Origin of the sequence: Xanthomonas vesicatoria ATCC 35937 (assembly GCF_001908725.1) — a bacterium.
Lineage (GTDB): Bacteria > Pseudomonadota > Gammaproteobacteria > Xanthomonadales > Xanthomonadaceae > Xanthomonas > Xanthomonas vesicatoria.
This window is the reverse complement of record NZ_CP018725.1, coordinates 5,031,632-5,089,302: the sequence shown is the minus strand read 5'-3', so window position 1 is coordinate 5,089,302 and position 57,671 is coordinate 5,031,632. Positions and strand designations below refer to the sequence as shown.

Below are 57,671 nucleotides of genomic sequence, written 5' to 3'. Positions count from 1 at the left end.
GGCAGGTGTCTCTGCCTGGCCCTGCTCGCCGGATTGGCATGCAGCCAACGCGAGCGTCAGCGCGGACAGCAGCAGCGGTCGCAGGCCACGCCGCGCGTTGGAATAAGAGATGGCGCGTGCAACGGGGGAATGCATGGACATAAGACTCCGTGTCACCAGGTATCGGTGCGGAAGGGGGAAACAGGAAGGGCGTCGCGATTGATCAGGTTGGCGTCGTCCGGGTTCTCGCTCCAGCCGTAGCGCACCGCAACCGGTACAGGCACTGCATCGCTGCGCACGATTACGCGGTCGCCCTCGATCTGAGCGGTCGCCGGGTGGAAGCGTCGATCGGCACCGGCAATACGCAAGCCCTGCACCGCGCCACCGCCACGCACCTGCAGCGCACTGCCCTGCAGGTCGAAGGTCAGCACCGCCTTGCCGTTTTCGAACCCTGCCCGCTTGAACACCGGCGCGCTGTAGACCAGTGTCTCGCCATAGGCCACGTGCCGCGCCGCCAGCGCCAGACGATGGCCGACATCGCGCTTGTTGGTGGGATGGATGTCCTCGGGGTTGCCGATGTCGATGATCACCGCCTGCCCGGTCGCCGGCAGCGCCAGCGTCTTGGACTGCGACTCGCGCAACAGCGCCCACGGGCTCAGCTCGGCCTTGTCGCCGCCGGCCTTGAAGTTGGCCAACTGCACCCACAGGAACGGTAGGGCCTTCTGGCCACGTTCGGCGCGCCACTGCTGGATCATCGCGGCGAACTGTTCGCGATATTTCACCGCCCCGCTCTCGCTGGCATTGGTTTCGCCCTGGTACCAGATCACGCCCTTGACCGGGAACGGCTGCAGAGGGTGGATCATCTGGTTGTACAGCAGCGTCGGCAGCTGGTTCTTGTTGTCGGTCAACGACACGCGCACTTGCGCGGGACGGAACTTCCAGCCGCTCAACGCGCGCTTGGTGCCGTCCTTGGTCTGCACGAAGCGCTGCTCGTCCGGGCCGTGCATGCCGCCACCGCCGCTGAGGTCTTCCACGCGCACCGCAATGTGATTGAGGCCGGCCTTGAGCGCCGCTGCCGGCACGTTGTAGACGCGCGGCAGATTCCATTGCTTCTCGGTGCTGCCGACCTGCTGGCCGTTGACGTAGGTGGTGTCCGAATCATCGATCTGGCCCACGCCCAGCGTGATGCCCGCCTTGGCCTCGGCCGCGCTCAACGTCGCCGTGGCGCGGTACCAGGCGATACCGTCCATGCCGTCATACCCGTTGGACTCCCACTGCTGGGTGGTCGGGATGCTGTCCCAATCGCTATCGTCAAACGTGGAGTCGCGCCATTGCGGCGTGTCGCCATCGACCTTGGGCCAGCGCGCGATGCGTTTGCCGGTGGCTGCCTGTGCGGCAGCGTCGCGCTGCTTGATTGCCTCGATCGCGCCCTGGTTCTGTTCGGCATTCAAACCCAGCGATGCGGCATCCATCCACGCCTCGATCGCACTGCCGCCCCAGGTGCTGTTGACGATGCCGATCGGCACGCCGGTGCTGGCGCGCAGCTCCTTGGCGAAAAAATATCCCACCGCAGTGAACTCGCCGGCCGTGTCCGGGGTGGCCGCTTTCCACTCACCGCCGGTCAGGCGCGCTTCCGGCTGCACCGACCACGATTTGGGCACCTTGAAGTGACGCAGCTGCGGGTCGTTGGCGGCGGCGACCGCCTGCGGGCCATCGCTGGCCTGCGCCAGCGGCCATTCCATATTCGACTGCCCGCTGGCCAGCCACACATCGCCGACCAGCACGTCGCGCACCTGCAGCTGCCCACCATCGCCCTGCACGCTCAACACATACGGGCCGCCGGCTTTGTGCGCAGGCAAGCTCACCTTCCATGCGCCCTGCGCATCGGCCTTGGCGGTGGCGCGCTTGCCATCGAAGCTGACCGTGATCGCGGCATTGGGCGATGCCCATCCCCACACGGGCATGGGCTGGTCACGCTGCAGCACTGCGCCATCGGCAAACAACAGCGGCAGGGTCGGCTGAGCCAGCGCGAGTGGGCTGGCCAGCACCAGACCCAGCAGGCAGGCGCGGCGAACGAGAATTGCGGTCATGCGGTGATCTCCGGGAGCGGCGCGGCCGGTCGGCGCGCAACGAGGCGATGGGGGATGCAACGCGTCAAGGTACGGCAGCGCGATGCCGTGCGCGGGGACGCAGCGCTCATCGTGGGTCGCCATAAAAGATGCCACGGCCACCGGTGGCGAAATACACGCGTCCAGGCAGTCGCGGGTCGCCTGTCACGCTGTAAGGCTTGCCGAACCGGTGCGCATCGTCGTTGATGCGCAGCCACTGCGCGCCGTCGTCATCGGAGCGGAACACGCCATCCACGCCGGCCACTCGGCCGGCCAGATACAGCGCTGGCGGCGCACCATCGCGCAGCGGCTTGCCGATGCCCAGCGAGCGCGCTTCATCCGGCTTGGACAAGGTCTGCAAGCGTCCGTGTTGCCAGCGCATCACCCCAAGCGAAGGGCTGGCCAGATACACCACCCCGGCACGCCAGGGGTCGGGCCGCAGCTGCGGACGCGCGCGCTCATCGCGCGCGGGGTTGCCGACCAAGTGTCCGGTATCGCGGAAGCTGGCCGCGCCGTCGGTACTTTCGTAAAAGCGTCCGCTGACGGTGTCGGCGGCATACCAGCGCTGCGCATCGACGCGGTCGGCCACCACCACCGCCGTGTCGGGTAGCCCTTGCACGCGCTGCCAGCGCTTGCCGACATCGACCGTGCGCCAGTTGCCGCCGCCAGTGGGCGCCCAGATCACCTGCGATGCGTCGGCCGCGATGGCAATGGTGCCCGCGCCCTGCCCGGCCGGCGGTTCGTTGGCAAAAGCGCTCCAGTGCGCGCCGCCATCATGCGACACCAGCGCGCGGATCTCGTTGTTGCGGCGATTGCGTACGGTGCCGCTGCGTACCACCGTCAATGGCGCCTGGCCGGCGGCGTCGATGCTCTCGCCATTGGTCAGACGCGGGCCGACATACTGCAGTTGCGCGGTGTCCAGATCGTCGTGACGAAACCCGTCGATATCGCCCAACGCGCTGAGCAGATGCGCCCCGGCCATCGGGCTGAGCAAGTCCAACGGCACGGTCTCTTCCAGCCCGCGGTCCTGAAACCACCACCGCAGCGGCTGCCGCTTGCCGGCGAAATCGCGCAGATTGCGCGAGGCCCAGATGCCGTAGCCGGTGACGAACAGCGCGTGGTTGCTGTCGAACGGATCGATCGCCAGCGCGCCCATCCAGTGCGGTGTCGCCTGTGCGGTCCACGGCGCGGCGCTGTGATCGAACACCGCATCGGCCAACAGCGGCGCCCAATGCTTGCCGCCATCGACGCTGCGAAACAGCTCATCGCGCGGCGTCCGCCGGCGGAAGGTGCTGGCCAGCAGCACCTGCGGATCCTGCGGGTCCACCGCCACCGCGCCCCAGCCGAAACCATCGCCATCAGCCGGCTGCACAATCGGGCTGATCTCGCTCCAGCGCCCCTGCGCCGGGCTGTACTTCCATAGCGCCCCCCCGGCCATCAGGTCCGGGCCGGGCTGATCGCCGTAGCTCAGGTACCACTGGCCGTCGCTGCCACCGGCCATGTGGCTCGGACGCAACCCCCTAGGTTGCCCGGCCACTGCCACCCAGCTGCGGCCGGCATCGTCAGAGACATACAGACTGGTTTGCGCGGTGGAAACGCCCACATAGATGCGTGGCGTCGGACTGCCAGCGCGGCCGCTGGCGGCGTCGAACACGACGAAGGCGATCCCCACCGCCTGTTCGCGTCCGACATGGTTGCGCGCGGTGGCGCCGGCCAATGCATCGGCAGGAAATCCTTCCACCCGCGCCCAGTGCGCGCCACGATCGTCGCTGCGCCACAGGCCGGCATCACGTGAACCCAGCAACAGCACACGGCCATCGTGCGGGTCCACCGCCAGCCGCTCGCCGTTGGCACGGCCCAACTGATTGCCGCCCAGTTTGAACGGCAGATCGGCGCGCTCGAAACGTTTACCGCGATCGAACGAACGCAGTACCGCCGCATTGCCGGCGCGCTCGTGCATGTAGGTCCCCGCTGCCAGGTAGATGGCCTCAGGGTTGGCGGGATCGATGGCGAACGCATCGATGCCCATCAGGTTCCAGTCGTCTGCGCCCAACCAGTCGGTCAGGGCCACCCACTGCTGCGCACGCGCATCCCAGCGATAGGCGCCACCGACATCGGTGCGCGCATAGGCAAGATCGCGTTCGGCGGGATGGAACAGCACGCCGGTGACAAAGCCACCACCGCCAATGGCTACGCTGCGCCACTGGTAAGGCCCCTGCGTGACGGGCTCGGCCGCGTGCACGTGAGACGTCATCAAGAGCAACACCAGCGTCAGGCAAACGACAGTCGGCCATGCGTGTGCTGCGAAAAGGCGGCGCTTAGTAGGCGGATCGATCATGGCGATCATTCCTCCGGCTCCCTTCGCGATCGACGGCAGCGCCATCGATAGGAAAAACACCGGTCCAACGAGCTGCCTGCACAGCTCGCCGGACCGGCGACGCACTTCCTACGGCGCGTTCTACAGGCTGGCCCGCAAGGTCAGGCCATACCGACGATCGTTGATCACGAAGTCGCGGTAACGCGACTCGGTCCCCAGGTAGCTTTCGCGACGGGTATCGAGCAGATTCACGCCATCCAGCGAAATCGACCAGACATCATTGATGTTGAAACGCAGCGAGGCATCCAGCTGGCCGAAGCCCTTGTTGTAGACCGGCAGGTTGCCGGTGCCGTTGCCTGCGGTGGTTACCAGCCAGTCGCTGCGCCAGTTGTAGGCCACACGGCCCTGGAAGCGCGAGGTTTCGTAGCTGAGGATCGCGTTGTAGCTGTTCTTGGACAGGCCTTCCAGCGGCACCGTCAACGACTGGCCGTTGGTGTCGGTGGCAGTGGGGCTGGGTGCCTCGCTGTCGACATAGGTGTAGTTGGTCTGCAGGCCGAAGCCGCTCAGCCAACCCGGCAGGAAGTCGAAGAACTGCGTATAGCCCAGTTCCGCGCCGCGGATCTTGCCGGCATCGCCGTTGACCGGACGGGTGATCTCTGCGGGACGCCCACCATAGGTCTCATCAAACACGGCGCTGGCGATGAAGCCCTCCACTTTTTTGTAGAAAGCTGTGCCGTACACCATAGAGCCTTGCCCAAAATACCATTCCAACGCAGTGTCGAACTGATCGGCTTTCATTGGCTCAAGATCCGGGTTACCCGCGCTGCCAATAAACGTCGAGCCGCCTGCACCGGTGTTAGTTCCCAAACTCAAATTAGGATTGAGTCGATCAAACGTCGGGCGGGAAATGCCACGCGAGGCAGCGAAGCGCCACTGCAGCTGATCACTGAGCATCCAACGCAAATTCAAGCTAGGCAGCACGTCAGTGTAGGTGCGTTGAACATCGACTGGGATCAAACCGCCGCCCTCCGAATCCGTTCCGGTTCTCACCCCTTGTGAACCTACCTCAGTACGCACAACGCGCACACCGATGTTGCCGTCAAACGGGATGTCGCCATCCACGCCGAAACGCAGTACACCATACGCCGCGTAGGTCTTTTCGTTCTGCGTGTTGATGTTGTTGGGTGCAAATACAAGCGGGCTGGCGCCAAACGTGGCCAGAGTCTGCTCATAGTTAGACACTGCCGAATTGGCTGCTGTCAGCGTGCGTCCAAAAGTGTTGCTTTGTCCGCGGAAAAAATCGGTAATTGGATTGTTCGTGAGACCGATGCTGGGGAAAGCCGCGAATGGCGAGTCGGTCGCAGCACCGCAGGCGGTGTTCAAACACATGAAGCGCCACACGTTGCCTTTTGTTTCGGCATCGCGATCGGTATAACGCACACCCGCCTTGAAGCTACGCACGAAGTCGCTATCGAACGCCAAGTCCATGTCCGAACGCCAGGCGAACTCCGTACCTTCATTGTCGTCCTTGTTGTCCAGGTGGTAGCGCCAGCCGTCGTAGTTGTTGACGTCGGCTAGATATCCCTCTGAGCCGCTGGCATCGGTGACGGACAGGCGCGGCAGCGTGCCACGGAAGTCGACGTTGAACTGCGGGCTGGTGTCTTGCCCGGTTGCTAAGATGTACCGGGTACCCTTGGTGGTGGCATCAACGTACTGGAAGTCGGTGCTCAGGGTCAGCTTTTCGTTGACCGTCCACTTGGCACCCAGCGAGTAATCGGTGGTCACCGAGTGACGCTCGGTCAGGCTGGTGTTGGATTCGGTCGGCACGTTCTGGAACGAGCCATTGACGAATTCGTTGCGACCGTTGACCTGGATGCCGGGCAATCCTTGAATCGGATTTTGTTGGGTCAGCGCAAAGAACGAATAATCTTGCCAGCTGAAGTCGTATTCCGACCGCAGCACCTGCGTATAGACCTCGACCGCATCGTTCGGACGCCACTGCATCGCAAACGCGCCAGTCTTGCGCTCGCGCTCACCGACGGTGGTGTTGATGCCGGCACCATGGGGCACCGACACGCCCTGGCCTTCGTAGCCCGGCAGGTCGGTCTGGGTGTACCACGGCTCGATCGAGATGGTGTCCTGACGGAACGGGCTCTTCTGCTGCGAGTAGTTCACCAGCAGGCCGATCTCGCCGATGCCGGTCTGCCAGCGGTCGCTGAACAGGCCCGAGAACGCCGGCTTGCCGTCGTCGGCCAGGTCGTAATAGTTGTACTGCACGCTCCCGGCGATCTTGCGGCCGTCGTAGTCGAACGGCAGACGCGTGCGCAGGTCGACGGTGCCGCCCAGGCCACCTTCGATCATGTCGGCAGAAGGATTTTTGTAGACGTTGACGCCGCCGAGCAATTCGGCCGACACGTCTTCGAAGCTCAGGCCGCGGCCGTCGTTGGCGGTGAAGATATCGCGGCCATTGAGCTCGGTGCGCACCTGGGTCAGGCCACGGATGGCGATCGAGCTGCCTTCGCCGTAGTTACGCGAAATCTGGATGCCGGAGATGCGCTGCAGCGCTTCGGCGACGTTGTTGTCGGGCAGCTTGCCGATGTCTTCGGCGACGATGGAATCGACGATCTGCTCGGCATTCTGCTTGACCAGCTGCGCCTTGGTGACGCTGCTGCGGGTACCGGTGACCTGCACCGTGTCCAGCTGCTGGGTGGTCGCATCCGACGCCGGTGCAGCGGTGGTGGTCGCATCCTGCGCATAGGCCTGCGCGCTCAGCAGCGTGGCCACACTGATGGCCATCACGGAGCGGCGGAAATCACGGATCGAACGCTGGCCCACAGACCGGCCTGCCGGAATGTGGCGATGTTGCACTGACATGGTGCTCCCTCCCAGGACGCATGTACTTCTTGTTTTAGCGGGCCGGTGCGCGAACGCCCTGCCCGTCGTTGTTGCTGGCCCGCATCTGGCCTCGCGGCACTACCGGAGGCGCAGATGCGTGGTCGCCCTGGCGGGCAGACCTGCGGCTGCGGCGGGAGCATAGGGCGCGGCCGTCATGCCACACCAATGAAATATTCCTGGAAAGGTATTCGTTAAAACTATAGTAAGTACGGCAAACCAGGCAGGTCCGGCATTCCAGGCCGGATCTACCGATTTCCGGGAAACGGGCTCGACCTTGCAGATCAGCGCACAGTCGAGACGTGACCTGTTGCACTTACCAGTTCATCCGCAGCACCAGCGAATACCGCCGGTCGTTGACGAACGACGAACGTGTATACAGCCGCGGGTCCACTTCGCCATCCGCATACGAGGTCGGACCCATCAGCACCTTGGTCACGGTGTTGGTCAGGTTGTTGGCCTGCACACCGAGCTGCAGATGCTCGTTGAAGCGGTAGAAGAACGAGCCGTCGAGCTGGCCATAGTCATCGGCCCAGGTCGGCAGCCGCGTGGCCGCGTCGCTGGTGGTCAGCAGGTACCGCGAGCGCCAGTTGTAGGCCAGCCGCAGCGACAGCGGGCCCTTCTCGTAGATACCGGCCAGGTTGTAGCTGCGCCGCGATAAGCCTTCCAGCGGCAGCTCGACGCCGGTCACCGTGGTGCGGGTGTACGGGTCGATAGCGGTATTGGCGCCGCCCTTGCTGTCGACGAAGGTGAAGTTGGCATTGATGCCGAAGCCGCTCATCCAGCCGGGCAGCGCGTCGAAGAACTGCGTATAGCCCACTTCGGCGCCGCGGATGGTGCCTTCGTCGGTGTTGTACGGCCGGGTCACCAGCCACTCGCGATTATCGTAGGTCTCGCTGCGGGTCTGGGTGGAGAAGTAATCCTTGACCTTCTTGTAGAACAGCGTGGTGTACAGCATGTCGCTGGTGTCGAAGTACCACTCCAACGCGGTATCGAACTGGTTGGCGGTCATCGGCTTGAGGGTCGGGTTACCGGCGGTACCGACGAAGTTGGTCGCGTTGCCGGCGTCGTCGGTCTCCACGTTGAGCAGCACGTACGGCTGCAATTGGGTGTAATCCGGGCGCGCCATGGCCTTGGACGCGGCGATACGCCACTGCAAGGTGTCGGTGAAGCGGAAGCGCATGTTCAAGCTCGGCAACACATTGGTGTAGCTGCCCTGCGAGTTGTTGTCGAAATACTGGCCGGTGTAACGGGCCTGCAGCTCCGGCGACACGTTCAAGCCGGACAGGTCCTGAAACTGACCAAAGCCTTCGGCCTGGGTCTTGGTCTGCACGATGCGCACGCCGATATTGCCGTCCACCGGCACACCCCAAGCCTCGTCGTTGCCGAAATACAGCGCCGCATACGCGGCCTGGGTGCGCTCGAACTGCCGGTTGGTGTCCTGGGGCTGATAGGTATCCGGCGCCCACCCGTAGCCGCGCAACGCCACGATCTGCTGTTGTAGCAGACCCGACGCGCGGCGGTAGTTCTTGACCAGCCCACCGTTGGGCACCACAAGCGTGGTGGGCACGTTCACGCCGCCACGGAAGAAATTGGAGAAGGTGAACCGCGACGACTCGTCGGGCAGGTATTGCGACATGTCCGCAAGGCCCGAAGCGCTGCCGGGGATCGCCGCCCAGTTGTCCGACAACACGCCCCAGTTGTATCCGGAGTTCTTGTTGGTCTGGTTGCGGTCGGTGGCGCGCATGCCAAAGCGCGCAAAGCGTAGCCAGCTGCTGTCCTGGAAGGTGTATTCCAGGTCCACGCGGGTGGAGAGCTGACGTCCGCGATTGTTGCCCAGGTGATCCATCGCCGCGGCCCAGAAATAATTGGACGGGTCCTGGGTGAAACCCTGGTTGGCGATCTGCACGGTCGGATACTTGCCCGACACGTCATAGGTCAGGCCAGGTAGGTAGGTTGCGCTGAACACGGTGAAGTCGAGCTGGTCGTTCTCCGACTGCACCAGCTGCACATCACCTTTGATCTGCAGGTTGTCGTTGAAATAGTGGCTGAAGCCCACCGACAGGTCCGAGGTGGTGGTGCGCTGCTCGGAATAGCGGTTGTCGGTATTGAAACGCACACCATCGCCGGTCAACAGACCGCGCCAGGAGTTGGACACCGGCGAGCCGCGCTGGAAGACGCCGTCCTGGTCGTACTCGAACGTGGTGCCGGGTGCCGGACTGATGCTGTTGTTGCTGTCATTGAAGAACGCCGCGCGCTCCTGCCAGTTCATGTCGTAGCGCGATCGCAGGTATTGCGCGTAGATCTCGGTCTGGTCGCTGGGCTTCCATTGAAACGCTGCAGCGATACCGTCTCGCTTGCGTTCGAAATCCAGCTGGCGCCAGTTGACGCCGCCGGGCACGTACACCTCGCTGCGCCCGCTGCCGGCCAGCACCGCCTCGTCGGTGCGGCGCACATACGGCTCCACCTGGATGCCGTCCGAGCGCGTGGCCAGTTCCGAATGGGCGATATCGATCATGAAGCCCATTTCGCCGACGCCGGTGTCCCAGCGATCGCTGAACAGGAACGACGCCGACGGCTTGTACTTCTTGCTCATGTCGCCGTAGTTGACGTCGACATTGCCGCCGACGATGCGTCCCGGGTTGTCGAACGGCATGCGCGTACGCAGGTTGACCGTACCGCCCAGGCCGCCCTCGATGATTTCCGCCGACGGATTCTTGTACACGTCCACGCCAGCCATCAATTCGGCCGGCACGTCCTCGAAGCTCAAGCCACGGCCGCTGGCGGCGCTGAAGATGTCGCGGCCATTGAGTTCGCCGCGCACCTGGGTGAGGCCGCGAATCATCACGCCACTGCCTTCGGCGGAAAAGTGGTCAGGGTCGCTGCGTGCGGCGAAGTGGTCGATGGTCACGCCGCTGACGCGCTGCAGCGTTTCGGTAACGCTGCGGTCGGGCAGCGCGCCGATGTCTTCGGCGCTGACCGAATCGACGATCTGGGTGGAGTCGCGCTTGATCACCTGCGATTTGATCAGGCTGGCGCGTACACCGCGCACTTCCACCGTATCCAGATCCACGGCGCTGGCGCCGGCCTTGTTCGAAAGAGCGCTTGGCGAGGATTGCGCCTGTTGCGCGTACACCGGTGCGGCAAGCAACACGCCGATGCTGACAGCCATGGCGGAATGACGCAGATGTTGCAGACGACGGGCACGCACGCCCGTACCTGCCGAGGCATGGCTTGAAAACTTGGACATCTGAATCCCTCCCAGGACGCAAGACGACTGAAGACTGGTTGTCGCGGCGCAAGACGCCCCGCGTGATCAGGCGAGACAGGCGCTGTTGCCTATCCCCCGTTGCCCTACATGGCGGCTTGGCCGCCGATCACCTGCCCGACTTCACGTGCGCTTCAGCGTGCGATCTGGCGCACAGATATAGGCGCACGGTCTAGCGCCAGCCAATGAAAAATTCACGGACTGGTATTACTGCAGGGAATACACATGGAAGAGCCCGCTAGGTAAGGGATTCCGGACCGCGCAGACCCGGGTACAAGCGGCGCGCGGTGGTTCGCAGCGCTTGCAGGATGCGCTCGGCACCTGGCGGCAGGATGTAATCGCGCCGGCGGATGATGCCAAACGACTCCATCCGCACGCCCAGTTCGATCGGCAGCACGGTCAGCAACTTGGCCTGGATCAGCGGCGCCACCGACTCCACCGGCAATGCGGTGAGCATGTCGGTGCCGCGCAACAGGGTCGAAGTCACCGGCAACGACGAGGTTTCGATGGCATTGGTCGGCGTCTGCACGCCGTGCTCCATGAACATCGAGTCCAGCCGCGCACGCAGCACACTGTCGGCCGGCGGCAGGATCCAGCCATGCCGCACCAGGTCGGTGTGCTGCAGGCCAACCCGGCTGGCCAGTGGGTGGCCGGCGCGTGCGATCACCGAATGCGGCTCATCGGCCAGCGGCTCGAACTCCAGTTCGCCCACGCCTTCCGGGCCCAGGATGCGGCCGATCACGATATCCAGCTGGCCATCCAGCAACTTGGCCACCAGGGGGCGGCTGTAGTCCATCTCCACCCGCACCAGGATGTCCGGGAACTCGCGTTTGACCTCGGCAATCGCCTGCGGCACCAGATTGGTGCCTGGATTGACCACCGTCCCGATCGAGGCCTGGCCCATGCGACCGGCCCGCAACGCAGCGATTTCTTCCTGCGCCCGGCCAATCTCCGACATCGCAGCGCGCGCGCGCCGGATCAGCACATGGCCATACCAGGTGGGCTCGACACCGCGGGCATGCCGCTCGAACAGTTTCACCCCCAACATGTCTTCCATCTCGGCCAGCAGCTTGGAGGCGGCCGGTTGGGTCATGCTGGCGGCCTCGGCCGCACGCAGTACCGAGCGTTGTTCGTGCAGATGCAGCAACAGCAGGAGTTGGCGCGTCTTGAGGCGGGCTGCGTTGAACCAGGGAGTGCTGGAATTTGCCATGGGTTGCGGTTGCGGCCGTGTATTCGTCGGAGGAATAGAATATGCCGAAAATTTCATTTGCAGCACATATCTCCGCGGGTGAGGCTAGCGCACGCCGCAGCAGGAGCCCTACCTCCCGGGCGCGGCCAAAAGAGACGTGACCACCGTTGACTCAGGTGGCAGCACGCATGCCATGACTGCGGAGGTGGACGACGATGACGGCATCTTGCCGGCCACTTACTGGCCGTAGCGCAACGCATGCTCCCGTGACTTGCGCCGGTAGGGTCAACACTACGCCTGCTCTTTCGCCCCTCACTTTTTACGGATCGCGCACCGGCAGCACCTGCTTGCTGCGCGCAGTTGCGCCAGCTCCCTCGACGCTTGCCGGCCCGTCGGCCGTCGACGGCCGCTTTCCGCTCTATCGCGAGTAACACCATGACTTTACAGACCACCGCCAGCCTGTTCGCTTTGCCGTTGATCGCCATCCTGCGTGGCATCACGCCGGAAGACACGCTCGCCCATGTCGGCGCGCTGATAGACGTCGGCTTCGATGCGATCGAGATCCCGCTCAATTCGCCGCGCTGGGAACAGAGCATCGCCCTCGCCCAGCACACCTATGGCGAGCGCGCCTGGATCGGCGCCGGCACCGTGCTGCGCAACGAAGACGTGGACACACTGGCCGACATCGGTGCGCGCTTCATCGTCACCCCCAACACGCGCCCGTCGCTGATCCGCCATGCGGTGTCGCGCGGGCTGACCGTGGTGGCCGGTTTCGCCACCGCCAGCGAGGCGTTTGACGCCATCGATGCCGGCGCCACGATCCTGAAGCTGTTCCCGGCCGCGACCTATGGCGCGGCGCATGTGCGCGCGTTGCGCTCGGTGCTGCCCCCGCACATCCCCGTGTATGTGGTCGGTGGCGTCAGTCCGCAAACCCTGGCCGGCTTCCTCGCCCGGGGCGCCGCCGGCGCCGGCATCGGCGGCGAGCTCTATAAACCCGCGCAATCGCTCGAAACAACCCAGACGCATGCACGCGCCTTTGTGCAGGCCTACCAGGAACTGCAAGGATGAAGATCACCCGCCTCACCACCTACCACGCCGCACCGCGTTGGTTGTTCCTCAAGGTCGAGACCGACGAGGGCATCACCGGCTGGGGCGAGCCGGTTATCGAGGGCCGCGCGCGCAGCGTGGAAGCGGCCGTGCACGAGCTGGCCGGCTATGTCGTCGGCAAGGACCCGGCGCGCATCAACGACCTGTGGCAGACGATGTATCGCGCCGGGTTTTACCGTGGCGGCGCCATCCTGATGAGCGCCATCGCCGGCATCGACCAGGCGCTGTGGGACATCAAGGGCAAGGCGTTGGGCGTGCCGGTGTACGAGCTGCTGGGCGGGCTGGTGCGCGACCGCATGAAAACCTACCGCTGGGTCGGTGGCGACCGTCCAGGCGCGATCATCCAGCAGATCACCGACTACCGCGCGTTGGGTTTCGACACCTTCAAGTTCAACGGCACCGAGGAAATGAAGCTGATCGACAGCGCGCGCGCGGTCGACGCGGCGGTGGTCAAGGTTGCCGAGATCCGCGAAGCCTTCGGCAACACCATCGACTTCGGTATCGATTTCCATGGCCGCGTCGGCGCGCCGATGGCCAAGGCGCTGCTGCGCGAACTCGAACCGTTCAAGCCGCTGTTCGTCGAAGAACCGGTGCTGGCCGAACAGGCCGAGTATTACCCGCGCCTGGCCGCGAGCACCTCGATTCCGCTGGCGGCCGGCGAGCGCATGTTCTCGCGCTTCGAATTCAAGAACGTGCTGTGCGCCGGTGGTATCGGCATGGTGCAGCCGGACCTGTCGCATGCCGGTGGCATCACCGAGTGCGTCAAGATCGCCGCGATGGCCGAAGCCTACGACGTGGGCTTTGCCCCGCACTGCCCGCTCGGGCCGATCGCGCTGGCCGCGTGCCTGCATGTGGACTTCGTCTCACACAACGCAGTACTGCAGGAACAGAGCATCGGCATCCACTACAACGAAGGCGCCGACCTGCTCGACTACGTCATCAATAAAGACGATTTTCAGTGTGTCGATGGCAGTATCGCCGCCCTGCCCAAACCCGGGCTTGGTGTGGAGATCGACGAAGAGATGCTCAAGCGCGCAAACGAAAATCCGCCGGACTGGCGCAACCCGGTGTGGCGCCACAGCGATGGCAGCATCGCCGAATGGTGAGCACACCCGAGCACACCGCCGTACTGGCGGTCGACAGCCGCTGCACGCATGGCGAAGGCGTGTTGTGGTGCGAGCAGCGCCAGTCGCTGTACTGGGTCGACATCAGCGAAAAACGCTTGTGGCGGCATCACCCGGACAGCGCGAAGACGCGCTTCTGGACCCTACCCGATCGCCCCGGCTGCCTCGGCCTGATGGACGATGGCCGCCTGCTGATCGCGCTGGCCAAGGCTGTCGGCATCGTCGACCCGGACAGCACAGAAAACGACGTATTGCCGTTCGAGAAACTGGCCGACATCGAGGCAGACAACCCGCTGACGCGCAGTAACGATGGCCGCGTCGATCGGCACGGCAATCTGGTGTTTGGCACCATGGACGAGCACGACAACAAGACTGCGCGCGGGGCGATGTACCAATTCTCGCTGACCCATGGCTTGCGCGCGCTGCCGCTGCCGGGCGTGTCGATCCCCAACTCGATCTGCTTCAGCCTGGATGGCCGCACCATGTACTACTGCGACTCGGTGCGCCCGCAGATCCTGTGCTGCGACTACGACCAGGAGACCGCGCAGACCAGCAACACGCGCGTGTTTGCCACCCTGGACCGCGACGACGCCGAGCCGGACGGCTCCATCATCGACGCCGAAGGCTATCTGTGGAATGCGCAGTGGCGCGCCAGCCGCGTAGTGCGCTATCGCCCCGACGGCAGCGTCGAGCGCATCGTGCACCTGCCGGTCAAGCACCCAACCTGCAGCGCCTTCGGTGGCGCGGCGCTGGATCGCCTGCACGTGATCTCCTCGCGCCTGGACCATAGCGCCGAAGAACTCGCACGCATGCCCGAAGCCGGCGGCCTGTTCGTCTGCGATGTAGCCATTGTCGGCCTGCCCGAAAGCCGGGTGGCCAGCGCATGATCGCTGTCGATTGGGGCACGAGCAGCCTGCGCGCCTACCTGCTCGACGCGACCGGCGCCGTGCTGGAACAGCGCCGTGGCAGCGACGGCATCCTCGCCTGCCAGGGCCGCTTTGGCGAGGTCCTGAGCGCATTGATCGACGGCTGGGACGGCCCGGTACTGCTGTCGGGCATGATCGGCAGCCGCAACGGTTGGGTCGAACAGGCCTACCTGCCCTGCCCGACCGACACCGCCGCACTGGCGGCGGCCATGCGCCGCTACGACGACCTGCTGCCCGGCCGCGCACTGTGGTTCGTGCCGGGCGTTAGTACCGGCGCGCAGCAGGGCGTGCCGGATGTCATGCGTGGCGAAGAAACCCAGCTGGTCGGGCTGATTGCCGCACTCGGGGATGGCGACCACATCGCCTGCCTGCCCGGCACCCACAGCAAATGGGCAACCATCGCCAACGGCCAGCTGACCGACTTCGCCACCGTGATGACCGGCGAACTGTATGCGCTGCTGCGCCAGCACAGCATCCTCGGCAAGCTGATGCCCGAGGATCACGCCGACCTGGAGAGCGAAGCCTTCCTGCTGGGCGTGGATCGCAGCGCGGACCCCGGCGGCCTCAGCCACCACCTGTTCGGCACCCGCACGCTGGGCCTGTTCGACCGCCTGAGTGCAAAGGCCCTGCCCTCGTACCTCTCGGGCCTGCTGATCGGCCACGAGCTCCGCGAGCATCGCGGCAGTCACGCCACCGTGCACCTGGTCGGCAGCCCCGCCCTGGCGCAACGCTACGCTTTGGCGCTGACGCATCTGGGCGTCGCCACCGTCCCTCACCCCGAAGACCTGGCCGCCGCCGGCCTGTTCGCCCTGGCCAGGCAATACGGGCTGACCTGAGTTCACTGAGGGGAGACAGGATGCAAAGCCCCTCTCCTCTTGGGGCGAGAAGGCACGGCCCGCGCTTGCGGCGCGCGCGCCGTCGAGCGCTCACGCCGCAAATGCGGGCCGGGGCGCGATTGGCGGTTGGCGGTTGGCGGTTGGCGGTTGGCGTGAGAGTAGGTAGGAAGACAGCCAACCCACCCTGCGAGATCCAGACATCAAGACATCCCGCAGACTACGACCACTCCACCATCTGCGCGGCAGACAATCTGCACCGCACACCCCCGACTGCTTTAGAATTGCCAGGCTAAACGCCGGATTCCGCCATGCCTTTTGTTGTCACCGAAAACTGCATCAAGTGCAAATACACCGACTGCGTCGAAGTCTGCCCGGTGGATTGCTTCCACGTCGGCCCGAATTTTCTGGTCATCGACCCGGACGAGTGCATTGACTGCACCCTGTGCGAGCCCGAATGCCCGGCCAACGCGATCTACCCGGAAGATGACGTCCCCGCCGGCCAGGAAGGCTTCGTCGCGCTCAACGCCGAACTGGCCAAAGCCTGGCCGGTGCTGACAGTGCGCCAGGAGCCCCTGCCCGATGCTGCAGACTGGGACGGCAAACCGAACAAGTTGCCGCTGCTGCAGCGCTAAGGCACTGTGCCGGCGTGCGACTAAGATCGCCGCCGGCTATAGCCAAACGCAAAACGGGCGCCCAAGCGCCCGTTTTGCTGTCCGGCAATGGCGAAATCGATCAGCCGCCGAGCTTGCCCTTCAGCGCACTGATCACCGCGACCGGTGCAGCGGCCGTGGCCGGCATGCCGCGCGGATCCACTGCCGACACATAACTGCCGGCCTCGACCTTGACCACGCGTACCAGGAAGCTGGACCCCTCGTAGCTCACATCGTAGGAGCCGAGCATCTGCGCCTTGCTGGCAATGGTGAGGCCGGGAATCTCGGCCAGTGCCGTGCCCACCTTGGCAAACACCTCATCGCGCTCGCCCGGCACGGTGAACCCGCTGTTGGCGCTCGCCGATGGCGGCGTGTTGGTCTGCTGCTGCGTGGTCGAAGCCAGCGTCGGCACCTTCATCGCACCGGAGGTGTCGGGCAGGTTCAGATCCGGCGGCACTTCCAGCGGGCGAGCTTCAGGGGCCAACGCATAGTCGCCGCGCGCGCCCTTGTGAAACCAGCTGCAACCACTCGTGGCGGCGACGGTGGCGGTCGCCAGCAACGCGAGCGACAGCACGCGGACGGGGGAAACGGAATGACGCATCGATAAATCTCCTGGGTCAGGCCGCGAGCATTTCGCGGCTGGAAAGTGCTTCCAACGCAATGGCGTCGGCGGCAAGGCGGTCGGCGGCCGGCTGGTGCGCCGCTGAAAGTGGCAGCAGCGGCAAGCGCAGGCCGTGGCCGATCCCGGCGCGTTGCAGCAGCGCCTTGACCGGGATGGGATTGGATTCGATCCCGCAGAAACTGTGATATTCGCTCAGGCGCGCATCCCAGGCGGTGGCCGCATCGCGCTGGCCAGCGCGGGCAAGGTCGCACAAGCGACGATAGGCCGACGGCAACGCGTTGGACGCCACCGAGATCAGTCCTTCGGCGCCGGACAGCATCGACTGCGCGGCACTGCCGTCATCGCCGCTGAGCACCACGAAGGCGTCGCTGCGCAGCGCCACCAGCGCGGCGACGCGCTCGGGCTCGCTGCGCGCTTCCTTGATGCCGACGATGTTCGGGTGGTCGACCAGTTCGGCCACCGTCTCCGGCAGCAGGTCGCAGCCGGTACGGCCGGGCACGTTGTACAACACCACCGGGAGCCCGCCGTTGTCGGCCACGGCCAGGAAGTGCGCTTTCAAGCCTGCCTGGGTCGGGCGCACGTACGGCGGCGTCACCACCAGCGCGTACTGTGCGCCCAGCGCGGCGGCGCGGCGCGTCTGCGCGATGGTCTTTGCGGTGCCGGACAGCCCGGTCCCGGCCAGCACCGGCACCCGGCCGGCCACCTGGGCAACGGCGGCGCGCAGCAATGTGTCGTATTCGTCGTCGCTCAGCGCGGCGGCTTCGCCGGTCGAGCCGGCGACCACGATTCCCTGCACGCCCCCGTGCAGCTGCTGCTCCAGCAGCCGCCGCCAGGCATCCAGGTCGAGTGCGCCGTCCGGCCCGAAGGGGGTCGCCAGCGCGGTGATGATGCCGGAAAGGGACAAGATTCTGCTGCTCTTACGTGACAGGAAAAGGCCCGCGCGCACGCGGGTTGCGACCGCCTGCATGTTACTTGCGGCGCGAAACCACGGGCAAGTATGCTGGTCACCGCCAGGGCGCCTGCCCGGGCGGCCATTCAGCCTGATGCAATGCCGGAAGCCCCTTTGACTGACTCTACACCCCGGCCTTCGCCGACCGAAAATCACCTCCTGATCAACGCCTACACGACGCATCCGGAGTCCCCCCTATTGCCTGTCACCCGCCGCATCGCCGATAGCGGCTGCAATCTCGTGGACGCTCGCCTGGCCACGGTGGGGCGCGATGTTTCGGTCACCGCATTGGCCACCGGCTCCTGGGATTCGGTCGCCAAGCTCGAAGCCATGCTGACCCGGCTCGAACGCGAAGAGGGCCTCAAGCTGGTCTGGTACCGCACCGGCCCCAAGCAGACCCAATCCAACCTGCTGCCGTACATCGTGGAAGTGATCGCTGCGGACAAGCCGGGCATCCTGTTCCAGCTGGCCGATTTCTTCGATCGCCAGGGCATCACCATCGAAAACCTGCAGAGCACCCGCTACCGGGCCATGCAGACCGGCGCGGAGATGTTCTCTGCGCAGGTGACCATCGGGGTGCCGGCCAACATGCACATCGCCGCGTTACGCGATGATTTCCTGGAATTCTGTGATCACCTCAATCTCGACGCGATCATGGACCCGATGAAGTTCTAAGGCAGACGCACCGATGGCCATCGCCCAATCCGCGCTGAAACAGATGTTCGATCACATCCGCTCCGAGACCGACTGGAATCTCGACGGCCCGTTGCGCTGGGAATACTTCTTCGCCGACCCGGCGCAGGAACCCCTGCAGAAGCTCGCCGAGCAACTGACCCAGGACGGCTACCGCGTCATCGACATCTTCCTCGGCGAACGCGACGAAGACGACGGCGACGATGAAGAGTCGTATTTCCTGCATGTGGACAAGCGCGAGCATCACACCATCGAATCGCTGAATCAGCGCAATGTGGAGTTCGATGCGCTCGCCAAACGTTTCCATGTGGCTGCTTATGATGGGATGGATGTCGGGCCGGCCTGATCGGCCGCCGACCGCCTCTCCCTTCAGGCTGAGCAAAGATGACCGACGCCGTACTGGAACTGCCCGCTACCACCCTCGACCTGCCGCTGGCGCTGTCCGGCGGTACCCAGACCACCCTGCGCGGCTGTGCAGGCAAATGGGTAGTGCTGTACTTCTACCCGAAGGACAGCACGCCCGGGTGCACCACCGAGGGCCTGGACTTCAACGCACTGTTGCCGCAATTCAAACAAGCGAGCGCCGAGGTGCTTGGCGTCTCGCGCGACTCGGTGAAGTCGCACGACAATTTCTGCGCCAAGCAAGGCTTCACCTTCCCGTTGATCAGCGACGGTGACGAAGCGCTGTGCCGTGCCTTCGACGTGATCAAGGAAAAGAACATGTACGGCAAGCAGGTGCTCGGCATCGAGCGCAGCACCTTCCTGCTCTCGCCCGAGGGGCGCGTCGTGCAGGCCTGGCGCAAGGTCAAGGTCGCCGGCCATGCCGAGGCCGTGCTGGCCGCAATCAAGGCGCACGCCAAACAGTGACGCCGCTGATTTCCCGTGTCCTCCATCACCCTGCACCTGCAGGCGTGATGGCTCGCCCCTGCTCCATCACTTGGAAGACCCAATGACCCAAGGCAAGCGCATCTACGTGCTGGACACCAACGTGCTGATGCACGACCCCACCTCGTTGTTCAAGTTCGAAGAACACGATGTGTTCCTGCCGATGCAGGTGATCGAAGAGCTCGACAACGCCAAGAAGGGCACCTCCGAAGTCAGCCGCAACGCGCGCCAGGTCAGCCGCTTCCTGGACGAATTGCTGGAAAACACCAACGCCGAGCAGATCCAGGCCGGCATCCTGCTCAGTCATCCGCAGGGCATCCAGCTCAAGGGCCAGGCCGCGATCGGCCGGCTGTATTTCCAGATCCACCCGATCGAGCCGGGCCGCACCTTCGGCGCGATGTTGCCGGACAACAAGATCCTGGCCTCGGTACTGGCGCTGCGCGAAGAAAACCCGGATGTGCCGGTCATCCTGGTGTCCAAGGACATCAACCTGCGCATCAAGGCCTACATCAGCGGCCTGGTTGCCGAGGATTACCAGAACGACCGCGCGCTGGACGATTTCAGCCTGTTGTTCACCGGTGCCATCGAGTTGCCGGAAGACTTCTGGCAGAAGCACAACGAGGACCTGCGCAGCTGGAACGAGCGCGGCCGCACCCATTACGAGATCGTGCTGGCCGACGACGAGGACTGGTATCCCAATCAGTACCTGTATCTGCCGGGCGAAGACGAGGTGGAGCTGCGCGTAGCCAAGGTTGGCGGCGGCAAGGCCACGCTGTGCCTGGTGGATGATTTCCGCCATACCCAGCATGCGATCTGGGGCATCGCCGCGCGCAACCGCGAGCAGAACTTCGCGCTCAATGCGCTGATGGACCCGGAGATCGATTTCGTCACCCTGCTCGGCACCGCCGGCACCGGCAAGACGCTGCTCGCACTGGCCGCGGGCCTGGCGCAGACGATGGACCAACAGCGCTACCGCGAAATCATCATGACCCGTGCCACCGTCAGCGTGGGCGAAGACATCGGCTTTTTGCCCGGCACCGAAGAAGAAAAGATGACACCGTGGATGGGCGCGCTGACCGACAACCTGGAAGTGCTTACCCACAACCAGGACGGCGGCTCGTGGGGCCGCGCGGCCACCAACGACCTGCTCGCCAGCCGCATCAAGATCCGCTCGATGAACTTCATGCGCGGGCGCACCTTCCTGTCGCGCTACCTGATTCTGGACGAGGCGCAGAACCTCACTCCGAAGCAGATGAAGACCTTGATCACCCGCGCCGGCCCCGGCACCAAGATCGTGTGCCTGGGCAACGTCGAGCAGATCGACACGCCCTACCTGACCGAAACCACCTCGGGCCTGACCTACGCGGTGGATCGCTTCAAGGCCTGGCCGCACAGCGCGCACATCACGCTGCGTCGTGGCGAACGCTCGCGCCTGGCCGACTTCGCCTCGGAGGTATTGTGATGCGAACGCTTCGCAACGCTACTGCCCTTGCAGTGCTCGCACTGGCAGGCTGTGCGACCACACAGGCACCATCGACGGTGCCGACCAGTCTCAAGAGCGGGCAGTCGTGGATCATCACCCGCCAGAGCGTAGCCGAGCAGGTGCTGGACACCTGCTCGCGCGATAGTCCGGCGCGTCATCCGGGCCAGATCACCGGCTATTGGGAGCCGAGCCATCAACAGATCGAGCAGCTCGAATCCCGACAGGATGCGTTGACGCCCATCATTGCCGAGCCACGCGAGTTCGACCGCCAATACGTGGGCGTGGTGATCCAGGGCCAGCAACTGATCTACATCAATGCGTTCAGGCTGCCCAACGACCCGCCGGTGAAACCGGCGCGGGAAGCGATCAAGGTCTGCGATGGCGGCAGTGCCTTCTGGGGTGCGCTGTACGACCCGCAGACCGGCGGGTTTTCGCAGATTGCGGTCAACGGCACGCCCTGACCCGAGATGGGAATCCTGCTGCCGCGCTGGGTCTGGATTGGCGCGGTGGCATTGTCGAGCGTGGCCGGCATGGTCAATGTGGTCGGCTACCTGGGCTCCGAGCACCAGGTGGTCAGCCACCTCACCGGCACCACCAGCCTGCTCGGCGTTGCCCTGGTGCAGAACACCGCGCCGGAAATCGGTTTTCTCTGGGGCATTCTCATCGCCTTCTGTGCAGGCGCCATGCTCAGCGGCCTGATCATCCAGGACGATGGCTTGCGGCTCGGACAGCGCTACGGCGCGGCGCTGCTGATCGAGGCGTTACTGTTGCTGGCCGCCATTCCGCTGTTCAAGCTGCATCATGTCGGCGGCGTCCTGCTCGCCGCTGGCGCCTGCGGCCTGCAAAACGCAATGGCGACCACCCTCAGTGGCGCGGCGGTCCGTACCACGCATCTGAGCGGCATGTTCACCGACCTGGGCATCGGCCTGGGGCATCTGCTGCGCGGGCGCCCGCTGCAAGTGCGTCGGCTCACGCTGAGCGGGCTGATCATCAGTGGCTTTCTTGGCGGCAGCATCCTTGGCACGCTGCTGTTCCAGCGCTGGCAGTACGACGCGCTTTACCTGCCAGCCAGCCTCACCGGATTGACCGGTGCCAGCTATGTCGCCTACCTGCGATGGCGTCGCTGGCGCACACGATGATCCGCACATCCTCCAGGTAGCAGTGCAGAATCGGCCTATGACCACGCCCAGCACGCTGTCCGCATTGACCATCGCCGGCACCGACTCCGGTGGCGGAGCCGGCATCCAGGCCGATCTCAAGACCTTCGCCGCGCATCGCGTGCATGGCTTGTCGGCGATTGCCGCATTGACCGCACAGCACACGCGCGCCGTTACCGCCGTGCACATCCCGCCCATCGCCTTCTTGCGCGCGCAGGTGGATGCCTGCTTCGCCGATTTCCAGATCCAGGCCGTCAAACTCGGCATGTTGGCCAACGCCGAAGTCATTCACTGCGTGGCCGATCTGCTCGAAGTCCATCGCCCGCCTTTCGTCGTGCTGGACCCGGTCATGGTCGCCACCAGCGGCGCACGCCTGCTCGAGGACGCTGCGCTGGATGCGCTGCGCACCCGCTTGTTACCGCTGGCAACCCTGGTCACACCCAACACACCCGAAGCCGAGCTGTTGACCGGCCGCCGCATCGAGACGGCCGACGCCGCCGACCATGCCACCGCCGCGCTGCTAGAGCTGGGCGCGAACGCCGTGCTGCTCAAGGGCGGCCATCTGCACGAGGGCGCGCGCGTGATCGATCGCTTCGATGACGGCGTCACCCAGGACGTGTTCATGCATCCACGTGTGGCCGTCGACGCGCACGGCACCGGTTGCAGCCTGTCGGCAGCGATCGCCGCGCAACTGTGCCAGGGCCTGTCGCTGCTCAATGCCTGCGAAGCCGCAATCGACTACGTGGCGCGCGCCATCCGCCTGGGGCAGCGCCCGGGGCAGAGCGAGGTACTGGTGCTGGACCACTTCGGTGCCGCTCCCGGCGCATGAGCGTGCACAGCGACACATTGACTGCCAGCGCAGTGGACGGACATCGCTGGCAGGTGATGCGCATCGCAACGGAGCAACCGGTCGCCACCTTGCTGTGGCTGCCGGCATTGGGCGTGGCAGCACGGCATTACCAACCGTTCGCCCACGCGTTGGCCGCCACCGGAATTGCGGTGTATCTGCACGAATGGCGTGGCAATGGCAGCAGCACGCTGCGCCCATCGCGTCGGCACGATTGGGGCTATCGCACCCTGCTTGCCGATGACATCCCGGCCAGCCAAGCACTGATGGAGCGTCATGACCCGCAGCACCCGCGCATCGTCGGCGGGCACAGCCTGGGTGGTCAGCTGGCCTGCTGCCATGCCGCGCTGCAGGCGTCGAGCTTGCCTTCGCAACGCGACTCGCTCCTGACCCAGCTATGGCTGGTCGCCAGCGGCTCGCCGTATTGGCGCAATTTTCCGCGCCCCATGCGTTACGGACTGCCGCTGGTGTATCGCGCCCTGCCGTGGCTTGCACGTGTGCAAGGCGTGCTGCACGGCCGATCGCTCGGCTTCGGCGGCACCGAGGCACGCAGCCTGATTGCCGACTGGGCGCAGGTCGGCCGCAGCAATTGTTATCGCGCTGCAGGCAGCGGCTGGGATCTGGAGCGCGCACTGGGCGTGTTGACGGTACCGATCAAGGCGCTGACCTTCGCCCACGATCACTTCGGCCCTGCAGCTGCGCTAGACGCGCTGCTGCGCAAGATGCCGCAGGCGCCTGCCGAGGTGCAGCAGTTGGACGATGCGCAATTGCACGTGCGCAGCGATCACTTTGCATGGATGAAGGCACCCGCCGCGGTCGTGGCTGCGCTGCAACGCATGCATGCCGATGCAGTCGGCGGCGATCGAATTTCACAAAGGGATTGACGAGTACGTCGGGCATCCGCATAATTCCGCTCCTGACGAGGCGCCCGTAGCTCAGTTGGATAGAGTACCTGGCTACGAACCAGGCGGTCGGGAGTTCGAATCTCTCCGGGCGCACCATCTTCAGGAACAAAAAAGACAGCATTGAACCGCTGTTTTTTCAGTTAAAAGTCCGGCTGCACTGCATCGGATTGCAAGTCAAACAAGATATGCGCCCGTAGCTCAGTTGGATAGAGTACCTGGCTACGAACCAGGCGGTCGGGAGTTCGAATCTCTCCGGGCGCACCAATCTTGAAGAAAACGACCAGCTTGCTGGTCTTTTTTTTGCCTGTCGTTTTGCCTGCGCCGCCTGCACGCGCAGCTTGCCCAGCGCATCGATACGAATGCGCTTGCGATGTCTCTTGGAGCGGCCGACATCACTCGTGATCAGGCGGGCGTGGTCAAGCGGGCATGGAACGCGCGCTCGGAACCGCGGTGTGTGCGTAGTGCATGCCGCACCGAGCACCACCGCGCCGGCCTGGCGGTTGCACAGTCAGTTGGTAGCTGCTCTTAGCGAACCAGACGCCGCACGCTCACGCCGTGGCGCCCACAGCATCCGATTGGCCACCCACCACCACCGGCACCAAGGAAGTCACCGGGTGCCCGGCCTCGCGCCATGCATCCAGCCCGCCACGCAATGGACGCACATCGCGATATCCACGTTCGCGCATGCGGCCTGCCAGCCATGCCGCAGACACTTCATCCGGGCACGCGCAATAGATCACCACGCTGCGATCGCGCGGCACGCTCGCCAGAATCTGCGCAAGCTGGCGTTCGTCGGCAAAGACCGCGCCAGGAATCGTATACGGCTGCAGGTCGCGATATCCCGGGGCACGGATGTCCAGGACCGTCGGCCGCAGGCTCTCGTCGCCCTCCAGCAGCGGCACTAATTCGTCCACCGCAATGCGCGCGTGTTCCAGCGAGCGCAGCAGCGTGTGGCGCCGCCACCAGCGCCACCCGACGTAGCAGGCCAGCAGCGCAGCCAGTACCACCACCGCACCGGAACCCAGCTCGGACAACAACGCGAGCACGTCCTGTACCTGGCTGGCGAACAGCGCCCCAAGACCCAATCCGACCAATGCCCACAGCGAAGCGCCGAACGCGTCGTAGCGCAGGAAGGCGCCCGGCCGTACCCGCATCGCGCCGGCCATCGGAACCGACACCATCGACAGGCCCGGCACAAACTTGGCCACTGCCAGCACGCGCACGCCCCAGCGCGAGAAGAACCGCTCGGTCTGCTTCATGCAGGTATCGCGCGACAGCGACAACCGGCATAGCGACTGCAAGGTGCGATTGCCGAAGCGGCGTCCTGCCAGATACCACGCCAGATCGCCAAGCAGACTCGCCAGCACCGACACACCCCACGCGGCAAGACCCGCCAGCCACGCGTCGCTACCACCGCGCAGCGCGTACCCGGCGCCAACCAGCACCAGCGTCGGCAACGCCGGCACCGGCAGGCCGAGCGACAACGCCAGCACGTTGGCAAACACCAGCGCCAATCCGTACTGTTCGATCAAGCCCTGCATGCGATGACCCTGCGCGACGGCGAGCGGCCATTATCCGCTCTTGATCACGTTTGCGACTGCCCGGCAGCAGCGAAACGATACGTTTCGGCAAGCGCCTGCGACCACCGCTCGAACAGACCGTCGGCGCGCAAGGCGCGCCGCCACCAGCCCAGCGCCTCGCCCTCTTCGCCCGGCCGCCACGCCAGGTAGAAGGTTTCGTCGGCCTTGCGCGTTTCCACCGGGACCTGGCGCAAACGGCCCTCCAGCAGCGCGCCCCGCGCATACGGCTCAGGCAAAAAACCGTAGCCTGCCCCGGCCAATTGCAGCAGCAACTTGGTATGCATGTCCGGCACGGTCAGCACGTCGCGGCCGGACAACAGGCCGACGGTGCGCGGCAGCAGACGCCGCGCCGAATCGGCCACGGCAATCGCGCGATGGTCTCCCAGCTCAGCCGCACCCAATTGCTGCGCGCCCGCCAGCGGATGCGTCGCCGCCACTGCAAACACGAAGCGCACGGTGCCGATCTGCTCGGCGACATAGCCGCCGCCGCTGGGCCCCTCGCCCGCTGCCACGATCAGATCCACGCGCCGGTCCAGCAACGCCTCCCAGCTGCCGGACAGCGATTCACTGAGCACACGCAGCCGCGTGCTGTCGGCCACGGCGTAGAAGTCCAGGATCTGCGCCTGCAGCAGCGCGGCCGGCAACATTGCATCCAAGCCGATCGCAAAGTCCGACTCCCAGCCCGAAGCGACGCGCCGCACACGCACCTCCAGCTCCTGCGCAGCACGCAGCAGGTTCCGCCCTTCGCGCAGCAGCTCGCGCCCGGCCTGGGTCGGGGTCGCCTTTGGCCCTACCCGCTCGAACAGCTGCACCCCCAGATCGTCTTCCAGCTTGGAGACCGTGTACGAAATGGTCGAAGGCACCTTGAACAGCACCTTGGCCGCCGCAGTAAACGAACCACGGCGGTCGATCGCATCCAGGATCTGCAACGCTTCCAGGCTGATTTTCATTGTTCGATTTTTTCGATGGTAGCAGCCAAATCTACTCGCTTTTTCTCTTGGCAGCAGAGGCGGAGACTACGCATCAAGCCGCTGGGACACCGATTCATCCCCCAGCGCCAATTCGAATCTTTCAAGGAGAAGCACCATGTTGAATGTCCGCAAGAGCGAAACCCGTGGCCGCGCCGAGCATGGCTGGCTGTCCTCGCGTCACACCTTCTCCTTCGCCAGCTACCATGACCCGCGCCACATGGGCATCGGCCCGCTGCGGGTGATCAACGAAGACAAGGTGACCCCGGGCGAAGGCTTCGGCACCCACGCCCACCGCGACATGGAGATCATTTCCTACGTCCTGGGCGGCGCGCTGGAGCACAAGGACAGCATGGGCACCGGCTCGGTCCTGCACTACGGCGATGTGCAGCGCATGAGCGCCGGCAGCGGCGTGACCCATAGCGAGTTCAATCATTCGTCCAGCGAGCCGGTGCACTTCCTGCAGATCTGGGTCATGCCCGAGCGCAATGGGATCGAGCCGAGCTATGAAGAGAAGCATTTCGATGCCGACAGCAAGCGTAACCAGTTGCGCCTGATCGCCTCGCCGGCCGGTGACGACGGCTCGCTGCGACTGCACCAGGATGCACGGCTGTACGCATCGATCCTCGATGGCAACGCCCGCCTGCAGCAACCGCTGGCTGAAGGCCGGATCGGCTACGTGCAAGTGGCCCGCGGCAGCCTGAGCGTCAATGGGCAGGCATTGTCGGCCGGCGATGCGGTGCAGGTCATCGGCGAGCCGGAGATCGTGCTGGCCGACGGACGCGACGCGGAAGTGCTGGTGTTCGATCTGCCGAAGTAAGCCGGCTGCGACTCCTGCAGCACATGCGATGTGCCTGTGCTGCAACGGTACTGATCGCAATCCACAAGGCCCGCATTTGCGGGCTTTGTGTTGTGTAGAGGTCTCGTTGTGGCGTCTTGCGCGTGTTCCACGCTTGCCTGCGCGTCTGCGACGTCGTGTCTTGCAGAACGTCGCCACACGACACGGCCCATTGCTTCAGGGACGAAGGCGACCACTCGCAGCCGATCCAACTGGGCCGCGATGGCATAGATCGCGATTACGCAGCCTGCGATTTAGCGTTCGGCGTAAACGGCGTAGCGGGCTGCGTGGAACCGTCGGCATCGCCGTTGACCAGCGCAAACAACGCGTCCGCATCGGCTTCCAGCACCCGCGCCGACCGCGCCAGGTCGTCGACCATCTGCGCCTGGTCGCGCGCCTGCACCCCAATGGACTGCAACGCCGTATTCGCCGTGGAAATATCCTGCGCCTGTTCATGGCTGGCAGCGGCGATCTGCTCCACGGTCGCGGTGACACGCAGCACCGAGGTCACCACGTCCTGCATGACCACACCGGCCTGTTCGGCGAGACGCGAGCCGTCGCCGACCTGGCCGGTGGCATTGTCGATCAGGGAGCGGATCTCCCTGGCCGACACGCCACAGCGCTGGGCCAGGCTGCGCACTTCGGTGGCGACCACCGCAAATCCACGTCCCTGCTCACCGGCGCGCGCTGCTTCCACCGCAGCGTTGAGCGCCAGAATGTTGGTCTGAAACGCGATGCCGTCAATCACTTCGATGATCTGACCGATCCGGTCGGTTGCCGACCGAATGCCGGCGGTGGTCTTGACCACGTCGGCGATAACGTCGGCGCCGCGCCGTGCAACGGCGGCCGAGTCCTCGGCCATGCGTCGTGCCGAACCGGCGTTTTCGGAATTGGCACGCACGGTGGCGGCCAGTTGATCGATCGTGCTTGAGGTCTGCGCCACTGCCTCGGACTGTGTGGACACCCGACCCACCAGCTCCTGATTGCTGACAGCAATATGATGCGATTCGCGCTGCACGTTCTGCGCAATGCTCATTGTCTGCCGCATTAGATCGCGCATACGCTCGACCGAGCGCACTTGCTCAGTCACGTCGGTGGCGTACTTGACCACCTTGTACGGCCGCCCGGAGACGTCCAGGATCGGGTTGTAGGAGGCCTGGATCCATACGGGACTGCCGTCCTTGCGCAGCCGGCGATACCGCCCCGCGTCGAACTGACCACGCGCCAACTTTGCCCAGAAATGCCGGTACTCATCCGAGGTGCGATAGGCCGCGTCGACGAACATTCCGTGATGCTGGCCAACTGCCTCTTGCGCTGTGTAACCCACGGTCGCCAGGAAGTTATCGTTGGCACGCAGCACATGGCCGTCCAGATCGAACTCGATCACGCCCATCACTTTGTCGATGGCCTGTATGCGGCCATCCGCGTCGGCCGAATCGAGGACTTGACGGGTCACGTCGGTGGCGTACTTGACCACCTTGTAAGGGCGACCAAGCTCGTCGAGGACCGGGTTGTAGGACGCCTGGATCCAGACTTCCCTGCCATCCTTGCCAATCCGCTGGTAGCGACCGGCATCGAATGCCCCCCTCCCCAGCGATTGCCAGAACGCGCGATAAGAAGCCGACTGGCGCGTCTGCGCATCCACGAACATGCCGTGGTGTTTGCCGCGTATCTCATCGAGCCGATAGCCAATCACCTGCAGGAAATTCTGGTTGGCATCGAGCACCGTGCCGTCCAGCGAAAATTCGATGACGGCCATGACCTTGTCGATCGCATCGATGCGCCCTTCGAAATCGGCTGTCTGACGTACCTGCTGGGTGATGTCGGTGGCGTACTTCACCACGCGATACGCCTTGCCGGATCGATCCAGCAACGGGTTGTACGACGCGTTGATCCACACCTCGCGGCCATGCTTGTCCAGCCGGCAAAAACGCCCGGCATTGAAATCGCCACGCCGCAGCGCATCCCAGAACTGACGGTAGCTCTCGCTGTCGCGATCGCTCGTCGTCACGAACATGCGGTGATGCTGGCCAACCACCTCGTCACGCCGGTACCCCATCAGCGACAGAAAGTTCTGATTGGCCTCCAAAATGCGCCCATCCAGATCGAATTCGATCACCGCCATCACCCGGTCTACCGCATTGGCCTTGTGCTGCAGCCCACGGCTCCAGGAAGAGAACAAGCGTCCAAGGAACGGTAGGCGCATCACGTCGAAATCCGAGATAGGGTTCACGTGGTTAGCGACACGCATGCGTCTTACTTGACCCCCTTTCGCATGCCAAGCGCCCAGCGATTCAGGCACCGCACGGCCTCTCACTAATCAGCCTCGCCATGCTCCCCCACGCTCGACGTCGAGACGGGCGTTGTCGGCGTACGAAGAAGACCAGGCCACCTTCCCAGGTGTGCAAGACAGGGGCGGATTCCAAGACTTGGCCGCTGAGGCGCGGCTAGCGCACGCACCCGCGATCGCGAGCGATGCAGCCTCCTCCGTCCCGCATCATTGGAAACGCATGCACCAGCGCCGATCACACCTAGCAGACATGACCGGCGCTTCGGGCTGCTGCTTCCTGCATTTGAAATAGCGCGACCGATGCCATACGCATTGCATCGCTAGTTTGTTTGCAGCTCCAACGCCTAGATCGCACTTGTCGTCGCTCCGCCGACGGCACCCATGGGGCTAGGCGCAATGGATTGTGGGCGGAACAATCTGAAACGAGGTTGACCGCCCCCCCCCCCCCCCCCCCCCCGTCCACAACGTCGCCATGCATCAGCGATGCATACGTACTGGAATGCATGCGCCAACCAGTGCCGCGTTGATGAAAGAACCAGCAGCTTGCAGAAGCTGGAGACGCCCAACAGCACGCGCGAGCAACAAGGCACGCACAGACCCTAGGAGGCCAACGCCCACATGCGAGGCTTCAGGCCTGGGATCTTAGGTCTTGGTTTGCAGCAAGTGCACTGCGTGGCTCAAGGAGGGCGCCTAGCACCTGCGGCTTGCTGCTTGCTTGTTCCCTGCAAGCAGCGATGGCAAAAAGCGGCAGGCGACCATAGCCTGCAGCGCGCCAGGCACTCTTCTCGAAGTGCCTGTTTTTTCGAGTACCAGAGGAAATGGAGCCGCATAGCACAGCGAAAAGCAAAGGACGGCATGCCGAGCAGGCCGAGAGATAGCCGAAGCCACCACAAGTGGTGCAACAGCAACATTCGGTTCGGGCATCGATGACAGAAGGGAACGGTCAGGCCCAGCAATCGCATCTCGGTCACGATCTATCGATTACGTCGCAATACCAGACGGCAGTGCCAGCACAACGACCATCATCCTGCGACAAGTCGTGCCGTCGCTCGAATCATCAATCAGGAACGGACATGCGCGATGCCTTACGGCAGCTATCTGTTATCCCGAGTGATACAACCGACCAGAAGCGAACGCGGCCGTGCATAGTTGCAGGGCAGTGCGCGCAGGTCGCACGGTGCCGGAGCTTTCGCGACCGAACTGTTGATCGTGACTTCGCGCACTTCAACGCACAGCTCACTGCGCATTTTCAACCGACAGGTTCGAGTCCCGAGCACCGCAAGCCCCCATCACGATGCAACATGTCCGCGCCGCACGGCGCCGGCCACACGAGCTCCAAGTGCTTCGATGGCTGGGGTCGCGACTGACAAGCAGTCAAGACACGGCGGCACAGAAAAGCAGAAGTGCTGAGCAGTCCCAAGGCACGAGTGAGGTGTGACATTCGCTGGCCGTCGGCAACGAGGCGGTGGCGGTGGTTTGATTGCCGGCTATCGATTCTCGCCCAGCACTCTCGGCTGGTCCTGATCGCGTCGCTAGACCAAAATAAAACGCCCGCAAATCAATGATTTGCGGGCGTTTAGAACACTGGCGGAGCGAGAGGGATTCGAACCCTCGATAGAGCTTTTGACCCTATACTCCCTTAGCAGGGGAGCCCCTTCAGCCGCTCGGGCATCGCTCCAGTTTTTTGCGTCCTGCCGCGATGTCCGTGGCAGGCCGCGAAGAATACCGGGTAACAGGGGCTAACGTAAACCCTTTATGACGATCAATTCGAAGAATCGTCGCCGTGATGCGCGCCAGAGGCGACCGGCTCGTCCCCACGTTGGATGCGCTGGTAAATCTCTTCGCGATGCACAGCCACATCTTTCGGTGCGGTAATGCCAATACGCACCTGATTACCCTTGACGCCGAGCACGGTGACAGTGACCGAGTCGCCGATCATCAAGGTTTCGCCTACCCGGCGAGTGAGGATCAACATTTTGCAAATCTCCTGGAACCGGTGGGTTTCCCACCAGCATCGACGGCCTCCTGAGTGAGACACGCCCTAGGTAAAGGGAATAGACCAGAAATGGTAGCGGGACATCCTGCCAGCCAGCAAGGCATAGCAGGACAAGTGTTCAGCCCAAGTGTTGCTTGACCCAGGAGGGCACACCGTCGAGTGCGGTCGCAAGGGCGGCCCCGTCCTCGCCACCACCCTGGGCGAGATCCGGACGGCCACCGCCCTTGCCTCCGATCTGACTGGCGATATGGCCGAGGAGTTCCCCCGCCTTCACCTTGCCAGTTGGGCTGCCATTCACGCCGGCGACAAGCGCGACCTTGCCCGCCGAAGCACCGGCCAGCACGATCACCGAATCGCCGAGTTGCTGCTTCAAGCGGTCCATCGCCTCGCGTAGCGCCTTTGCATCGAATCCTTCCAGACGCACCGCAATCACCTTGACCCCGGCCACGTCGACGGCACTGGCGCCCAGATCTGCCGTCGCGCCGGAAGCCAGCTTGGCCTTCAGCGATTCCAGCTCGCGCTCAAGACGCTTCTGACGCTCGGTCAGTGCGCGCACCTTGTCGACCACCTCGGTGGTGTTGCCACCGAGCAGGCTCGCTGCCTCGAACAAACGGCGCTCTTCATCGGCAACGTAATCCAGCGCGCCCTGCCCGGTCACCGCCTCGATACGACGCACGCCCGACGACACACCGCCCTCGGACGTGATCTTGAACAAACCGATGTCGCCTGTGCGGCTGACATGGGTACCGCCACACAGCTCGGTGGAATAACCGCCCATCTTCAGCACGCGCACGTGCTCGCCGTATTTCTCGCCGAACAAGGCCATCGCGCCGAAATCCAGCGCTTCCTGCATGGCCATGTTGTGCACTTCGACACTGTGGTTGGTGCGCACCTCGGCGTTGACCTTGCGCTCGATCACCGCAAGCTCTTCCGCGCTGATGGGCTGGAAATGCGAGAAGTCGAAACGCAAGCGGTCAGGCGCCACCAACGAGCCCTTCTGTTGCACATGCGTACCCAGCACCTCGCGCAATGCGGCATGCAACAAGTGCGTGGCCGAGTGGTTGAGGATGGTCTTGCCGCGGCGCTGCACGTCGATGCCGCCTGCCAGCACATCGCCCAGTGCCAGCGCACCTTCCGTGATGCGCCCCACATGGCCATGGAACTGGCCGGCAAACTTCTGGGTGTCGACGATCTCGATAGAGACATCGCTACCGCTCAACTGACCGCTATCGCCGACCTGACCACCGGACTCGGCGTAGAACGGCGTGCGGTCGGTGAACACGATGACCTCATCGCCGGCTTGCGCGCGCTCGACCGGCCGGCCCTGCTTGAGCAATGCAACCACCTTGAGCGCATCGGCGTCGTAGGCCTCGTAGCCCAGAAACACCGTTGGCGACATGCTGGCAACCAGATCGGCCGGCAATGCGACGCCCCCGCCGAACTTGCCCGCCGCACGCGCGGTCTCGCGCTGACGCTCCATGGCGAATTCGAAGCCCTCCATGTCCACGCGCAAGCCGCGCTCGCGAGCGATGTCGGAGGTGAGGTCGACCGGAAATCCGTAAGTATCGAAGAGGCGGAATGCATCGGCGCCGGGAATCACTTCCTGCGAGCGCGCGGCGACGTCGTCGAAGATCTTCATGCCGGCGTCCAGCGTCTCGGCAAAACGTTCTTCCTCAGCCAATAGCGCGCGCGCCACGGTATCCCGCGCGAGAACCAGTTCCGGATAGGCCTCACCCATCAGCTCGACCAGGGTGGGCACCATCTTGCTGAAGAACGGCTGGCGCACCCCCAGCATCCAGCCATGCCGCAGCGCACGCCGGATAATCCGGCGCAGCACATAACCGCGGCCTTCATTGGAGGGCAGCACACCGTCGACGATCAGGAACGAACAGGCGCGGATGTGATCGGCGATCACCCGCAGCGACTTGTTCTCCAGATCGGTCACACCGGTCAGCCCACTGGCCTTGCCGATCAAGGCCTGGAACAGATCGATTTCGTAGTTGGTATGGACGTGCTGCAGGATCGCCGCAAGACGTTCCAACCCCATGCCGGTATCGACGCACGGCGCCGGCAGCGGCACCAGGGTGCCGTCGGGCTGCCGATCGAACTGCATGAAGACCAGGTTCCAGATCTCGATGAAGCGATCGCCGTCTTCGTCCGGCGAACCGGGCGGGCCACCGGCGATGTGATCGCCATGATCGAAGAAGATCTCGGTGCACGGCCCGCACGGGCCGGTATCGGCCATCTGCCAGAAATTATCGGAGGCATATGGCGCTCCCTTGTTGTCGCCGATACGCACGATCCGGCTTTCGGGAATGCCGATCATGTCGCGCCACAGCGCGAAGGCTTCTTCGTCGGTGTGGTAGACGGTAACCAGCAGACGGTCGGCCGGCAGCTTCCAGACCTCGGTCAACAGTTCCCAGGCCCAGGCGATGGCGTCCTTCTTGAAGTAGTCGCCGAACGACCAGTTGCCCAGCATCTCGAAGAAGGTGTGGTGGCGCGCGGTGTAGCCTACCGAATCCAGATCGTTGTGCTTGCCGCCGGCCCGCAGGCAGCGCTGCACGTCCGCGGCCCGCACATAGCTGCGCTTTTCCGCGCCAAGGAACACGTCCTTGAACTGGACCATGCCGGAATTGGTGAACAACAAAGTCGGATCGTTACCCGGCACCAGCGGCGCGGATGGCACGATGGTGTGGCCCTTCCCCTGAAAAAACGCGAGGAAGTCACTACGAATCTGGGAGGTGCTGAATTTGGCAGGTGCGTTCATGGGCTGGCATTGGGCGGGCGGCAGTCCCGGTCACCCAATGACATGTGGGCGCAGATGAGCGGAACAACCTGAAACCACGAAGGGTAGCAGGCCTGACGCCCTCAGTCCTCAAGGTCGAAGCGCGTGGCGCTACGAATACTGTTGCCGTCGAAACCGCGCCGGGCCAGCAGATCGGCAGCCTTGCGTCGCTGCGGCAGATCTACCGGGCCTTGCTCGCCGAACCGGCGTTGGATCAGATCGCGCGCGTTCTCGGTCCAATCGCCGTCAAATGTCGCCATGGCGGCACTGATGGCCTCGCTATCCAGGCCATGGGTGCCAAGTTCGGCACGAATATGCAGGGGGCCATAGCCCGAGCCGGCACGATTGCGCACCACCGCAGCAGCGAACCGGGTGTCGTCCTGCCAGCCCTCGTCCGCCAGCCGCTCCACCGCCGCCTGTGCGGCATCTGGCTCGATACCGCGCGCCAGCAGCTTACGGTTCAATTCCTTACGCGAATGCTCGCGTCGCACCAGCAGACCAAGTGCGCGCTGGACCGGCGTCTGCTCCTTGAACCGGCGCCCCCGCTTTGGTGCGGGCTCTTGCTCGTCCATCGTGACGTGTCCCCGATCGCTCAATCAATGCGCCCTCCATGGCGCCCGCCCTCCTGGCCTTCGATAGATCTACCGCGAGAAGCAACGGCACTGACTCCGTCGTCCCCGCGATAGAAAACTTACTGCGTTCCCGTCCGCCTTGCAGCGAGTTGTCGCTAGGCGCTTGAGCCCGTCATGCACTGCGCGTGCATGACGGATGCTGGGCAACGTCGACACACTCAACCGCAATCGCTTGTCGCCGGCAGCGCTTATTCCTTCTCGGCGTCGTCGCCCGCCTCGCGCGGAGCTTCGGCAGGCTGGAACTTCTCACGCAGTTCGGCTTCGAGCTTGGCTGCCACCTGCGGGTTGTCGCGCAGGTAACCACGCGCGTTGTCCTTACCCTGGCCGATGCGCTCGTCGCCATAGCTGTACCAGGCACCTGCCTTGTCCACCAGCTTGGCTTCCACACCCATGTCGATCAGTTCGCCCTCGCGGCTGATGCCCTCGCCATAGAGGATTTCGGTCACGACCTGCTTGAACGGAGGCGCCAGCTTGTTCTTGACCACCTTGATCTTGGTCTGGTTACCGATGATCTCGTCGCCCTTCTTGATCGCGCCGATACGACGGATATCCAGACGCACAGAGGCGTAGAACTTCAACGCATTGCCGCCGGTGGTCACTTCCGGGCTCTGGCCCGGCATCATGACGCCGATCTTCATGCGCAGCTGGTTGATGAAGACCACCAGCGTATTGGAACGCTTGATGTTGCCGGTCAGCTTGCGCAGCGCCTGGCTCATCAGCCGTGCCTGCAGACCTGGCAGCTGGTCACCCATCTCGCCTTCGATTTCCGCCTTCGGCGTCAGCGCGGCGACCGAGTCGATCACCACGATGTCGACCGAGCTCGAACGCACCAGCATGTCGGCGATTTCCAGCGCCTGTTCACCGGTGTCCGGCTGCGACAGCAGCAGGTCGTCGACATTGACGCCCAGCTTGGCAGCGTAGATTGGATCGAGCGCATGCTCGGCGTCGATGAACGCAGCGGTGCCACCCAGCTTCTGGCACTGCGCGATGGCCTGCAGGGTCAAGGTCGTCTTGCCCGAGGATTCCGGACCGTAGATTTCCACGACGCGGCCCTTCGGCAGGCCGCCGATCCCCAGTGCGATGTCCAACATCAACGAACCGGTCGGAATGATTTCGACCGCTTCGATCACGCGGTCGCCCATGCGCATGACCGAGCCCTTACCGAATTGCTTTTCGATCTGGCTCAGTGCGGCGGAAAGGGCGCGCTTCTTGTTCTCATCCATCTGGGTGATCCTTGTCAGTGATTTCGGTGTGGTGCAAATGTAGCGGCGGTGTATCGCACAGGCTGAGACTGGCTGCGACACACTCAGATTAAGATTGCGAACGTTGCGCTGGCAGCGGCGAATCCTGCAATGCCGGCTGGGGAAAACGCCAGTGCACGCATCGGTGCAGCCCTCAGCGGTTTGGCCTCAGCAGCCCGCAATACAGGCCTTCGATGGCAAAATCCTGATCCGGCAAGACTTCGATCGGGGCGTAATCGGGGTTGCGCGGCAGCAGCCGGATACGGTCCTTGCCGATCTTGAGCAACTTGACGGTGATTTCTTCATCGATCCGCGCCACCACGATCTGCCCCGAGCGCGCGTCGCGGGTGCGGTGCACGCCGATCAGGTCGCCGTTGAAGATGCCTTCGTCGCGCATCGAGTCGCCCTGCACCTTGAGTAGATAGTCCGGGGACGGCGAGAAAAACACCCGGTCGAGCACCACGAAGTCGTCCGAGCCGATATCGGCGCCGATCGGCAGGCCCGCTGCAACGCGGCCCAGCACCGGCAGGCGCAGCACGTCGTCGCGCAATGGCTCGGCGACCGGCGGCGTCCGCGACTGCGCGCCCTGCCCCGCCAGCCGAATGCCGCGCGCCTGACCTGGGACGCGGCGAATCGCGCCCGCCTGCTCCAGCGCCTCCAGGTGATACTGCGCGGCGCGCACGCCCTTGAAGCCGAAGGCGCGGGCGATCTCGGTCTGCGAAGGCGGGACGCCGTCGGCGTCGATGCGGTCGGCGATCAAGGTCAGGATTGCGTGCTGGGTATCGGTCAGGTCCATGGTTAGTAGTATTACTACTAACGGCGCCACGCGCAATAGCGGCGCAGCCGGCGCCGTGTCGATCGCTAGCGGCGGCTGCGCCAGATCGAGAACAGGATCCAGATGCCGCATAACCCGGCGCCGATGAATCCACCCACGCCCAGCGCCAGCAGCCAGCGGCTGGCGCTTCCGCCGACGCTGTTCATCACGATTGACGACCCGATCACCAAGGCCGCGGTCACGATGCCCATGGTGAGCCGGTTGGCGGCGCGGTCGACCTGCTCGCCAAACTCGCGCAAGGCACGCGTTTCCACGTGCAGTTGCAACTTGCCGCGCCGTGCGGCCTGGATCAGCCGCTTGAGATCGCGTGGCAGATCGCCGATCAGGTCGATCGCGCCAGTCACCGTGCGCCGGCTGCGACGCAACATGGCGCTGGGCGCATAGCGCTGCAATACCACCCGTTCCAGGTAGGGCCGCGCTTCGGTGGCCATGTCGAAATCCGGATCGAGCTGCCGCCCCATTCCTTCAAGGGTGAGAAAGGCCTTGATCATCAACGCCAGATCCGACGGCAGGGCCAGCCCGTGGTCGCGCAGGATGGCGGTGACGTCGCCGAGCATTGCACCGATGCGCAACTCTTTCAGCGGCACGCCGCGGTATTCGTCGACGAATGCACCGATGTCCTGCTGCAGCCGCGCTTCGTCGATATCCAGGCGCGTGCCGGCCCACTCCAGCAGCACATCGATGACGGCGTCGGCGTCGTAGCTCACCATGCCGTGCAGCAGCTGCGCGACCTGGAAACGGCGCTGTTCGGACACGCGGCCGACCATGCCGAAATCGATCACGGCGATACGCCCGTCGCGCAGATAAAAAATATTTCCCGGATGCGGGTCGGCGTGGAAGCAGCCGTCCTGCAGCACCATCTTGAGCACGATTCCCGCACCCGTGCGCGCAAGCGCCTTGCGGTCCAGCCCCGCCGCATCGACCGATGCCAGATCACGCCCCGGGATGCCGTCGATGAACTCCTGCACATTGAGCGACTCGCACGTCCACTGCCAATACACCGCCGGCACCACCACCTGCGGGTCGTGCGCGAAGTTGGCGGCAATGCGCTCGGCATTGCGGCATTCGGCAGCGAAGTCGAGCTCGCGCCGCAGCGAAACGGTGAATTGTTGCACCACCTCGGCTGGGCGATAGCGCTTGAGATCGGGTGCGCGCGTTTCGACGATGTCGGCCAACCGCGCGAGCAGGCGCAGATCTGCATCGATGGTGTCGCCGATGCCGGGCCGACGGATCTTCAAGACCACCGGCGTACCGTCGGCCAGCCAGGCCCGATGCGTTTGCGCCAGCGACGCAGCAGCCAGCGGCTGTTCGTCCAATCGCGCGAATATGCTTTCGGGTTCAGCCCCCAATGCGGCGACCAATTGCGGCCGAATCTGTTCGAAGGGCAATGCAGGGACCGCGTTTTGCAGTTCGCTGAGTTCTTCGATCCATTCCGACGACAGCAAATCGACACGCGTCGCCAGCACCTGTCCCAGCTTGACGAAGGTTGGCCCAAGTTCCTCCAGCGCACGACGCACACGCATGGCGGCAGACATCCGCAAGCGTCCCTCGGCATTGCCCCAATGCAGCAACCTGCCGGCTCGCTCAAGCACGTCGGCCAAACCGATACGGCGCACCACATCGCCAAAGCCGTATCGAATCAGGACCGCGGCGATTTCCTGCAGCCGCCCGAGGTCACGCACAGTGCCAAGCGCTTCCCACATCAGTGCACCGCCTGCGTAGCGCCGGAACGGATGGCCGGCTCGCCACACGCCTGCGCGGAAGCCCCGACGTGAGGAGCCTCTCGGCGCGATCGCACTGCCTCGCGAAACATCCGCTCTGCGCCAAGAACATCAGGATCACGCGCTCGCAAGACAACTGCGTGACTCCCCGCCTTACGCCACGCAAGCCGGCGCACCTGCGCAGCAACAACGCGCGACGCACCAGGCGAACTGCGCCGGACGAAGATGGATAGCAACGTATCGAACACGGCAGCGGGGGACGCGAACATCGGCACACAGGTTGGCAAAGAGACTCTCGTTTGTAGCCGATCTGCCTGCCGCTGTCGCGCTTCTGTCCGCTGCTGGCTTAGCGTGGATTATGCTGCGCGCACATTCTGCCGCTTCGACGGTGCAGCGCGCAGTGCGGCGCAGCGGCTTCAATAGCGCAGACGCAAGGTCACTCCATAGGTGCGCGGCGCGCCGAGAAAGGCGTTCCAGGAGCCCGCCTGCAGCGGCGTATCGATGACGATCTGTCGATAGGTTTCGTTCCCCAGATTCTCGGCCCACGCTTCCAGCAACCAGCGTTTGTCATCGGCACCGACGCCCACGCGCGCATTGAGCAGGGTATAGCCCGGCTGCGCCTTCTGCGGATCCAAATCACTGCCGGCGTTGTACTCGGAGGTGTATTTGGCGCCGACATTGAAACGGCCGGTCAGGCGATTGCCGATGGCATGTTCGTAGGTGACCGACAGATTCGCCGACCAGCGCGGCGCAAAGCTCAGGCGGCTACCAGGCAACAGCGCCAACTCTGCATCCGGCAACGGATCGTCGCCATAGGTGGTATCCGCATAGCTGAGCCCGCCTTGCAGCATCAGTTCGGGCAAGGCGCCTTGCCACAACAGTTCAGTGTCGATACCGCGCGAGACCACGGTTGGGATTGCACGCACCACGAAGCTGGTGCCGAGGAAGTTGTTGAGTTGGAAATCGCTGAAATTCTGGTAGAACAGCGTCGCGTTCAACAACAGGTTGCCGCCCAACCAGGTCGTCTTGGCGCCGAGCTCGTAGCTGTCCACGAACTCGCCCGGAAATGCGGTGTCATCGACCGGCAAGATGCCTTGCAAGCCAGTGGACAGACCATCGGACGATTGCACGCGATCCAGGTTGAAACCGCCGGCCTTGTAGCCGCGTGCCGCCGACGCATAGGTCATCAGCGCATCGCTCCAGCGATATGCAAGCTTTGCGGTCCCGGACCACTCGCGCTCGGTGAGGCGTTGTTCGGTCACGCGGCCGGCATGGGCACGATTGGCCCACGGCAGGCAGGTGAAGCCGATGACTTGCGGCGCGATGGCCGGCACTGCAGCCGCAGGCACCCCACGTGCGGTCAGAGCCGCGCCAATGCGTCGCAACGCCGCCGGACTCACGCTTCCATCGGGTGCGAAATAACTGGCGCACGCCGGACTGCCATCGGGATTTTCGAACGCCGATCGCAATGCCTTGTGCTCGTAGGTGTAGCGCAGGCCCACAACCACATCCAACGCATCGGTGGCATGCCAGGTGTTGTTGGTGAACAGCGCCGCGCTGGTGCCATCCTGCCGAAAACGATCCTGGCTCCCCTGCCCGCGGAACAGGCTGCCCGCGGGCAGACCGGTGGCATCGGCCAGAAACCGCCTCGCATCGGCACGCGCAGCCAACGCCGGATTGACCCGTGCCAGCAGCACGCTGGACAGATAGGGTTCGTACGCACTACCGAAACGATAGGATTCGTTGCGATGCAGGGTTTCATCGGCGTAGAACGCGCCCACAAGCCAATCGATAGTGTCGGTGGATCCGGCCAGGCGCAGTTCCTGACTGAAGGTGCGGAACTTGGTGAGCATCTCGTTCTCGCGCGGTTCGCGATAGAGGATGTCGGCCGCGCCATAGTCGAAATCCAGGCCATTGACCGACTTCCAATCGCGCAGCGCGGTGATCGAGGTCAGCACCGCCTGGTCTAGCCAGGGCGTCTCCCAATCGACCTGCGCCGATACACCGCGGTCCTGGATGTCCTGCGCGGTGCTGCGATTGCTGTAGGCGCGACGGCGACTCGGCTCCGCGCGTGGACTGGTGCCCTGCCCACCCGCTGCTAACGCATCGATCAACGTAGCGGTCGGACCACGCTCGGTGGTCACGGTGACGCAGCAATTTTCCTTGCGGCTGGTGGCATCGGCCGCCAGGTTGATATCAAGATCGTCTCTCGGCTCCCACAACAGCTGCACGCGTGCGGTACGCAGATTCTGGTCGCCATCATCGGTGGCGGTGCGTGGGCCCGCGCCGGTCACCACCTGCTCGAACCCGTCGCGACTGCGCCTGGCCGCGTAGACGCGCAACGCACTGGTTTCGCCCAGCGCATCGTTGAACGCGCCCGCGATACCGAGCGCACCATAGTTGCCGGCGGTGAGCTCGGCATCGACGCTGCGGGTAAAGCTCGGCCGGCGCGTGACCACATTGATGACGCCAGCCGAGGTGTTCTTCCCGAAGACGGTACCTTGCGGCCCTTTCAGCACTTCGATGCGTTCCAGCTCACCAAGGTCGGCGAAGCTCACGCCATTGCGTGCACGCGCCACGCCATCGATGACCACGCCGACCGAAGATTCGAGCCCCGCGTTATCGCCGACCGTGCCGATACCGCGAATGCGCGCAGTGGTCTGCGCGGCGCTTTGACTGCTGGTGACAATCAAGCCGGGCACCAACACCTGCAGTTCCTTGATGTCGTGCACGCCGCTGTCCTGCAGCAATTGCTCCGGCAACACCGAGACCACCACCGGCACGTTCTGCAGCGATTCTTCGCGTTTTTGCGTGGTGACCTTGAGCGCAGACAGTGTCGTCGGTGCCTCGCCCGCTGCGCTTTGTGCGTAGAGACAAGGCGCAGGCAGCGCCGCCAAGAGTGCAAACGCCAGCAAGGTGTAACGATGTCGTTCGATCTTCATGCTGTCCCCCGACAGATGCGTCCGCGATGTGCTGCAGCCGATGCCGCAGCTAGCGCACGACCTCACCTTACCGATTTAGCGGCAACCCGGCCCGCGACTAGCGGAATACACGGAGCACATGACGAATGCCAACTCGTTCGACATGCATGCTAGCCATGCGTTGAACACGGCAACGCTCATACGGCGTGGAGAATCGACTTGGTGGCGATCACATGTCGGCCGAGAAAGCGGAGTAAAAGTTCCGACTGCCCCCGCTCCGGGAAGTTACAGCAGCGCGCTCAAACCGCGTAGCGCCGCGACCACGGTCTGACGACGCACCGCATCGCGGTCGCCGTCGAACTGGAACAACTGCGCGGTAGCGTAGCCGCCGCGTCGCTTCCATCCGATCCATACCGTGCCGACCGGTTTGTCTTCACTGCCGCCGCCCGGCCCGGCGATGCCGGTCACGGCGACAGCAATGCTGCCGCCGGAAGTCACCAAGGCACCGGACACCATTTCGATCACCGTTTCCCGGCTGACCGCGCCGTGCACCTCCAGCGTCTGCGGCCTGACCCGGAGCAGCGCCTGCTTGGCCTCGTAGCTATAAGCCACCATGCCGCAATCAAACCAGTCCGAGGAGCCGGCGATGTCGGTCATTGCCTTGGCGATCCAGCCGCCGGTACAGCTCTCGGCAGTCACCAACCGCTCGCGCGCGGCGCGTAATTGGGCGCTCAGCGATTCGGCGAGCTGCAGAAGGTCGTGATCAGTGGGAGACGTCATCGCGGGGGTCAGAATTGGACAGCGGTCACTTTTATCCGAATTTGCCCGCGCTGTCTTGCGTCCATCGATCGGTAGACAACCGGTTTTTGAACAGTTTGTCTGTTCCGGCAAGTGCCTCAGCGCAGCGAGGCGCGCCACCGATGCGGCTGCAGCGGGATATCGCCACGTGCGTGACCGTAACCATCGATCCGCATGAAACAGGGGGGCGCTCCTGCGACCGCACACGGCACCGCCGTCACGCCGTATTGGACGATGCATATTCAATGCATCGGAACGCGTCGTTCGGTGCGTCATGACGCGTGTCATCGGTGGACGGAGCCTGCAATCGGCCGCTGGCGAGCAGCTAAGTGCTGCCAGCGCCGTCGCAGCGCGCGTCAGGTTTCCCAATCTTCCCGACGGTCCGGCAGCATCGCGCGCAACGGCGCGCCGTCGTCTCCAGCAGCAAGCCGTTCGGCTTCGACCATCGGCAGATCGACCTCCAGCAACCAACCGTCCTCGTCGGACTGCTCGTTGCGCACCACTTCCAGCTGATGCAGCTTGGAACGCAGACGACCGGCCGACGACGGCAAGCGCAGCTGTCCGGTCAGATGACGCAGATCCAGGCGTTGACCGAGTGCGTGCTGCAGTTCCTGCAAGCCACGCCCATCGCGCGCCGACACCCAAACGCGTTCGCGCCGTGCCCGGTCCGGAATGCCGTCCTGCGCATCGTGACGCACCTCGGCACCGTCGATCTTGTCGATCTTGTTGAACACCAGCAGCTGCGGCAGGTCGCCGGCGCCGACCGCCTGCAACACTTCATCGACCTGCAGGATGCGTTCTTCGCGCAGCGGGTCGGCGGCATCGACGATATGCAGCAACAAATCGGCGTCGCGTGCCTCGGACAAGGTCGAACGGAAGGCAGCAACCAGTTGGTGCGGCAAATCGCGCACAAAGCCGACCGTATCGGCAAGAATCGCGCTACCGCCTGGCAGTGCGATGCGGCGCACGGTGGGGTCCAGCGTGGCGAACAGCTGATCGGCCACGTAGGCTTCCGCACCGGTCAACGCATTGAACAGCGTCGACTTGCCGGCGTTGGTGTAGCCGACCAATGCAATACGCGGCAATTCGCTGCGCATCCGCGCACGGCGCATCTGGGTGCGCTGCACCTCGACTTTTTCCAGCCGCTGCTGCAACTGCTCCACGCGCTTCTGCAGCAAGCGGCGGTCGGTTTCCAGCTGGGTTTCGCCAGGGCCGCGCAGTCCGATCGAACCGCCGCGCTGACGCTCCAAGTGCGTCCAGCCGCGGACAAGCCGCGTGGCCATATGCCGCAGCTGCGCCAGCTCCACCTGCAGCTTGCCTTCGTGGCTGCGCGCGCGTTGCGCAAAGATATCCAGGATCAGCCCGGTACGGTCGATCACGCGCCGCTCCAGGTAACGCTCCAGATTGCGCTCCTGACCTGGCGACAGGGTGTGGTTGACCAACACCAGATCCGCGCCAGTCGCCTCGGCGGCGGCCTTGATCTCTTCCAGCTTGCCACTGCCGATCAAGGTCGACGGGCTGGGTTTGTCGATGCGCGCGGTCAACGTTGCCGCCACCGTGGCGCCCGCCGACCTTGCAAGGTCGGCGAACTCCTCCAGCACATCGTCTTCGGCAGGCCCACCTGCGTGGGTCTGAATCAACAGCGCGTGCTCACCCTTGCGGGAACGATCAAACACGCGTTACTCCATTACTGCTCGACGTCGTCATCTTCCGCTTGATTACCTTCATTGGATTGCACATACCCACCACCCGGCCCCACGCGCACATTGCGCGCCGGCACGACCGTGGAGATGGCGTGCTTGTAAACCATCTGACTCACGGTATTGCGCAGCAGGACCACGAACTGGTCGAAGGACTCGATCGTGCCCTGCAACTTGATGCCATTGACCAGATACACAGAGACCGGCACTCGCTCGCGCCGCAGCGCATTGAGGAACGGGTCCTGCAAAGATTGCCCCTTAGCCATCGAAAAATCCTCTTCATTATTGTTCTTATTGTCCCGGTCGACACCTGCCATCCCCAGCCGGCCCCGGAAACGGGATGTTACACGCCTGAAGCCTGCTGCACAGCGGTACGATGAGCGAGGAAGCCGACAAATGCCTCTTCCACCAGATGCCGATCACGCTCCGGGTCGAACCAGCGCGTGTCGAGCTCGCCACGTAGCCAGGTGAGCTGCCGTTTGGCTAGTTGCCGAGTGGCCTGGATCGCTTTGTCGCGGAACTCGGCCAGGCTACCGGCGCCGTCCAGATACTCCCAGGCCTGGCGATAGCCGACCGCACGGACCGCTGGAAGATCCAGCGGCGCAGCCACAGTGCGCATCTGCGGCAACTCCCGTAATCGCGTCACCTCGGCAAGGAAATCCTGTGCCAGCATCGCGTCCAGCCGTTGGGCGATGCGTGCGTGCAGCACCGCCCTATCTTGCGGCGCCAGTACGATTTTCAAGACCCGCAGCGGCAGGCGCGGCCCCGGAGGTAGCGCCTGCCAGTGACTGATCGGCCGCCCGCTGAGGCGATACACCTCCAGCGCACGCTGAATGCGCTGCGGGTCGGTGGCGTGGATGCGCGCAGCGGCGATCGGGTCGATTCGCCTCAGCTGCGCGTGTAATCCAGCCCAGCCTACCTGTTCGGCCTCGGCGGCGATGGCGGCGCGCACCGTCGGGTCGGCTTCGGGCAACTGCGACAGCCCTTCGAGTACTGCACGGAAGTACAACCCGGTGCCGCCGGCCAGGATCGGCAACTTGCCGCGCGCGACGATGTCGTCGATCGCCTCGCGTGCATCGGCGGCGAACTCAGCGGCGGAATAGATCTGCCAGGGGTCGCGCAGGTCGAGCAAATGATGCGGCACCGCTGCGCGCATGGCGGCATCGGGCTTGGCCGCGCCGATATCCAGCCCGCGGTAGACCAGCGCCGAATCGACGCTGACGATCTCTCCGTTCCAGCGCTGCGCCGCTTCCAGGGCCAGCGCGGTCTTGCCGCTGGCAGTTGGGCCCATCAAGGCGATCGCCAGCGGGCGTCGGTCGGCCGGCATCAGTCCTCGTCCGGCCAGCGGATGGTCGGCGTGGATGGCGTGTTGGCCCGCGGGGTCGGGATCGCCGCGACCGCGCTCCAGACCTTCAATGCATCCACAGTCGCCGCCACGTCATGCACGCGCAACAACAGCGCGCCATGTTGCGCGGCGATCAGATGCGCGGCAACCGAGCCATGCACGCGCTCGGCGGCGACCTCGCGCCCGGTCAGTTCACCAATGCTGCGTTTGCGCGACAGTCCCGCCAACACCGGCAAACCGAATTCCTGCAGTCGCTGCAGCTGCGCAAGCACGGTCAGGTTGTGCGCGGTGGTCTTGTCGAAGCCAAAGCCCGGATCAAGAATCAACCGGCGCTTGTCGATACCAGCCATCTCCGCAGCAAAAATGCGCTCGGCCAGGAAACGGTGCACCTCGGCCACCACATCGTCGTACTGCGGCGCGTCCTGCATGGCATGCGGTGCACTGCGTGCATGCATCAGCACAACCGGCACGCCCAGTTCGGATGCTGCGTCCAGCGCGCCGGGCGACCGCAACGCGTAGACGTCGTTGATCATGCCGGCACCGGCAGCGACCGCTGCGCGCATCACTTCCGGCTTGAAGGTGTCCACGCTAATCGGCACGTCGGTCTGCCGCGCCAATGCCTCGATCACCGGGATCACGCGCTGCAATTCGTCTTCCAGCGACACCGCCGTGGCGCCAGGGCGTGTGGATTCGCCGCCGATGTCGAGCACCGCAGCGCCCTGCTCCAGCAGCCGCAGCCCGTGCGCGATTGCCGCCTCGCAGGTCGCGTGCTGGCCGCCATCGGAAAACGAGTCCGGCGTGACATTGACGATTCCCATCACCTGCGGCGCATCCAGGCGCAAGCTGCGACCAGCGCAATCCAACTTGAGGGCAGTGTCGAACATCGGCGATTTCTCCTGACGCGGGTAATAAAATGAGTGACGGAGCGCGGTCGAACGCTTACAGGCAGTGGCTTGCCGACTCCACTGCGGGCGGACGATCACTATCGACAACAGCGCCTGCGCAAAATTGGGGAACGACGGGACTACGGGTTGCTGCGCGTTATCACGATGCAGTTCATTGTCGCGCAGCCCGCAGCGTGTCGCATCCCGTGCGTGGAAGATTCACTGCAACATGCGCCACCGGAACGCTGCGCCTGATGGCGTCTGTCCACTCAACAGCAAACGCCTCACCGACTGCATCTGCGAGGCAACACACATCCCGCTTTATCGCCAGCCACCGGCAGATCGCTTGCCGTGACAGCACTGCACAACGCCGCGGGGCCAGGAATCGCTTCCTGGCCCCGCGAGATCATCTGCAATTATCGACCGCCGGCTTAGATCTGCTCGGCAGGTCCCGCAATCGGCGGCAACGGACGTGGACTGCCCTTGTCGTTGTTGTTGCCACCGTCCTTATCGGACTTGCCCCAACCGGCCGGCGGCGGCGGATCGCGGCCTTCCATGATGGCGTCGATCTGCGGCACGTCGATGGTTTCGTACTGCAGCAGCAACTGCGACATCGCGTGCAGCTTATCCAGGTTGTCAGTAAGGATGGTCTTGGTCTTGCTGTAGGCCTTGTCCAGGATCGAACGCACCACTTCGTCGATCTTGCGCGCGGTTTCGTCGGAGACGTTCTTGTGCTGGGTCACCGAGCGGCCCAGGAACACCTCGTCCTCTTCCTCGCCGTACGCAACCGGGCCGAGCTCGTCGGACAAACCCCACTTGGTGACCATGTTGCGCGCCATCTTGGTCGCCCGCTCAATGTCGTTGGACGCACCGGTGGTGACCTTGTCGCCACCGAAGATCAGCTCTTCGGCAACGCGGCCGCCGTACAGCGAGCACAGTTGCGATTCGATCGCGACACGGTTCATCGAATAACGGTCGCCCTCCGGCAGATACATGGTCACGCCGAGTGCACGGCCGCGCGGAATGATGGTGACCTTGTAAACCGGGTCGTGTTCCGGCACCAGGCGCCCGACGATGGCGTGACCAGCTTCGTGATACGCGGTCAGCGTCTTCTCGTCCTCGCTCATGGCCATCGAACGACGTTCGGCGCCCATCAAGATCTTGTCGCGGGCACGGTCGAAATGGTCCATCCGGACTTCCTTCTCGCTGCCACGCGCTGCAAACAGTGCAGCTTCGTTACACAGGTTAGCCAAGTCGGCGCCCGAGAAACCCGGGGTGCCGCGTGCGATGACCATCGGCACCACGTCGTCGGCCAGCGGCAGCTTGCGCATGTGCACACGCAGGATCTGTTCGCGGCCCTTGACGTCCGGCAGCCCGACCACGACCTGGCGATCGAAGCGGCCCGGGCGCAGCAGCGCCGGATCCAGCACGTCGGGACGGTTGGTGGCAGCGATGACGATCACGCCTTCGCCGCCCTCGAACCCGTCCATCTCGACCAGCAACTGGTTCAAGGTCTGCTCGCGCTCGTCATGACCGCCACCCAGACCGGCACCGCGATGACGACCCACGGCATCGATCTCGTCGATGAAGATGATGCACGGGGCGTGCTTCTTGGCTTGCTCGAACATGTCGCGCACGCGGCTCGCACCCACACCGACGAACATTTCGACGAAGTCCGAACCGGAGATGCTGAAGAACGGCACCTTGGCCTCGCCGGCGATTGCCTTGGCGAGCAGGGTCTTACCGGTACCCGGCGGACCGACCATCAACACGCCGCGCGGGATCTTGCCGCCCAGCTTGGTGAACTTGGTCGGGTCGCGCAGGAAGTCGACCAGCTCGCCCACTTCTTCCTTGGCTTCGTCGCAACCGGCAACGTCGGCAAAGGTGATCTTGACCTGGTCCTCGCCCTGCAGCTTGGCGCGCGACTTACCGAAGCTCATTGCGCCCTTGGCACCGCCGCCACCGCCCTGCATCTGGCGCATGATGAACAGCCAGAAGCCAATGATGAGGATGACCGGAAGGAAGTTGAGCACCAGCGACCAGAAGCCCGGCCCGGTGGACGGCTTCTGGCGGGTCATTTCGATGTTCTTGCTATACAGCACATCGACTAGCTTGTCGTCGCGCGGACCGTAGACGGTAGCTTCGCTGCCATCGGTGCGCTTGAAGCGAATCGCGTTGACCGCCAGGTTGGTCTCGTCGGTGTAGTCCACCGATTTGACGCGCCCGGAGTCCACTTCTTTCAGAAATTGGGTGTAGGTAATCGAGTCGGCGCCGACGCCACCCGCCATCCGCGGCGAGAAGCTCTGGAAGACGACCATCAGCACAACCGCGACGACCACCCACAGCAGCAGATTCTTGGTCAAGTCGTTCATCCTCATTGGCTCCGGTGCCCTCTACTCTTCTATTCTTGAAACACGGTGGTCATTGGCAGCTTACTTGATCTGGGCACGCTTGCCCTGACCGAGCGCATAAACTTCCGGGGAGCGCTTGCGCGAGGCCGCCGGCTTGCGAATCGTCACCTTGTCATAGCGGCGGCGAAGCTCGCGAATGTAGTCGTCGGACCCGACACCCTGGAACAGCTTGATCAAAAACGCCCCACCCGTCTTGAGGTGGGTGTCGGCAAATTCCATCGCCAGTTCCGCCAGGTGCATCATCCGCGGTTGGTCGACCGCATCCATGCCACTCTTATTGGGGGCCATATCGGACAGAACAAGGTCCACCGGCACATCGCCCAACATGGCTTCGAATTGCGATAGGACGGCCTGTTCCCTGAAGTCGCCGTGAAGGAAGTCCACCCCCGCCAGGGCCGGCATGTCCAGGATATCCAGCGCCAGCACGCGACCGCTGTCGCCCATGGACTTGCGTACCTGCTGCGACCAGCCGCCCGGCGCGGCGCCCAGATCGACCACCACCATGCCGGGCTTGAGCAGGCGATCGCGCTGCAGCAACTCTTCCAATTTGTAGGCTGCACGCGAGCGCATCCCTTCGGCCTGGGCCTTCTTCACGTAAGGGTCGGCGAAGTGTTCCTTGAGCCAGCGCTGGCTGCTTTTACTACGGGAAGGCATTGGCAACGGGGGTCCGAACGGGCCGCCATGATACCCTGAACACCCTTTGCTTCCCTTCGATCCTGCATGTCCATTGTTCTCACCTCCGCCCAGACCCGTTTCCTGCGCGGCCAGGCCCACGATCTCAAGGCGCTGCTGCAAACCGGCGGCAAAGGGGTCACGCCAGCTTTTCTGGCCGAACTCGAGGAAGTGCTCGAGCGCCACGAATTGATCAAGGTGAAAGTGGCTTCCGAGGACCGTGAGACCCGCGACGCGCTGATCGCCGAACTGGTCGGACAGACCGGCAGCGCCCTGGTGCAACGCATCGGCCATGTCGCCATCCTGTACCGCCCCAGCAAGGAAAAGCGGCAGATCGTGCTGCCGCGCGGCTGACCAACCGAGTTTGTTATGCCCTTAAGCCAGGAACACCCCGACTATACCTATGCGCTGCGCGCGGCCGACGGCCGCCATGCCAAGGTCAACGAGCAGATTTTGCAGCAGAGCTTCATCCTGATGCCGGATGAACTGGTGGAACGCTGGCCGGTCCAGGATCTGGAACATCTGCAGGCAAGCCATATGGACGCGGTGCTGGCGCTGGCGCCGGCCGTCATCCTGCTGGGCACCGGCGAGCGCCAGCGCTTTCCGAACGCGCAAGTCATGGCTGCGTGCCTGACCCGCGGCATTGGCCTGGAGGCGATGACCAACGCCGCCGCCGCGCGCACCTACAACGTGTTGGCCAGCGAAGGCCGCCGGGTGGCGCTGGCAATGGTTCTTCCAGGCTGATTCGGGATTCGGGATTCGGGATTGCGTGTACCCGCATGTTTCGCTTTCAGGCGAAACCCTCCTAAGCAGCCTCGGCCTGTCTTAGCGGGGCGACCCGCCCCGGCCCGCAGCGCCAATCGCCCCAAGCTGTTACGACTCCCGAATTCCAACTCCCAAATCACTTCTTCGGTAAATACAGCAGCGGGTCGACCGGTTTGCCGTTGTAACGGATCTCGAAGTGCAGCATGTCGCGGGCGGCGCCGCTGCGACCCATCTCGGCGATCTGTTGACCTGCCTTGACGCTCTGGCCTTCGTTGAGCAGACGCTTGCGGTTGTGGCCGTACGCCGACAGCCACTGGTCGTTGTGCTTGATGATGATCAGTTCGCCATAGCCGACCAGGCCGGCACCCGAGTACACCACCACGCCATCGGCGGCGGCGCGCACGGCTTGCCCGCTGGCACCGGCGATGTCTACGCCCTGCTTGGTGGCTTCGCCGTTCACGAAGGTACCGACCACCACGCCGTCGGCCGGCCAGCGCCAGGAAAAACCGCTACTGACCGGTGCGACCACCGGCGCAACCGGACGCGGCGGCACCACGGTGCCGGCTACTGGTGCACTGGCGCCCGGCTTGCTGGCACCGGGCGGATACAGCTTCAAGGTCTGGCCGGGGTAAATCGTATTGGGAGAGGACAAGCCGTTCCACGCAGCCAGGTCCGGCACGGTGATGTTGGTGCGGCGCGAGATCGCATAGAGCGTGTCGCCGCGCTGCACCGTGACCGTCGCGCCCGGGCGCGGCACCGACGGCCGCGGCGCCGCGGTCGGCCGCGAGGACGACGACCCACCTCCGGCGCCAGGCGAACGCACTACTGTAGCGCTACTGCAGGCGGTCAGCCCGGTGACCACCATGAGCAGGACTGCTGCCTTACGTACCGAATTCATCTGCGTCTTGCTCATCCGTTCGTTGTCTTCCACACCAGCCAACCTGCGCCTGCTGCGAGCACCGCCATCGCGACCCAGCCCAGCGGCTCGATCCAGCGATGCAGCGCCGCTTCGGCCCGTGCGCCACCCAAACGGATCGCGCCGGCGACCAGATACACCCGCTTGCCGCGGCCGACCAGCATGCTGGCGATAAACGGCAGGATCGGCACGCCAACCACGCCCGAGGCCCAGGTAAAAATCTTCAAGGGGATCGGCGTGAAGCCGACCAGCACCAGCGCCCAGAACGCCTTCCACGGCGACTCCGCCACCAGTGCGCGCAGGGTTTCGATCTGCGCCTGGATCTTCACGCTCCAGCCCAGCCATTCGATCAGCGGCTGCAGCGCGGCAAACGCGAAATGGCCGAGCAGATAGCCAACCAATGCGCCGCACACCGAACCGATGAGGCTCAAGGTAGCAAACCACAGCGAGCGCTTGGGCTCGGCCAGCGACATCGGTGCCAGCATCACCTCCGGCGGTACCGGGAAGATGAATCCCTCCACGAAACTGAGGCCGGTCAGCAGCGCTGGCGCGCGGCGGTGGCGCGACCAACGGATGGCCACGTCGTATAACGGCCCGAAAATCTTCATCGAGGAACTCTCATAGGGTCAATCCAGCATGCCCGACAACAACGGAACGAACGTGACCGGCGCCAGAACCTGCTGCTCGATCTCGCCTTCGCCATTTCGTGTGAGCTGCACCAGAGACTGCGCAGCAGCGCCCCCGACCGGCGCAACCAGGCGTCCGCCGACCGCAAGCTGATCAACCAGCGCATCTACCAAAGCCGGCGCGGCCGCGGTGACCACGATGGCGTCGTACGGGCCATGCTCGGGCCAGCCGACGCGGCCATCGTCGTGCTTGCTGCGCACGTTCAGGCCCAGATGGCGGAAGCGCTTGCGCGCCTGACGCAGCAGGTCGCCGATGCGTTCGACGGTGTAGACCTCCAGGCCCAGCGCGGCCAGGATCGCGCCCTGGTAGCCGGAGCCGGTGCCGACCTCCAGCACCTTGGTCGGCGCTACCTGCAGCACTGCCTCTGTCATGCGTGCGACCACCCACGGCTGCGAGATCGTCTGGCCGTGACCGATCGGCAGCGCGGTGTCTTCGTAGGCACGCGAGGCCAGCGCTTCATCGATGAACAGATGACGTGGCACCGTGCGCATGGCGTTGAGCGTGGCTTCGTCCTGGATGCCGGCCTCGCGCAGGCGCTCGACAAGACGGTCGCGCACGCGCTGCGAGGTCATGCCGATGCCGACCGATTCCGGTTGCAGCATGCGCAGCCTCGGCGTCATGCCGGGCCGTCCAGCGCAGCGGTCAGCCCGCCAACCCACCCCGCCACCGTCTCCAGCGCCTGGTAGCGGGTGAGATCGACATGGATCGGCGTGATCGAGATACGCCCGGTGCGCACGGCGTGGAAATCGGTGCCGGCGCCGGCGTCCTGCTCCGGACCGGCCGGGCCGATCCAGTACACGGTGCGGCCGCGCGGGTCTTGCTGCGGCACGCAGGGCTCCGAGCGATGCCGGTTGCCAAGTCGGGTGACTTCGAAGCCGAGCACATCCGTCCAGGCCAGATCCGGCACGTTGACGTTGAGGATGGTGTCGGCCGGCAACGGGTCGGCCTTCAGCCGCGCGACGATCTCCACCGCGGCGCGCGCGGCGGTGTCGTAGTGATGGGCCTGGTGATTGTGCGTGACCAGCGATACCGCGACCGCGGGCAGGCCCAGGAAGCGGCCTTCCATCGCGGCAGAGACAGTGCCGGAATAGATCACGTCGTCGCCGAGATTGGCCGAATTATTGATGCCGGAGACCACGATATCCGGGTCGTACTCCAGCATGCCGGTGAGCGCCAGATGCACGCAGTCGGTCGGTGTGCCGGCCACCGCGCAGGTCTGTGCGTCGATGCGACGGGTGCGGATCGGCACATCCAATGTCAGCGAATTGCTGGCGCCGGAGCGGTCGCGATCGGGCGCGACCACCATCACTTCATGACCGGCATGCCGCAATGCCTCGGCCAGGATCTGGATGCCGGGGGCGTCGACACCGTCGTCGTTGCTAACCAGTACGCGCATGGGACTCCTCGGAAAACCCAGCCATGATACCGGATGCGTCCATGCGCTTGCCGCTTGATCTTCGCGTGTATCTGGGGTTGGACCGGTTACGCTGTCCCAATGTCACACCCTGAAGACGAAGACGACAGCGCACTGTTCCGCGCAGCGATCGGCGCGGTCAAGCCGATCCGCGAGGTGGCGCCGCCGGCCAATGCCAAACCGCGCCCCAAACCGCGTGCGCGCATGGCCGAGCGCGACGACGCCGAAGCGCATACCGAATTTGCCCGATTGCTACGTGACAGCGCACCGCTGGAAGCCGGTGACACCGCCAGCTATCGCCGCGAGAATCTTCCCACGCGTTTGTTTCAACGCCTCAAGCGCGGGCAGTTTTCGGTGCAGGACGAACTGGATCTGCATGGCGCCACCGCAGCGCAGGCCGAAGCGTTGCTGCGGCAATTCCTGCTGGATGCACACGCGCACGAACATGGCTGCGTGCGCATCATCCACGGCAAGGGCCTGCAGTCGGACAATGGCGCGCCAGTGCTGAAGAACCTGATGGACCGCCTGCTGCGCCAGCGCAACGATGTGCTGGCATTTCATTCGGCGCCGCCGACGCAGGGCGGTACCGGCGCGTTGCTGGTGTTATTGGCGCGGCGGTAGTGTGGTGATGCGTGGGTAGGTGCTGGCGTTGTCGCTACCGGCAGGCAGGCGTCGTGTTTAGATGAGGCGTGGTCTGTGTGCGTGCAACCTGGCGCTTGCGTTGCGATACCCATTCACTCATGAGCATCCGCTGCGCCGCATAAGCTGCGTGGCTTGCAACCGCGCTTCCGTGCACCTGACAAGCTATTGGGAGTGCTGGTCGCGGCCGGGTCCGCTCCTACGAGAACGCGGGATTGCCTTGTGTTTGCGGGGTTTGACAACTTGCTTGAGCACGCTCAGCCATCGACGCGAGTCGCTAATGCTGGACGACCGGCATCGCCGACGTCGCCCAGTTCCCATAGCACCGCAGTGGCGTAGCAGCCTGGCGGCAGCGCAAATTCCACTTGCAGGGCCTGATCTTGCAGCCAGCGATATCCCAGACCCTGCGGACGCAGGCGCAATGCGCGGCGCTCCTGCTTCAGCCCGGCTGCTTCCAGGCCCTGGCGCAAGACGTCCGATTGCGGATCCGATAACGCGCCCTGCTCCACCGCTGCGGCCTGATCGGTGCAACGCAACTCGCCAGCGCCCCACAGTGGGCCACTTGGGTGGATGTCGAAACGCGCCAGCCGCTCGGCCAGCACCTCGCTCCACGGCTCGGGACCGAACACGCTGCGCGAGCCATCCAGCATCCACGCCTCGCCATCCAGCGCTGCATCCCAGCTGCCTTGCTCCACACGCGCGGCCAGGACGCGATTGAACAGCGACGAGCGCGCCGCAGACAGCAGGATCGAACGTTGATCGTTGCGCAGACGCCGCTTGGGTGCCGGTGACAACGTGCCGTCGGCCTCCTGCAGGTAGCCGAACATCGCCAACGCAGATGCCACGTTGCCGCCATCGCGCCCAAACCGCTGTTCGCCAAACCAATTGGGAATGCCGCGCGCGGCGATTGCCTGCAAGCGTTGCTCGATGGCGTCGCGCTCGCCCTGCACCTGACGCAGCGTCAGCACGAAGCGATTGCCCAGCAACGCGCCGCGTTGCAGCTTGCGGTTGTGCCAGGTGCTGTGAACCACCTGCATCTGCGCATCGTCGAGCATGGCAAGGTCCGGCGCAACGCGCTTGGGCAGATGCACGCTGAAACGCTGCGTGGTCACTGCATGACGATCCTTCAACCCTGCATAACTCACGCCCATCTCGGCGATACCCGCCCACTGCGCAAGCTGTTTGGCTATATAGGCAGTGTTCTGGCCGCGCTTGCGAATGGTGAGCAACAGATGCTCGCCCTCGCCGGACGGCTCGAACGACGGCAACTCATCGACCTGAAAATCCTCCGGCGTACTGCGCATTGCTGCGCTAAGGACCGCAGCGCCGTGCGCGCGTGGCAGGAAGGAAGTCTCGCTCATGGTGTGGTTCGCCTTCGCGCCGACGCATCGTGCGCTATGTGCCGAATTCGGCGCGGATATCGTGACGCACGCCGGCAACCCGGCCTGCGGAGTGCAGGAGTGCAGGAGTGCAGGAGTGCAGGAGTGCAGGAGTGCAGTCTAGAGCAGCCAACACACCAATGCGTTCACCGTAACGGGTCCAACCGGCGCTGCATGGGGCATAGATCGCTCATGCAGTGGCCGCTCTGAGCGTGCTGTACACGTCCATCCGCCAGAGTGCTCGCTACGCTGTATTTGCCGCGCCTAGAACCCGATCTTGCCCAGCAGCACCGCCGCCTGCGCGGCAATGCCTTCGCCACGGCCGGTGAAACCGAGCTTCTCGCTCGTCGTGGCCTTGACGCTGACCGCATCGAGTTCGATGCCGAGCAGCCCGGCAATGCGTTCGCGCATGGCCAGCGCATGCGGGCCAACCTTGGGCCGCTCGCAGATCACGGTGATGTCGGCGTTACCCACCCGCCAGCCGCGCTCGCGCAGCAACTGATCGCAATGCTGCAGAAACTGCGCGCTGTCGGCGTCCTTCCAGCGTGCGTCGGACGGCGGAAAATGCTGGCCGATATCGCCCAGCGCCAACGCACCTAGCATCGCATCGCAAAGCGCGTGCAACACCACGTCGCCGTCGCTATGCGCGAGGACGCCCTGGCTATGTGCGACGCGAACGCCGCCGAGCATCACATGATCGCCATCGCCGAACGCATGTACGTCGTAGCCCTGGCCGATTCGGAAATTGAAGGACATGGAAAACCCGTGGTGATTTAGGAGGCGTCGCTGCCGTCGTTGGCAACGGCGGCGAGCCCGGCATCGCTGTGCATGGCTGGCACAACTTCATCGATGGACGCAGCAGCAGGCCCGGCATCAACCGCAACGCCGCGGCGTACAAGTTCGAACTCGAAGCGCGCCAGGTCGGCCGGCGTGGTGATCTTGAAGTTGTCCTCCGCGCCTTCCACCAGCAGCGGGCGCAGCCCGAGCCGCTCCATCGCCATGGCGTCGTCGGTGACATCGACGCCGGCAGCCGATGCTTCGGTGAGGCCACGGATCAACTGATGACGCCGAAACAGCTGCGGTGTCAGCGCGCGCCACAGGCGGTCGCGTGGCTCGGTACCGTCGATCCCGCCATCGTCGCCAGCACGTTTGAGCGTGTCGCGCACCGGTGCGGCAAGGATCGCGCCGACTGGGTCGCCGCGGCCGGTTTCCAGTAACCGGTCCAGGTCTGCCAATGCCAGATTCGGCCGCGCGGCATCGTGTACCAGCACAAAGTCGTCCGCACGCACGCTCTCAGGCAGGGCCAGCAAGCCGGCCAGCACCGAGGCTGCGCGTGTTGCACCGCCTACGCAGGTCAATACGGGCTTGGACTGCACCGCTGTCCAGCCTGGCCAGTCGGCATCGCCCGGTGCAATCGCCACCAGAATGCCAGCGACCGCCGGATGCGCAGCCAGCGCTGCCAAGGTATAGGCCATCAGCGGCTGACCCGCTGCTGGCAGATACTGTTTGGGAAGCGCGCCACCAAACCGCGTGCCGCGCCCTGCGGCCGGCACGATAGCCCAGATCGAACCGGTCATGGGTGCGGTTCCGTTGCGGATGCAGGGTCAGACGTGGCCGGAGTGGGCGCGGCTTCAGCCGATGCGGCAGGCAGTGGCGGGGCATCTTCGACCACGCGATAGAACGTCTCGCCCGGTTTGATCATGCCCAGTTCGCTGCGTGCGCGTTCTTCGATTGCCGCCTCGCCGTCCTTCAAATCCTTCACCTCTGCTGCCAACGCCTGGTTGCGTTGGCGCAGACCTTCGTTGTCTTGTGTCTGATGCGCGACCTGGGCTTCCAGCATCATGACTTCGCCAGAATTCCCGGGCCCGAACCAGAAGCGGTACTGCAGCCAAGCCAGCAGCACCGCCAGCACCAGCAGTAGCCAGCGCCAGTTGCGCACGGCTTATCGCTTGATCGAAACGAACGCGTCGCGCCCGGCGTAACGCGCGCCGGAGCCCAACGCCTGCTCGATGCGCAGCAGCTGGTTGTACTTGGCCACACGGTCGCTGCGGCACAGCGAGCCGGTCTTGATCTGGGTGGCGGTGGTGGCCACGGCGATATCGGCGATGGTGGTGTCTTCGGTTTCGCCCGAGCGGTGCGAGACGATGGAGGCGTAGTTGGCCGCGTGCGCCATGGCGATGGCTTCCAGCGTTTCGGTCAGCGTGCCGATCTGGTTGACCTTGATCAGGATCGCGTTGGCGGTGCCCGAGTCGATGCCCTGCTTGAAGATCTTCGGGTTGGTGACGAACAGATCGTCGCCGACTAGCTGCACCTTCTT

The 57,671-nt window shown here is 64.4% G+C and carries 51 protein-coding genes and 3 tRNA genes (2 of these 54 running past the window's edge); 19 read left to right on the top strand and 35 right to left on the bottom strand.

The genetic code is table 11. The features are described 5' to 3' along the window. The 6 genes from BJD12_RS22310 to BJD12_RS22285 form a co-directional block, all read right to left on the bottom strand. On the bottom strand, positions 1–135 hold the 5' end (the start) of the coding sequence (locus BJD12_RS22310) for a beta-galactosidase (protein WP_341865694.1). It extends 1,359 nt beyond the left edge of the window; only the first 135 of its 1,494 coding nucleotides appear in the window; its start codon is at positions 133–135; its stop codon lies beyond the left edge, outside the window. Positions 136–152: 17 nt separating this feature from the next. Beyond that, a complete protein-coding gene (locus BJD12_RS22305; RefSeq protein WP_005992024.1) occupies positions 153–2,069 on the bottom strand; it encodes a sialate O-acetylesterase in 1,917 nt (638 codons plus the stop codon). A 106-nt stretch (positions 2,070–2,175) separates the two neighbouring features. Next, positions 2,176–4,434, bottom strand: a complete 2,259-nt coding sequence (locus BJD12_RS22300) for a sialidase family protein (RefSeq protein WP_042827958.1) — start codon at positions 4,432–4,434, stop codon at positions 2,176–2,178. A 111-nt stretch (positions 4,435–4,545) separates the two neighbouring features. Next, the gene (locus tag BJD12_RS22295) at positions 4,546–7,278 is read right to left on the bottom strand and encodes a TonB-dependent receptor (RefSeq protein WP_039423097.1); all 2,733 of its coding nucleotides are present in this window, start codon (positions 7,276–7,278) and stop codon (positions 4,546–4,548) included. A gap of 334 nt (positions 7,279–7,612) precedes the next feature. Next, positions 7,613–10,546 carry a TonB-dependent receptor gene (locus BJD12_RS22290; RefSeq protein WP_042828252.1) on the bottom strand — a complete coding sequence of 978 codons (2,934 nt, stop codon included), beginning with the start codon at positions 10,544–10,546 and terminating at the stop codon, positions 7,613–7,615. Between the two features lie 256 nt (positions 10,547–10,802). Continuing rightward, a complete protein-coding gene (locus tag BJD12_RS22285) occupies positions 10,803–11,774 on the bottom strand; it encodes a LysR family transcriptional regulator (protein ID WP_005994559.1) in 972 nt (323 codons plus the stop codon). A gap of 414 nt (positions 11,775–12,188) precedes the next feature. Between BJD12_RS22285 and BJD12_RS22275 the strand changes: the two genes are divergently transcribed. The 5 genes from BJD12_RS22275 (at position 12,189) to fdxA (ending at position 16,378) form a co-directional block, all read left to right on the top strand. Then, the gene (locus BJD12_RS22275; protein WP_005994561.1) at positions 12,189–12,821 is read left to right on the top strand and encodes a 2-dehydro-3-deoxy-6-phosphogalactonate aldolase; all 633 of its coding nucleotides are present in this window, start codon (positions 12,189–12,191) and stop codon (positions 12,819–12,821) included. After that, positions 12,818–13,966, top strand: coding sequence for a galactonate dehydratase (gene dgoD / locus BJD12_RS22270; protein WP_005994563.1), 1,149 nt, complete (start codon positions 12,818–12,820; stop codon positions 13,964–13,966). The genes BJD12_RS22275 and dgoD overlap by 4 nt, the downstream gene beginning before the upstream one ends. After that, complete coding sequence (locus BJD12_RS22265; protein ID WP_058564026.1) at positions 13,960–14,871, top strand: SMP-30/gluconolactonase/LRE family protein; 912 nt, start codon at positions 13,960–13,962, stop codon at positions 14,869–14,871. Before dgoD ends, BJD12_RS22265 begins: the two co-directional genes overlap by 7 nt. After that, positions 14,868–15,746, top strand: a complete 879-nt coding sequence (locus BJD12_RS22260) for a 2-dehydro-3-deoxygalactonokinase (RefSeq protein WP_005994926.1) — start codon at positions 14,868–14,870, stop codon at positions 15,744–15,746. The genes BJD12_RS22265 and BJD12_RS22260 overlap by 4 nt, the downstream gene beginning before the upstream one ends. 308 nt (positions 15,747–16,054) lie before the next feature. Beyond that, positions 16,055–16,378, top strand: a complete 324-nt coding sequence (fdxA, locus tag BJD12_RS22255; protein ID WP_005994928.1) for a ferredoxin FdxA — start codon at positions 16,055–16,057, stop codon at positions 16,376–16,378. 100 nt (positions 16,379–16,478) lie between these two features. Here the strand turns inward: fdxA and BJD12_RS22250 are convergent, their stop codons facing one another. Continuing rightward, on the bottom strand, positions 16,479–16,997 hold the full coding sequence (locus tag BJD12_RS22250) for a hypothetical protein (protein WP_005994930.1): 519 nt from the start codon (positions 16,995–16,997) through the stop codon (positions 16,479–16,481). A gap of 16 nt (positions 16,998–17,013) precedes the next feature. Beyond that, positions 17,014–17,922 carry a 4-hydroxy-tetrahydrodipicolinate synthase gene (gene dapA, locus BJD12_RS22245; RefSeq protein WP_042828310.1) on the bottom strand — a complete coding sequence of 303 codons (909 nt, stop codon included), beginning with the start codon at positions 17,920–17,922 and terminating at the stop codon, positions 17,014–17,016. Between the two features lie 93 nt (positions 17,923–18,015). Between dapA and BJD12_RS22240 the strand changes: the two genes are divergently transcribed. From BJD12_RS22240 to BJD12_RS22195, 10 genes are all read left to right on the top strand, one after another. Beyond that, positions 18,016–18,642, top strand: coding sequence for a glycine cleavage system transcriptional repressor (locus BJD12_RS22240; RefSeq protein WP_002813792.1), 627 nt, complete (start codon positions 18,016–18,018; stop codon positions 18,640–18,642). 13 nt (positions 18,643–18,655) lie between these two features. Then, positions 18,656–19,006: a ribonuclease E inhibitor RraB gene (locus tag BJD12_RS22235; protein ID WP_005994934.1), complete on the top strand. Its 351-nt coding sequence runs from the start codon at positions 18,656–18,658 to the stop codon at positions 19,004–19,006. A gap of 38 nt (positions 19,007–19,044) precedes the next feature. Further along, entirely contained in the window at positions 19,045–19,527 is a 483-nt protein-coding gene (locus BJD12_RS22230) for a peroxiredoxin (RefSeq protein WP_005994936.1), read from the top strand. A gap of 82 nt (positions 19,528–19,609) precedes the next feature. After that, positions 19,610–21,007, top strand: a complete 1,398-nt coding sequence (locus BJD12_RS22225; protein ID WP_005994938.1) for a PhoH family protein — start codon at positions 19,610–19,612, stop codon at positions 21,005–21,007. Next, positions 21,007–21,489, top strand: a complete 483-nt coding sequence (locus BJD12_RS22220; RefSeq protein WP_042828309.1) for a hypothetical protein — start codon at positions 21,007–21,009, stop codon at positions 21,487–21,489. The genes BJD12_RS22225 and BJD12_RS22220 overlap by 1 nt, the downstream gene beginning before the upstream one ends. Before the next feature lie 6 nt (positions 21,490–21,495). Beyond that, positions 21,496–22,167, top strand: a complete 672-nt coding sequence (locus tag BJD12_RS22215) for a YoaK family protein (protein ID WP_005994633.1) — start codon at positions 21,496–21,498, stop codon at positions 22,165–22,167. A gap of 37 nt (positions 22,168–22,204) precedes the next feature. Further along, complete coding sequence (thiD, locus tag BJD12_RS22210; protein ID WP_005994635.1) at positions 22,205–23,014, top strand: bifunctional hydroxymethylpyrimidine kinase/phosphomethylpyrimidine kinase; 810 nt, start codon at positions 22,205–22,207, stop codon at positions 23,012–23,014. Beyond that, on the top strand, positions 23,011–23,916 hold the full coding sequence (locus BJD12_RS22205) for an alpha/beta hydrolase family protein (protein WP_005994637.1): 906 nt from the start codon (positions 23,011–23,013) through the stop codon (positions 23,914–23,916). The genes thiD and BJD12_RS22205 overlap by 4 nt, the downstream gene beginning before the upstream one ends. Positions 23,917–23,956: 40 nt before the next feature. Further along, positions 23,957–24,033: transfer RNA gene (locus tag BJD12_RS22200), tRNA-Arg, on the top strand. Positions 24,034–24,124: 91 nt separating this feature from the next. Further along, positions 24,125–24,201 (top strand) — tRNA-Arg (locus tag BJD12_RS22195). A gap of 284 nt (positions 24,202–24,485) precedes the next feature. On the opposite strand, the gene BJD12_RS22190 is transcribed toward BJD12_RS22195, so the two are convergent. Both BJD12_RS22190 and BJD12_RS22185 read right to left on the bottom strand, forming a co-directional pair. Next, entirely contained in the window at positions 24,486–25,478 is a 993-nt protein-coding gene (locus BJD12_RS22190) for a DedA family protein/thiosulfate sulfurtransferase GlpE (protein WP_005994639.1), read from the bottom strand. A gap of 44 nt (positions 25,479–25,522) precedes the next feature. Beyond that, positions 25,523–26,467, bottom strand: a complete 945-nt coding sequence (locus BJD12_RS22185) for a LysR substrate-binding domain-containing protein (protein ID WP_005994641.1) — start codon at positions 26,465–26,467, stop codon at positions 25,523–25,525. Between the two features lie 136 nt (positions 26,468–26,603). Here BJD12_RS22185 and BJD12_RS22180 point away from each other — a divergent pair, with 136 nt between their 5' ends. Next, on the top strand, positions 26,604–27,305 hold the full coding sequence (locus tag BJD12_RS22180) for a pirin family protein (RefSeq protein WP_005994643.1): 702 nt from the start codon (positions 26,604–26,606) through the stop codon (positions 27,303–27,305). Positions 27,306–27,561: 256 nt separating this feature from the next. Here BJD12_RS22180 and BJD12_RS22175 read toward each other — a convergent pair whose 3' ends face one another. From BJD12_RS22175 to rlmE, 16 genes are all read right to left on the bottom strand, one after another. Continuing rightward, complete coding sequence (locus tag BJD12_RS22175; RefSeq protein ID WP_042828271.1) at positions 27,562–29,505, bottom strand: methyl-accepting chemotaxis protein; 1,944 nt, start codon at positions 29,503–29,505, stop codon at positions 27,562–27,564. Between the two features lie 1,693 nt (positions 29,506–31,198). Next, positions 31,199–31,291: transfer RNA gene (locus BJD12_RS22170), tRNA-Ser, on the bottom strand. An 84-nt stretch (positions 31,292–31,375) separates the two neighbouring features. Further along, positions 31,376–31,588, bottom strand: a complete 213-nt coding sequence (gene csrA / locus BJD12_RS22165) for a carbon storage regulator CsrA (RefSeq protein ID WP_003481884.1) — start codon at positions 31,586–31,588, stop codon at positions 31,376–31,378. A 139-nt stretch (positions 31,589–31,727) separates the two neighbouring features. After that, a complete protein-coding gene (alaS, locus tag BJD12_RS22160; RefSeq protein WP_005992371.1) occupies positions 31,728–34,376 on the bottom strand; it encodes an alanine--tRNA ligase in 2,649 nt (882 codons plus the stop codon). A 101-nt stretch (positions 34,377–34,477) separates the two neighbouring features. Beyond that, positions 34,478–34,966 (bottom strand): recombination regulator RecX, encoded by a 489-nt coding sequence (gene recX, locus BJD12_RS22155; RefSeq protein WP_005992373.1) that lies wholly within the window; start codon positions 34,964–34,966, stop codon positions 34,478–34,480. Positions 34,967–35,214: 248 nt separating this feature from the next. Next, positions 35,215–36,249, bottom strand: a complete 1,035-nt coding sequence (gene recA / locus BJD12_RS22150) for a recombinase RecA (RefSeq protein WP_005992375.1) — start codon at positions 36,247–36,249, stop codon at positions 35,215–35,217. Positions 36,250–36,421: 172 nt separating this feature from the next. Continuing rightward, on the bottom strand, positions 36,422–37,063 hold the full coding sequence (lexA, locus tag BJD12_RS22145; protein WP_042827988.1) for a transcriptional repressor LexA: 642 nt from the start codon (positions 37,061–37,063) through the stop codon (positions 36,422–36,424). A 65-nt stretch (positions 37,064–37,128) separates the two neighbouring features. Further along, positions 37,129–38,805 (bottom strand): 2-polyprenylphenol 6-hydroxylase, encoded by a 1,677-nt coding sequence (gene ubiB, locus BJD12_RS22140; protein WP_042827994.1) that lies wholly within the window; start codon positions 38,803–38,805, stop codon positions 37,129–37,131. A gap of 434 nt (positions 38,806–39,239) precedes the next feature. Further along, complete coding sequence (locus tag BJD12_RS22135) at positions 39,240–41,765, bottom strand: TonB-dependent receptor (protein ID WP_005992381.1); 2,526 nt, start codon at positions 41,763–41,765, stop codon at positions 39,240–39,242. A 264-nt stretch (positions 41,766–42,029) separates the two neighbouring features. After that, positions 42,030–42,524, bottom strand: a complete 495-nt coding sequence (locus tag BJD12_RS22130; RefSeq protein ID WP_005992383.1) for a CinA family protein — start codon at positions 42,522–42,524, stop codon at positions 42,030–42,032. Between the two features lie 374 nt (positions 42,525–42,898). Beyond that, positions 42,899–44,218 (bottom strand): ribosome rescue GTPase HflX, encoded by a 1,320-nt coding sequence (gene hflX / locus BJD12_RS22125; protein ID WP_005992385.1) that lies wholly within the window; start codon positions 44,216–44,218, stop codon positions 42,899–42,901. Positions 44,219–44,229: 11 nt separating this feature from the next. Beyond that, complete coding sequence (hfq, locus tag BJD12_RS22120; RefSeq protein WP_005915027.1) at positions 44,230–44,508, bottom strand: RNA chaperone Hfq; 279 nt, start codon at positions 44,506–44,508, stop codon at positions 44,230–44,232. Positions 44,509–44,585: 77 nt separating this feature from the next. Then, positions 44,586–45,569: a tRNA (adenosine(37)-N6)-dimethylallyltransferase MiaA gene (gene miaA / locus BJD12_RS22115; protein WP_005992389.1), complete on the bottom strand. Its 984-nt coding sequence runs from the start codon at positions 45,567–45,569 to the stop codon at positions 44,586–44,588. Further along, positions 45,569–46,471, bottom strand: coding sequence for a dihydropteroate synthase (gene folP, locus BJD12_RS22110; RefSeq protein ID WP_005992391.1), 903 nt, complete (start codon positions 46,469–46,471; stop codon positions 45,569–45,571). The genes miaA and folP overlap by 1 nt, the downstream gene beginning before the upstream one ends. A gap of 431 nt (positions 46,472–46,902) precedes the next feature. Continuing rightward, complete coding sequence (gene ftsH, locus BJD12_RS22105) at positions 46,903–48,843, bottom strand: ATP-dependent zinc metalloprotease FtsH (RefSeq protein ID WP_005992392.1); 1,941 nt, start codon at positions 48,841–48,843, stop codon at positions 46,903–46,905. A gap of 60 nt (positions 48,844–48,903) precedes the next feature. After that, complete coding sequence (gene rlmE / locus BJD12_RS22100; RefSeq protein ID WP_005992394.1) at positions 48,904–49,536, bottom strand: 23S rRNA (uridine(2552)-2'-O)-methyltransferase RlmE; 633 nt, start codon at positions 49,534–49,536, stop codon at positions 48,904–48,906. Positions 49,537–49,602: 66 nt separating this feature from the next. Between rlmE and yhbY the strand changes: the two genes are divergently transcribed. Both yhbY and BJD12_RS22090 read left to right on the top strand, forming a co-directional pair. Further along, positions 49,603–49,908: a ribosome assembly RNA-binding protein YhbY gene (gene yhbY / locus BJD12_RS22095; protein ID WP_005992396.1), complete on the top strand. Its 306-nt coding sequence runs from the start codon at positions 49,603–49,605 to the stop codon at positions 49,906–49,908. A gap of 15 nt (positions 49,909–49,923) precedes the next feature. After that, positions 49,924–50,298: an Mth938-like domain-containing protein gene (locus tag BJD12_RS22090; protein WP_005992398.1), complete on the top strand. Its 375-nt coding sequence runs from the start codon at positions 49,924–49,926 to the stop codon at positions 50,296–50,298. Positions 50,299–50,455: 157 nt separating this feature from the next. Here BJD12_RS22090 and BJD12_RS22085 read toward each other — a convergent pair whose 3' ends face one another. The 4 genes from BJD12_RS22085 to surE are packed head-to-tail and all read right to left on the bottom strand — an operon-like array spanning position 50,456 to position 53,318. After that, entirely contained in the window at positions 50,456–51,232 is a 777-nt protein-coding gene (locus tag BJD12_RS22085) for a peptidoglycan DD-metalloendopeptidase family protein (RefSeq protein WP_005992400.1), read from the bottom strand. Continuing rightward, positions 51,229–51,843: a YqaA family protein gene (locus BJD12_RS22080; RefSeq protein ID WP_005992402.1), complete on the bottom strand. Its 615-nt coding sequence runs from the start codon at positions 51,841–51,843 to the stop codon at positions 51,229–51,231. The genes BJD12_RS22085 and BJD12_RS22080 overlap by 4 nt, the downstream gene beginning before the upstream one ends. A gap of 18 nt (positions 51,844–51,861) precedes the next feature. Further along, on the bottom strand, positions 51,862–52,542 hold the full coding sequence (locus BJD12_RS22075; protein WP_005992404.1) for a protein-L-isoaspartate(D-aspartate) O-methyltransferase: 681 nt from the start codon (positions 52,540–52,542) through the stop codon (positions 51,862–51,864). Next, positions 52,539–53,318 carry a 5'/3'-nucleotidase SurE gene (surE, locus tag BJD12_RS22070; RefSeq protein ID WP_005992406.1) on the bottom strand — a complete coding sequence of 260 codons (780 nt, stop codon included), beginning with the start codon at positions 53,316–53,318 and terminating at the stop codon, positions 52,539–52,541. Before surE ends, BJD12_RS22075 begins: the two co-directional genes overlap by 4 nt. A gap of 99 nt (positions 53,319–53,417) precedes the next feature. Here surE and BJD12_RS22065 point away from each other — a divergent pair, with 99 nt between their 5' ends. Continuing rightward, positions 53,418–53,957: a Smr/MutS family protein gene (locus tag BJD12_RS22065; protein ID WP_005992408.1), complete on the top strand. Its 540-nt coding sequence runs from the start codon at positions 53,418–53,420 to the stop codon at positions 53,955–53,957. Between the two features lie 275 nt (positions 53,958–54,232). On the opposite strand, the gene truD is transcribed toward BJD12_RS22065, so the two are convergent. The 5 genes from truD to eno all read right to left on the bottom strand — a co-directional run. Continuing rightward, positions 54,233–55,336, bottom strand: a complete 1,104-nt coding sequence (gene truD / locus BJD12_RS22060) for a tRNA pseudouridine(13) synthase TruD (RefSeq protein WP_005992410.1) — start codon at positions 55,334–55,336, stop codon at positions 54,233–54,235. A 282-nt stretch (positions 55,337–55,618) separates the two neighbouring features. Further along, on the bottom strand, positions 55,619–56,110 hold the full coding sequence (gene ispF / locus BJD12_RS22055; RefSeq protein ID WP_005992412.1) for a 2-C-methyl-D-erythritol 2,4-cyclodiphosphate synthase: 492 nt from the start codon (positions 56,108–56,110) through the stop codon (positions 55,619–55,621). 17 nt (positions 56,111–56,127) lie between these two features. Next, positions 56,128–56,931, bottom strand: a complete 804-nt coding sequence (gene ispD / locus BJD12_RS22050) for a 2-C-methyl-D-erythritol 4-phosphate cytidylyltransferase (protein WP_005992414.1) — start codon at positions 56,929–56,931, stop codon at positions 56,128–56,130. Beyond that, positions 56,928–57,293, bottom strand: coding sequence for a cell division protein FtsB (gene ftsB, locus BJD12_RS22045; protein ID WP_005992416.1), 366 nt, complete (start codon positions 57,291–57,293; stop codon positions 56,928–56,930). The genes ispD and ftsB overlap by 4 nt, the downstream gene beginning before the upstream one ends. 3 nt (positions 57,294–57,296) lie before the next feature. Continuing rightward, on the bottom strand, positions 57,297–57,671 hold the 3' end of the coding sequence (gene eno, locus BJD12_RS22040) for a phosphopyruvate hydratase (RefSeq protein WP_005992419.1). The gene runs 918 nt beyond the window's last position; the window shows 375 of its 1,293 coding nt (coding positions 919–1,293); its start codon lies beyond the right edge, outside the window; the stop codon is at positions 57,297–57,299.

Coding starts and splice junctions, on each gene's coding strand:
- rlmE (WP_005992394.1), bottom strand. CDS start 49,536: ATGCCTTCCCGTAGTAAAAGCAGCCAGCGCTGGCTCAAGGAACACTTC.
- fdxA (WP_005994928.1), top strand. CDS start 16,055: ATGCCTTTTGTTGTCACCGAAAACTGCATCAAGTGCAAATACACCGAC.
- BJD12_RS22290 (WP_042828252.1), bottom strand. CDS start 10,546: ATGTCCAAGTTTTCAAGCCATGCCTCGGCAGGTACGGGCGTGCGTGCC.
- BJD12_RS22185 (WP_005994641.1), bottom strand. CDS start 26,467: ATGAAAATCAGCCTGGAAGCGTTGCAGATCCTGGATGCGATCGACCGC.
- BJD12_RS22285 (WP_005994559.1), bottom strand. CDS start 11,774: ATGGCAAATTCCAGCACTCCCTGGTTCAACGCAGCCCGCCTCAAGACG.
- BJD12_RS22220 (WP_042828309.1), top strand. CDS start 21,007: ATGCGAACGCTTCGCAACGCTACTGCCCTTGCAGTGCTCGCACTGGCA.
- BJD12_RS22065 (WP_005992408.1), top strand. CDS start 53,418: ATGTCACACCCTGAAGACGAAGACGACAGCGCACTGTTCCGCGCAGCG.
- truD (WP_005992410.1), bottom strand. CDS start 55,336: ATGAGCGAGACTTCCTTCCTGCCACGCGCGCACGGCGCTGCGGTCCTT.
- ubiB (WP_042827994.1), bottom strand. CDS start 38,805: ATGTGGGAAGCGCTTGGCACTGTGCGTGACCTCGGGCGGCTGCAGGAA.
- recX (WP_005992373.1), bottom strand. CDS start 34,966: ATGGACGAGCAAGAGCCCGCACCAAAGCGGGGGCGCCGGTTCAAGGAG.
- BJD12_RS22300 (WP_042827958.1), bottom strand. CDS start 4,434: ATGATCGCCATGATCGATCCGCCTACTAAGCGCCGCCTTTTCGCAGCA.
- dgoD (WP_005994563.1), top strand. CDS start 12,818: ATGAAGATCACCCGCCTCACCACCTACCACGCCGCACCGCGTTGGTTG.
- BJD12_RS22205 (WP_005994637.1), top strand. CDS start 23,011: ATGAGCGTGCACAGCGACACATTGACTGCCAGCGCAGTGGACGGACAT.
- lexA (WP_042827988.1), bottom strand. CDS start 37,063: ATGGACCTGACCGATACCCAGCACGCAATCCTGACCTTGATCGCCGAC.
- BJD12_RS22085 (WP_005992400.1), bottom strand. CDS start 51,232: ATGAGCAAGACGCAGATGAATTCGGTACGTAAGGCAGCAGTCCTGCTC.
- surE (WP_005992406.1), bottom strand. CDS start 53,318: ATGCGCGTACTGGTTAGCAACGACGACGGTGTCGACGCCCCCGGCATC.
- BJD12_RS22080 (WP_005992402.1), bottom strand. CDS start 51,843: ATGAAGATTTTCGGGCCGTTATACGACGTGGCCATCCGTTGGTCGCGC.
- BJD12_RS22215 (WP_005994633.1), top strand. CDS start 21,496: ATGGGAATCCTGCTGCCGCGCTGGGTCTGGATTGGCGCGGTGGCATTG.
- BJD12_RS22135 (WP_005992381.1), bottom strand. CDS start 41,765: ATGAAGATCGAACGACATCGTTACACCTTGCTGGCGTTTGCACTCTTG.
- BJD12_RS22305 (WP_005992024.1), bottom strand. CDS start 2,069: ATGACCGCAATTCTCGTTCGCCGCGCCTGCCTGCTGGGTCTGGTGCTG.
- BJD12_RS22265 (WP_058564026.1), top strand. CDS start 13,960: ATGGTGAGCACACCCGAGCACACCGCCGTACTGGCGGTCGACAGCCGC.
- BJD12_RS22180 (WP_005994643.1), top strand. CDS start 26,604: ATGTTGAATGTCCGCAAGAGCGAAACCCGTGGCCGCGCCGAGCATGGC.
- BJD12_RS22090 (WP_005992398.1), top strand. CDS start 49,924: ATGCCCTTAAGCCAGGAACACCCCGACTATACCTATGCGCTGCGCGCG.
- alaS (WP_005992371.1), bottom strand. CDS start 34,376: ATGAACGCACCTGCCAAATTCAGCACCTCCCAGATTCGTAGTGACTTC.
- BJD12_RS22295 (WP_039423097.1), bottom strand. CDS start 7,278: ATGTCAGTGCAACATCGCCACATTCCGGCAGGCCGGTCTGTGGGCCAG.
- thiD (WP_005994635.1), top strand. CDS start 22,205: ATGACCACGCCCAGCACGCTGTCCGCATTGACCATCGCCGGCACCGAC.
- BJD12_RS22250 (WP_005994930.1), bottom strand. CDS start 16,997: ATGCGTCATTCCGTTTCCCCCGTCCGCGTGCTGTCGCTCGCGTTGCTG.
- hfq (WP_005915027.1), bottom strand. CDS start 44,508: ATGGCTAAGGGGCAATCTTTGCAGGACCCGTTCCTCAATGCGCTGCGG.
- recA (WP_005992375.1), bottom strand. CDS start 36,249: ATGGATGAGAACAAGAAGCGCGCCCTTTCCGCCGCACTGAGCCAGATC.
- BJD12_RS22260 (WP_005994926.1), top strand. CDS start 14,868: ATGATCGCTGTCGATTGGGGCACGAGCAGCCTGCGCGCCTACCTGCTC.
- miaA (WP_005992389.1), bottom strand. CDS start 45,569: ATGCCGGCCGACCGACGCCCGCTGGCGATCGCCTTGATGGGCCCAACT.
- BJD12_RS22235 (WP_005994934.1), top strand. CDS start 18,656: ATGGCCATCGCCCAATCCGCGCTGAAACAGATGTTCGATCACATCCGC.
- BJD12_RS22240 (WP_002813792.1), top strand. CDS start 18,016: ATGCTGGTCACCGCCAGGGCGCCTGCCCGGGCGGCCATTCAGCCTGAT.
- BJD12_RS22075 (WP_005992404.1), bottom strand. CDS start 52,542: ATGACGCCGAGGCTGCGCATGCTGCAACCGGAATCGGTCGGCATCGGC.
- BJD12_RS22225 (WP_005994938.1), top strand. CDS start 19,610: ATGACCCAAGGCAAGCGCATCTACGTGCTGGACACCAACGTGCTGATG.
- ftsH (WP_005992392.1), bottom strand. CDS start 48,843: ATGAACGACTTGACCAAGAATCTGCTGCTGTGGGTGGTCGTCGCGGTT.
- ispD (WP_005992414.1), bottom strand. CDS start 56,931: ATGACCGGTTCGATCTGGGCTATCGTGCCGGCCGCAGGGCGCGGCACG.
- BJD12_RS22275 (WP_005994561.1), top strand. CDS start 12,189: ATGACTTTACAGACCACCGCCAGCCTGTTCGCTTTGCCGTTGATCGCC.
- BJD12_RS22230 (WP_005994936.1), top strand. CDS start 19,045: ATGACCGACGCCGTACTGGAACTGCCCGCTACCACCCTCGACCTGCCG.
- ispF (WP_005992412.1), bottom strand. CDS start 56,110: ATGTCCTTCAATTTCCGAATCGGCCAGGGCTACGACGTACATGCGTTC.
- folP (WP_005992391.1), bottom strand. CDS start 46,471: ATGTTCGACACTGCCCTCAAGTTGGATTGCGCTGGTCGCAGCTTGCGC.
- yhbY (WP_005992396.1), top strand. CDS start 49,603: ATGTCCATTGTTCTCACCTCCGCCCAGACCCGTTTCCTGCGCGGCCAG.
- csrA (WP_003481884.1), bottom strand. CDS start 31,588: ATGTTGATCCTCACTCGCCGGGTAGGCGAAACCTTGATGATCGGCGAC.
- BJD12_RS22130 (WP_005992383.1), bottom strand. CDS start 42,524: ATGACGTCTCCCACTGATCACGACCTTCTGCAGCTCGCCGAATCGCTG.
- BJD12_RS22190 (WP_005994639.1), bottom strand. CDS start 25,478: ATGCAGGGCTTGATCGAACAGTACGGATTGGCGCTGGTGTTTGCCAAC.